Source organism: Paenibacillus sp. JGP012 (assembly GCF_014203995.1).
GTDB lineage: Bacteria > Bacillota > Bacilli > Paenibacillales > Paenibacillaceae > Paenibacillus > Paenibacillus silvae.
This window is the reverse complement of record NZ_JACHKG010000037.1, coordinates 1-48,467: the sequence shown is the minus strand read 5'-3', so window position 1 is coordinate 48,467 and position 48,467 is coordinate 1. Positions and strand designations below refer to the sequence as shown.

General features: G+C 45.6%; 42 protein-coding genes and 1 pseudogene. 10 read left to right on the top strand and 33 right to left on the bottom strand.

What is annotated here, in order from left to right:
• Positions 1 to 161: 161 nt before the first annotated feature.
• From HNR77_RS26665 to HNR77_RS26635, 7 genes and pseudogenes are all read right to left on the bottom strand, one after another.
• Positions 162 to 899 carry a cyclase family protein gene (locus HNR77_RS26665; RefSeq protein ID WP_184190732.1) on the bottom strand — a complete coding sequence of 246 codons (738 nt, stop codon included), beginning with the start codon at positions 897 to 899 and terminating at the stop codon, positions 162 to 164.
• A gap of 223 nt (positions 900 to 1,122) precedes the next feature.
• Positions 1,123 to 2,050 (bottom strand): annotated as a pseudogene (locus tag HNR77_RS26660) (NADP-dependent oxidoreductase).
• Positions 2,051 to 2,199: 149 nt separating this feature from the next.
• Complete coding sequence (locus HNR77_RS26655) at positions 2,200 to 3,147, bottom strand: alpha/beta hydrolase (protein ID WP_184190730.1); 948 nt, start codon at positions 3,145 to 3,147, stop codon at positions 2,200 to 2,202.
• Positions 3,148 to 3,239: 92 nt separating this feature from the next.
• The gene (gene exlX / locus HNR77_RS26650) at positions 3,240 to 3,956 is read right to left on the bottom strand and encodes an expansin ExlX (protein ID WP_184190728.1); all 717 of its coding nucleotides are present in this window, start codon (positions 3,954 to 3,956) and stop codon (positions 3,240 to 3,242) included.
• A 349-nt stretch (positions 3,957 to 4,305) separates the two neighbouring features.
• On the bottom strand, positions 4,306 to 5,511 hold the full coding sequence (locus HNR77_RS26645) for a cation:proton antiporter (RefSeq protein ID WP_184190726.1): 1,206 nt from the start codon (positions 5,509 to 5,511) through the stop codon (positions 4,306 to 4,308).
• Between the two features lie 3 nt (positions 5,512 to 5,514).
• Positions 5,515 to 6,021 carry a cation:proton antiporter regulatory subunit gene (locus HNR77_RS26640; protein WP_111270703.1) on the bottom strand — a complete coding sequence of 169 codons (507 nt, stop codon included), beginning with the start codon at positions 6,019 to 6,021 and terminating at the stop codon, positions 5,515 to 5,517.
• The gene (locus HNR77_RS26635) at positions 6,011 to 6,538 is read right to left on the bottom strand and encodes a GreA/GreB family elongation factor (RefSeq protein WP_184190724.1); all 528 of its coding nucleotides are present in this window, start codon (positions 6,536 to 6,538) and stop codon (positions 6,011 to 6,013) included. The genes HNR77_RS26640 and HNR77_RS26635 overlap by 11 nt, the downstream gene beginning before the upstream one ends.
• A 391-nt stretch (positions 6,539 to 6,929) precedes the next feature.
• Between HNR77_RS26635 and gdhA the strand changes: the two genes are divergently transcribed.
• Positions 6,930 to 8,315 (top strand): NADP-specific glutamate dehydrogenase, encoded by a 1,386-nt coding sequence (gene gdhA, locus HNR77_RS26630; protein ID WP_184190722.1) that lies wholly within the window; start codon positions 6,930 to 6,932, stop codon positions 8,313 to 8,315.
• 120 nt (positions 8,316 to 8,435) lie between these two features.
• Here gdhA and HNR77_RS26625 read toward each other — a convergent pair whose 3' ends face one another.
• The gene (locus HNR77_RS26625) at positions 8,436 to 8,879 is read right to left on the bottom strand and encodes a GNAT family N-acetyltransferase (protein WP_184190720.1); all 444 of its coding nucleotides are present in this window, start codon (positions 8,877 to 8,879) and stop codon (positions 8,436 to 8,438) included.
• Positions 8,880 to 9,067: 188 nt separating this feature from the next.
• Between HNR77_RS26625 and HNR77_RS26620 the strand changes: the two genes are divergently transcribed.
• Positions 9,068 to 9,919: a pentapeptide repeat-containing protein gene (locus tag HNR77_RS26620; protein ID WP_184190719.1), complete on the top strand. Its 852-nt coding sequence runs from the start codon at positions 9,068 to 9,070 to the stop codon at positions 9,917 to 9,919.
• An 82-nt stretch (positions 9,920 to 10,001) separates the two neighbouring features.
• On the opposite strand, the gene HNR77_RS26615 is transcribed toward HNR77_RS26620, so the two are convergent.
• The 14 genes from HNR77_RS26615 to HNR77_RS26550 form a co-directional block, all read right to left on the bottom strand.
• A complete protein-coding gene (locus tag HNR77_RS26615; protein ID WP_111270699.1) occupies positions 10,002 to 10,979 on the bottom strand; it encodes a diaminopimelate dehydrogenase in 978 nt (325 codons plus the stop codon).
• A 237-nt stretch (positions 10,980 to 11,216) separates the two neighbouring features.
• Positions 11,217 to 11,786, bottom strand: coding sequence for a hypothetical protein (locus tag HNR77_RS26610; protein ID WP_184190717.1), 570 nt, complete (start codon positions 11,784 to 11,786; stop codon positions 11,217 to 11,219).
• A gap of 101 nt (positions 11,787 to 11,887) precedes the next feature.
• Complete coding sequence (locus tag HNR77_RS26605; protein WP_184190715.1) at positions 11,888 to 12,037, bottom strand: hypothetical protein; 150 nt, start codon at positions 12,035 to 12,037, stop codon at positions 11,888 to 11,890.
• 307 nt (positions 12,038 to 12,344) lie between these two features.
• Complete coding sequence (locus HNR77_RS26600; protein WP_184190713.1) at positions 12,345 to 13,100, bottom strand: exodeoxyribonuclease III; 756 nt, start codon at positions 13,098 to 13,100, stop codon at positions 12,345 to 12,347.
• 137 nt (positions 13,101 to 13,237) lie between these two features.
• Entirely contained in the window at positions 13,238 to 13,795 is a 558-nt protein-coding gene (locus HNR77_RS26595) for a GNAT family N-acetyltransferase (RefSeq protein ID WP_184190712.1), read from the bottom strand.
• Positions 13,796 to 14,289: 494 nt separating this feature from the next.
• Positions 14,290 to 16,134: an RICIN domain-containing protein gene (locus tag HNR77_RS26590; protein WP_184190710.1), complete on the bottom strand. Its 1,845-nt coding sequence runs from the start codon at positions 16,132 to 16,134 to the stop codon at positions 14,290 to 14,292.
• 137 nt (positions 16,135 to 16,271) lie between these two features.
• Positions 16,272 to 17,606 carry a glycoside hydrolase family 43 protein gene (locus HNR77_RS26585; protein WP_184190708.1) on the bottom strand — a complete coding sequence of 445 codons (1,335 nt, stop codon included), beginning with the start codon at positions 17,604 to 17,606 and terminating at the stop codon, positions 16,272 to 16,274.
• Positions 17,607 to 18,123: 517 nt separating this feature from the next.
• On the bottom strand, positions 18,124 to 21,150 hold the full coding sequence (locus HNR77_RS26580) for a beta-galactosidase (protein WP_184190706.1): 3,027 nt from the start codon (positions 21,148 to 21,150) through the stop codon (positions 18,124 to 18,126).
• A 141-nt stretch (positions 21,151 to 21,291) separates the two neighbouring features.
• A complete protein-coding gene (locus HNR77_RS26575) occupies positions 21,292 to 22,788 on the bottom strand; it encodes a glycoside hydrolase family 30 protein (RefSeq protein ID WP_184190705.1) in 1,497 nt (498 codons plus the stop codon).
• Between the two features lie 69 nt (positions 22,789 to 22,857).
• A complete protein-coding gene (locus HNR77_RS26570; protein ID WP_184190703.1) occupies positions 22,858 to 23,703 on the bottom strand; it encodes a carbohydrate ABC transporter permease in 846 nt (281 codons plus the stop codon).
• The gene (locus HNR77_RS26565; RefSeq protein WP_110896384.1) at positions 23,696 to 24,583 is read right to left on the bottom strand and encodes a carbohydrate ABC transporter permease; all 888 of its coding nucleotides are present in this window, start codon (positions 24,581 to 24,583) and stop codon (positions 23,696 to 23,698) included. The genes HNR77_RS26570 and HNR77_RS26565 overlap by 8 nt, the downstream gene beginning before the upstream one ends.
• Positions 24,584 to 24,686: 103 nt before the next feature.
• Positions 24,687 to 25,949, bottom strand: coding sequence for an ABC transporter substrate-binding protein (locus HNR77_RS26560; protein WP_184190701.1), 1,263 nt, complete (start codon positions 25,947 to 25,949; stop codon positions 24,687 to 24,689).
• Between the two features lie 178 nt (positions 25,950 to 26,127).
• Positions 26,128 to 27,156, bottom strand: a complete 1,029-nt coding sequence (locus tag HNR77_RS26555; RefSeq protein ID WP_111273797.1) for a LacI family DNA-binding transcriptional regulator — start codon at positions 27,154 to 27,156, stop codon at positions 26,128 to 26,130.
• Positions 27,157 to 27,465: 309 nt separating this feature from the next.
• Positions 27,466 to 28,347, bottom strand: a complete 882-nt coding sequence (locus HNR77_RS26550; protein WP_184190699.1) for a metallophosphoesterase family protein — start codon at positions 28,345 to 28,347, stop codon at positions 27,466 to 27,468.
• Between the two features lie 107 nt (positions 28,348 to 28,454).
• On the opposite strand from HNR77_RS26550, the gene HNR77_RS26545 reads away from it, so the two are divergent.
• Positions 28,455 to 28,814, top strand: coding sequence for an iron-sulfur cluster biosynthesis family protein (locus tag HNR77_RS26545; RefSeq protein ID WP_184190697.1), 360 nt, complete (start codon positions 28,455 to 28,457; stop codon positions 28,812 to 28,814).
• A gap of 174 nt (positions 28,815 to 28,988) precedes the next feature.
• On the opposite strand, the gene HNR77_RS26540 is transcribed toward HNR77_RS26545, so the two are convergent.
• On the bottom strand, positions 28,989 to 30,557 hold the full coding sequence (locus HNR77_RS26540; RefSeq protein WP_184190695.1) for a class I adenylate-forming enzyme family protein: 1,569 nt from the start codon (positions 30,555 to 30,557) through the stop codon (positions 28,989 to 28,991).
• A 624-nt stretch (positions 30,558 to 31,181) separates the two neighbouring features.
• Here HNR77_RS26540 and HNR77_RS26535 point away from each other — a divergent pair.
• Complete coding sequence (locus HNR77_RS26535; RefSeq protein WP_184190693.1) at positions 31,182 to 31,910, top strand: hypothetical protein; 729 nt, start codon at positions 31,182 to 31,184, stop codon at positions 31,908 to 31,910.
• 57 nt (positions 31,911 to 31,967) lie between these two features.
• Positions 31,968 to 32,195, top strand: a complete 228-nt coding sequence (locus HNR77_RS26530; RefSeq protein WP_184190691.1) for a hypothetical protein — start codon at positions 31,968 to 31,970, stop codon at positions 32,193 to 32,195.
• Positions 32,196 to 32,407: 212 nt separating this feature from the next.
• Here the strand turns inward: HNR77_RS26530 and HNR77_RS26525 are convergent, their stop codons facing one another.
• The 3 genes from HNR77_RS26525 to HNR77_RS26515 all read right to left on the bottom strand — a co-directional run bounded on the left by HNR77_RS26525 (position 32,408) and on the right by HNR77_RS26515 (position 34,618).
• Positions 32,408 to 32,650 carry a hypothetical protein gene (locus tag HNR77_RS26525; RefSeq protein WP_221444013.1) on the bottom strand — a complete coding sequence of 81 codons (243 nt, stop codon included), beginning with the start codon at positions 32,648 to 32,650 and terminating at the stop codon, positions 32,408 to 32,410.
• Between the two features lie 132 nt (positions 32,651 to 32,782).
• The gene (locus tag HNR77_RS26520) at positions 32,783 to 33,100 is read right to left on the bottom strand and encodes a hypothetical protein (RefSeq protein WP_184190687.1); all 318 of its coding nucleotides are present in this window, start codon (positions 33,098 to 33,100) and stop codon (positions 32,783 to 32,785) included.
• A gap of 498 nt (positions 33,101 to 33,598) precedes the next feature.
• The gene (locus HNR77_RS26515) at positions 33,599 to 34,618 is read right to left on the bottom strand and encodes a BtrH N-terminal domain-containing protein (protein WP_184190685.1); all 1,020 of its coding nucleotides are present in this window, start codon (positions 34,616 to 34,618) and stop codon (positions 33,599 to 33,601) included.
• A 338-nt stretch (positions 34,619 to 34,956) separates the two neighbouring features.
• Between HNR77_RS26515 and HNR77_RS26510 the strand changes: the two genes are divergently transcribed.
• Positions 34,957 to 36,018: a hypothetical protein gene (locus HNR77_RS26510; protein WP_184190683.1), complete on the top strand. Its 1,062-nt coding sequence runs from the start codon at positions 34,957 to 34,959 to the stop codon at positions 36,016 to 36,018.
• Between the two features lie 116 nt (positions 36,019 to 36,134).
• Here HNR77_RS26510 and HNR77_RS26505 read toward each other — a convergent pair whose 3' ends face one another.
• Together HNR77_RS26505 and HNR77_RS26500 are read right to left on the bottom strand one after the other, a co-directional pair.
• Positions 36,135 to 37,013, bottom strand: a complete 879-nt coding sequence (locus tag HNR77_RS26505; RefSeq protein WP_184190681.1) for an amidohydrolase family protein — start codon at positions 37,011 to 37,013, stop codon at positions 36,135 to 36,137.
• The gene (locus HNR77_RS26500) at positions 37,000 to 40,227 is read right to left on the bottom strand and encodes a GNAT family N-acetyltransferase (protein WP_184190679.1); all 3,228 of its coding nucleotides are present in this window, start codon (positions 40,225 to 40,227) and stop codon (positions 37,000 to 37,002) included. Before HNR77_RS26500 ends, HNR77_RS26505 begins: the two co-directional genes overlap by 14 nt.
• Positions 40,228 to 40,795: 568 nt before the next feature.
• On the opposite strand from HNR77_RS26500, the gene HNR77_RS26495 reads away from it, so the two are divergent.
• The 3 genes from HNR77_RS26495 to HNR77_RS26485 all read left to right on the top strand — a co-directional run bounded on the left by HNR77_RS26495 (position 40,796) and on the right by HNR77_RS26485 (position 43,199).
• On the top strand, positions 40,796 to 41,389 hold the full coding sequence (locus tag HNR77_RS26495; RefSeq protein ID WP_184190678.1) for a DedA family protein: 594 nt from the start codon (positions 40,796 to 40,798) through the stop codon (positions 41,387 to 41,389).
• A gap of 493 nt (positions 41,390 to 41,882) precedes the next feature.
• Positions 41,883 to 42,890 (top strand): hypothetical protein, encoded by a 1,008-nt coding sequence (locus HNR77_RS26490; protein ID WP_184190676.1) that lies wholly within the window; start codon positions 41,883 to 41,885, stop codon positions 42,888 to 42,890.
• Between the two features lie 108 nt (positions 42,891 to 42,998).
• Positions 42,999 to 43,199 (top strand): DUF6199 family natural product biosynthesis protein, encoded by a 201-nt coding sequence (locus HNR77_RS26485; protein WP_221444012.1) that lies wholly within the window; start codon positions 42,999 to 43,001, stop codon positions 43,197 to 43,199.
• Between the two features lie 97 nt (positions 43,200 to 43,296).
• Here the strand turns inward: HNR77_RS26485 and HNR77_RS26480 are convergent, their stop codons facing one another.
• From HNR77_RS26480 to HNR77_RS26470, 3 genes are all read right to left on the bottom strand, one after another.
• Entirely contained in the window at positions 43,297 to 44,496 is a 1,200-nt protein-coding gene (locus HNR77_RS26480; protein ID WP_184190734.1) for an MFS transporter, read from the bottom strand.
• A gap of 337 nt (positions 44,497 to 44,833) precedes the next feature.
• Positions 44,834 to 45,871 (bottom strand): ROK family protein, encoded by a 1,038-nt coding sequence (locus HNR77_RS26475; protein ID WP_184190674.1) that lies wholly within the window; start codon positions 45,869 to 45,871, stop codon positions 44,834 to 44,836.
• A gap of 558 nt (positions 45,872 to 46,429) precedes the next feature.
• Positions 46,430 to 46,699 (bottom strand): hypothetical protein, encoded by a 270-nt coding sequence (locus HNR77_RS26470; protein ID WP_184190672.1) that lies wholly within the window; start codon positions 46,697 to 46,699, stop codon positions 46,430 to 46,432.
• 109 nt (positions 46,700 to 46,808) lie between these two features.
• Here HNR77_RS26470 and HNR77_RS26465 point away from each other — a divergent pair, with 109 nt between their 5' ends.
• Positions 46,809 to 47,024 (top strand): helix-turn-helix domain-containing protein, encoded by a 216-nt coding sequence (locus HNR77_RS26465; RefSeq protein WP_184190670.1) that lies wholly within the window; start codon positions 46,809 to 46,811, stop codon positions 47,022 to 47,024.
• 32 nt (positions 47,025 to 47,056) lie between these two features.
• On the opposite strand, the gene HNR77_RS26460 is transcribed toward HNR77_RS26465, so the two are convergent.
• Positions 47,057 to 47,920: a hypothetical protein gene (locus tag HNR77_RS26460; RefSeq protein ID WP_184190668.1), complete on the bottom strand. Its 864-nt coding sequence runs from the start codon at positions 47,918 to 47,920 to the stop codon at positions 47,057 to 47,059.
• A gap of 29 nt (positions 47,921 to 47,949) precedes the next feature.
• A complete protein-coding gene (locus HNR77_RS26455) occupies positions 47,950 to 48,375 on the bottom strand; it encodes a hypothetical protein (RefSeq protein ID WP_184190666.1) in 426 nt (141 codons plus the stop codon).
• Between the last annotated feature and the right edge of the window lie 92 nt (positions 48,376 to 48,467).

Genomic DNA, 48,467 nt, shown 5'->3' with positions numbered 1-48,467 from the left:
CGACGGACACCCTTGCCCTTGGCTAACAGTTCCTACTGCCAAGCCTGTAGCGGACTTTCACCGCCAAGTTATCGCCCGTGCCGGGCGCACTATAAGGAGGCCCAATAAGCCTCCCTGGATTCAATTACATGTTTTAAAACAGCTTATAGCTTTTTCCATGATTAAGGCAGAATTGCAAACGAGCGAACGGGAAATCCGGATGCTTTCTCCGCTTTCGGAACAATGTTGAAAATTACGGCTCCTTTGGCGGGAACCTGATCCAGATTGGTTAACAATTCTACCTGATATGTATCCTGAGCCAGTACGTAATATTCGGCAAGCAGAGCCCCATTTTTTTGATAATCTACCGCAGCATCTGTATCAAACGTTTCATGCCCGATGGCTTTGATATGGCGTTCTTCAAACAGGAAGGTTAACGCAGCAACAGACCATCCCGGTGCATGACTATTACCTTCAGCATCCTTGTTGTCAAAGTCCTCATGGCTTGGCCAGCGCTTGCTCCAGTCGGTCCGCAGGGCCACGAAGCTGCCTTCTTCGATCCGGCCATGCTCCTGCTCAAATTCAAGGATATGCTCTACGTCCAAGGTGAAATCGGGATTGCTCTCAACAGCGCCAGATTGGTCAATCACAACGAGCGGCAGCACCAGCTCTTTGAGTCCCAATTCATCGAGATAACGTGTATCGCGCACAAAGTGAATCGGTGCATCCAGATGCGTGCCATATTGTCCAGGGAACTTGAAGCTCTGGGCAAAGAAACCTTGATCATGGTTAAACAGCGTATCAAACTGTGCAGCATCAAAAGCAGAGAAATGCGGAGATGCAGGGCCAAAAGTATGCGTAAGATCAACCCATTTCTTCTCTTTTAACACTTGAATGGCTTGTATAATTTCGTTGGTCATACGTCTCACCTCTTATGCAGAATGGAATAAATTTCCCCTATTATATCTCAATGTTATGTAATGGTGAATATGCAATTGTAAATATAAAAAGCCGCTCTCCTGTGTGGAGAACGGCCATGATCTTCAGATTGACGATCATCGTTCGTTTAACTTGTATGCATATTTGAGCGTGCAACCAACAGCTTCGACTTGCCGGTTACGATTACGAGCTATCAATATCCGATTAATCTGCTGTAATCACCAGCTTGCCCCGCGTATGATGGGATTCACTTTTTTTGGTGGGCATCACGCAAGCCTTGTTCTGTTAACGGATATGTCTCATCAATAATAGATTTCAGCTTCCCTGCGGCCGCAAGCTCGGCCAGCTGTTCAAGCTGATCCCCCTTAGGTTCCATCATAAATACACTGCCCGTCACACCAGCTTCCTTTGCCAGCTTCTCATCCGACTGTTCCACCAGTGAAACGAGACGCCCTCCGGATTTCAACACCTTGAAGCTATCGCGCTGAATGTCGCCGCCCATCGTATCCAGAACGACATCATAACCTGAGAGAACTTGCGAGAAATCCTGTTCCTTATAGTTAATAAAATGGTCCACACCCAACGAGCGAAGCAGCTCTTCATTCGCTGCACTTGCGGTCGAAGCCACCTCGGCTCCCAAAGACTTGGCGATCTGAATCGCATATGTGCCTACGCCTCCTGCACCCGCATGGATAAGCACCTTCTGTCCCTTGCCTAATCGACCATGATCCACCAGCGCTTGCCAGGCTGTCATTGCAGCGAGTGGAATCGCTGCTGCTTCCTCGAAGCTGAGCTGCTCAGGTATACGCGCAACGATATCCGCATCAACAGCAACGTATTCTGCATAGGTTCCGAATTGCCGGGGCCGAGCGAATACGCGATCCCCTTCTCTGAAACGGGTAACGTTTGAACCGGCCTCAGCCACAGCTCCTGCTACGTCTCCGCCCAGAATCATGGGCAATTGGTCTGCTGCTTCTTTCAAGTGGCCTTGTCTTATTTTAAAGTCCACTGGATTTACAGAAGTGGCATGTGTGCGGATCAATACCTGATTCACACCACACGCCGGCTTCTGCACCTCCTTTTCCTTTAATTGTTCGGGCCCGCCAAATGCATCAATCACAATAGCTTTCATGCTGATCCCTGCCTTTCTTGAAAATGGAATGATGTGACATGTGATAGGTTATTCTCATACTCTTCTCTATTTATGATTACCCCATACGTCGGTTTACTTGACCTGAAGTCACTGAATGTTCATTCCACAAGTAAGGGATGTTAACGATGTTATTTAATTTTTTGCAAAAATCGCAGAACAGCTTCCTGCAATTGCCTCAAGCCTGGTTGCTCTATTGGAAAGTGGCCTGCTCCCTCCAAAATGACAAGCTCCTTATCCACGGTCAATCGATCATAGAAAGCTTGACTGAACGCTAACGGGGTCATCGGGTCCATCTCAGGATGAACCAGCAAAACCGGGCACTGATTGAATTGTTCCGGGCTCACTTCTGGCGTTTTATTCAAGAAAGTTCTTAATAATTCCAGAGGCACAGGCGTAGCCGCCGCCTTTGGATCATTCATAATGAGACGGGTTAGATCCTTGTTGTTCGTAATCAGATCCATTCGAGAAACCCGTTTAACCGAGATTCGTACAGCATCTAATACAACAGGAAAAAGATCCATTATGCGTTTACCTACACGACTGACCAACCGATTCGGAGCAAGTTGATCACGCACATCGGGATCACTCGTATCTACAAATGTTGTTGCAATTAATCCCTTCACAAGTTTGTTCCTTCCACTGGCATGATAAGCCAACATTCCTCCAATGCTGCTGCCCAATACAACGAAAGGTTTGCCATCTTTCTTGTACTCCCTCTCCATAAGAGTATCTAACAATGTGATCCATAACTCATAGTTCATCCGCGTGCCATGCAGTGCGTAGCTTAGACCGTAAGGCGGCAGATCAGGTGATATAACCTCGTATCCATGTTGCTGCAGCATACGTGCATAAGGAGCGAGTAACCTGCCATTTCCCCCAGCGCCATGAATAAACAGTATTTTGATAGGGGAGTCTGCAACAGGTAATCGGTCAATATGTAGATAAATCCCATGGCTTTCCCACCACTCTTCCTCAGGGCAGGTGTTTTCATCCAACCTGACTTCTTCCGGAAAAAATGACTGATACTGCTTCCAATATAAATGTGTTGTTCTATAAGAAGGCAAGCTTTCTCGCATATGTACGCTCCTTTTTCTACATCAAAAAAGCCGTACCATGTACGACTTTAAGACTCATCTATGATCATACTTATTTTGATGCCACATTTTATTTAATCCGGGAACTGCACGTTACCCGGAACGATGTATGCACCGCCTGATCCGTCGTTCGGCAGTGCCGGAATGGTGTCATACACCACTTTACCACGAATATCGGTGATCCGAATACTTAATTCTTCCTTACCCAACCCCGTGCCCAGAAAATGATTATAATCCTGTTTTTCGAGATTAAGCCAGGTGCCATCCTTCTGTTTCACTTCAAACTTCAGCACCGGATACTTATGATGTCGAACCTGAATGGCCGCCCACCACTGACTGCTGCCTTCCTTGATCCGATAGGAAACGTTCCCTTCAATCGGAGCTTTGACAACTTTCCAGCTGATATCAATCTTACCCGCCTGAGGATCACCAATCTGGTTGAAAGCGTTAGGCGAGAGGTCCAATGCCCCGCTTGCTCCTTCCGGGTACAGATCCGTAACGTATACTACGGTCTTTCCTTTGGGACCCTGTACCTCAAGATAAGCTCCAGCTAAAGCAGCTTTGACTCCATTATAATTGAGCTGATATGGGTTGAGTGCGGTAATCTTCATATCCGCCGGAATCGGATCAAGCAGCACAGCACCACCTGAATATCCGGAGCCTGTGTACGTAGCATATCCCTGATATGTATCGTTCCAGGCTGCAGATGCCGGCAGGGCAAACAAGACCAGGCCAAGCAACATACCTGCGGCGGACCTTCTGAGACGCTGGAATCTACTCTTCTTGCTCATGGTTATTCCTCCTTATGATTTTGAATTTGAATAAAGATTTCGCGCAATCCACTACGATGACAGAACAATCTGGAGACCAGCTGTTATCCGTCAAGATGTAAATGAATTGTTCCGCTTATGTTGTTATGTCAATTCTCATGGACGCAGCGACATTCAATAACATAATTTTACATAAAATTTAAAATTTTTAAATCCTTTTCTGCAAAATCACATCCAAAGTCCTGCTTTCAAACACAATAAAAAAGCGCCACACTCGGGAGATACCTAACTCTCCAGTCAAGTGTGACGCCTGTCTCAGCTCTGTATTAACACCTGAGCCTACTATCCTGCTTTATCATGTTCGTCATACTTATCCTGCTTCCTTTTGCTTGGTCCGATTCCTGATCCTTTCATAACGCGCGTAAAGCTTAGGAGACTCTTTGGTCAGAATAGGCCCAAGTACAGCGAGAATGAGCACATATAATACGGCAAAGGACTGAATGGAAGCCATAAGCCCTCCTGCTTTACCGATGTTGGCCATAATGATCGAGAACTCGCCGCGGGATACCAGGGTGAAGCCGACATTTAATGATGCCTTGGTCGAGACTCCAGCCATTTTCCCTGCAATCATGCCTGCACCGAAGTTACTCAGAATTGTCAGAACAACCGCAATCAGGGTCATACCTACCGCCCCGCCGAGGGTGGAGGGTTCGATGGTCAAGCCAAAGCTGAAGAAAAATATGGCACCGAAAAAGTCCTTGAACGGCATAATCTGCTGCTCAATCCGGCTGACATGCCTCGATTCACCAAGCACAAGTCCAATCATTAACGCGCCAATGGCCTCGGCTACATGCAGCGTCTCCGAGAAGCCCGCCACCAGGAAAAGCAAAGTCATGATCGCTAGGAGAAACAGCTCCGATGACTTGATATTAAGCGCCTTATCTATATATTTAATACTCTTCCTGCCGATAATCAGGAACAGCACAATAAACAGCAACGCAGAAAGCGATACCAGCAGTACACTACCCAGTGAAGTCGCCCCGCTAAGCACAAGTCCAGTCAGAATAGAGATGTGAATAGCGATGAACAGATCATCAAACATAATCATGCCCATAATAATTTCGGTCTCCGGATTGGCTGTCCGTTTCAGATCCACGAGTACCTTGGCAACGATAGCGGTTGAAGAACTCGTCATAATGCCGCACACAACCATCGTTTCCTGAAGGGGCAGATCCATGAACCAGCCCAGCAGCAGACCAGAGACAAAATTAAGGCCGACATAAAATATGCCGCCGGTGAGAATCGCTTTACCCGATTTTAACAGCCGGGAGACCGAGAACTCCAAACCCAGATAAAATAATAAAAATAAAATACCCAGCCTGCCCATAAATTCAATAAAAGACGAGCTTTCGATAAATCGTAAATCCACAATGCCAAACTGTGGTGCATGCGGTCCAACGGCCATACCGATCAGAATGTAAAATGGAATAACCGAAAATCGTAGTCGTGCAGATATTAATCCCGTAAGTGTAATCAGCGCAACGGCAACCCCCACTTCGAATATGAGCATATCCATACGCTACATCCGCCCATCGGTCAACCATTGTTTGAGCTGCTTGAGCTGGTCACGTTCACCTGCAACAACAATCGTTGCTCCGCTGGTAAAAACGTACTCCGGCCCCGGATTAAATTGCTTTTCCTTCTCCTTGTCAACCGCCGCCAGAATCGCCACACCGGTCACCTGCCGAATGTTCAGCTCTCCTATGGTCTTCCCGACACAGGCAGCGTGAGGTTCGATGCGAAGCCACTCGATGAGCAGGCCTTCCAGCATGACTTCCCGTTCGTTCTGGAACTGTGGTTTATACGTCATGCCGCCAACAATAGCCGCTACAGCTCTAGCCTCATCATCGTCAAGGGTGACGAGAGATACCATATCTCCGAGTTCTTCCGCGTGCTCGCCTGACTCCATATGGAACAGATCACGACGCTCATCGTTATGGACAACAATGACAAGATGCTCTCCGCTGCGGGTATGCAGCCAGTATTTGCGTCCGATGCCTGGCAGATCCGTTTCTTTAAAGTGCATGGTCTGCACCTCCCCGGGACAACCCTTTCATGGAGTTCGCACCCGGTTCATCCAGTTGCTCAGAATGCTGCACCTGCTCCGAGTTTTGTTCGGAAGCCCATTGAATGTCCGCTATACGTATCCTCATGGAACCCGCAGGAGTAGAGATGGCTCTCATTTCTCCCTTATCTCCCAGCAGCAGCTGACGTCCCACAGGAGAAAGGAATGAAATCTGCCCTTCATCCGGATCTGCTTCCTCCGGCATCACAATCGTTAACGTATCCGATGTATGAAAATCAACATACTCGAGTTCAATTTTGCTGCCAATCAGCACAACGGAACCGAGTTGTTCATCCGGCCCAGCAAGCAGCTGCTCCACCCGCTCTGTATATGCCATCAGTTGCTTATCCAACTGCACACGCTCAGGATTATGCACGTCAAAATAAGCGTCAAGAAATGTTCTTTTCTCTTCGCCCAGGGTCAACAGCTGACTCACCAGCTTTTCTCTGCGGTTGTCAAGTGGATTTCTACGGTTCATAGTAGATTTCACCTCCTATGCACGCCTTGTTCTCCACGTTGATTCGCTTGTTGTAACTTTTCATCATCCTGTTGTCCTCCTTCTTATAAATAAAAGAGCCCCACTTGTGAGCCCTCCTTACCATCTTACCAAAATGAAATTATTAATCCAATCTATTCCGCTAACTTGGCGTTTTATTCTATAAACTGGAACTATTATCCATAATTTCACGATATTCATTACATACTATGATAGATCCATAGAACATTTTAATTGGCTCATAAAAAACATTTTATGGATTTTCATCTCGTATTTTTATTTTCTTTCCTGTATATTTAACTACAAACTTTTATGCAATTTATACAAATAGGTATCTGCAGACTTTAACACGATAAAGGAGTGCATTGAAAAAGTGTCCACGATTACAAAAGAAAGTTCAACATCTCAAGCTACTACTGCCGCAGCGTATGTTCATTCCGTTTATGAGTCGGTCATCGCAAGAAATCCGAACGAGAGCGAATTTCATCAGGCTGTCAAAGAAATCCTGGATTCACTGATCCCCGTCATTGAGGCACATCCAAAATACAGAAATCACAGTCTGTTAGAGCAGCTTGTTGAGCCAGAACGGGTGATTACGTTCCGTGTACCATGGGTAGATGATCAGGGCAAGGTGCAGGTTAACCGCGGATTCCGGGTACAGTTTAACAGTGCCATCGGTCCTTACAAAGGCGGGCTTCGTTTCCACCCATCGGTATACTCCGGTATTATCAAATTTTTGGGCTTTGAACAAATTTTCAAAAACGCATTGACTGGCCTGCCGATCGGCGGGGGTAAAGGCGGATCTGACTTTGATCCGAAAGGAAAATCCGATCAGGAAGTGATGCGCTTCACGCAAAGCTTCATGACAGAGCTGTACAAATACATCGGCCCCGATGCAGACGTTCCAGCAGGTGATATTGGCGTAGGCGCACGGGAAATTGGTTACATGTTCGGTCAATACAAACGTATTCGTGGCGGGCATGAAGCCGGGGTACTGACAGGCAAAGGTCTGCTGTATGGTGGAAGTCTCGCACGTAAAGAAGCAACAGGTTATGGCTGCGTATACTTCGTTAACGAAATGCTCGCATCCAAGGGACTCAGCTTCAAGGACAGCACCGTGGTTGTCTCTGGTTCCGGCAACGTATCCATCTATGCCATCCAGAAGGCTCAGGAGCTTGGTGCTCGCGTCGTAGCGTGCAGCGACTCCGGTGGTTACATTCATGATCCGCAAGGCATCAATCTGGATACGGTGAAACGCCTGAAAGAAGTGGAGCGTCTGCGGATTAGCGAATACGTCAAAGAACACCCGCACGCTACATATACGGAAGGCTTTGAGGGCATCTGGTCCATTCCTTGTGACATCGCTCTTCCATGTGCCACTCAGAACGAAATTGATGAACATGCTGCGGCCCTTTTGGTCAAAGGCGGCGTTAAAGCGATTGGTGAAGGTGCCAACATGCCTTCCACTCTGGCTGCAATTGATGTATTCCTTGGTGCTGGCGTACTGTTTGGTCCTGCCAAAGCGGCAAATGCAGGTGGCGTTGCCGTGTCTGCTCTTGAAATGTCACAGAACAGCATGCGGTTGTCCTGGACATTTGAAGAAGTTGACGCCAAGCTTCACGACATTATGAAAAACATCTACAAGAGCTGTGTCGAAGCTGCTGAAGAATACGGCTGCGAGGGCAACCTTCTGGCTGGTGCTAATATTGCCGGCTTCCTCAAGGTAGCTGACTCCATGATTGCTCAGGGTGTCGTGTAAGTTATTTTTATGTATATCCTCTAATAGCTTAATCTATAAAAAAAGCCTTTCCTTCGTTCCGTAGCTCTTTCTAGCTATCGTTTCGAGGGAAGGCTTTTCAATTATGCGATTAACTGCTGATCATTCTCGGTTATCCCTGGTCATGAACACATCCACTGCATCCTCATGATCTACGATAAATCCGAAACGTTCATACAAGCGCTGTGCAGGACTTCCCTGCAATACGTTCAGTGTTATACGCTTGTCCCTCACGCCTTCCTGCTCCAGCAGCAGGTTAAGCACCTTAGTACCCAAGGCCTTGCCCTGATACTCTGGATGAATATAAAAGTGCTCCAGCAGAAACCCACCGTCTATCGGTTTTAACGCCACACAACCAATCAGAATGCCTTCTCGCTCCATAATCCGGGTATGTTCCGGATGAAACGTATTGCGGAAGCGCTCCCTGACCCTGATCTCGTCATATCGGCCCAAACGTGTCAGATCATCACGCAATACCAAAGCTCGCAAATCTGCCAGCTGCTCCGTGTCCGCCTGAACGGCCTGACGCAAGATTATTCCGTCCACTTTCTAACACCTCCATACATTTCTCATATTCTATCATGGCTATACTCCCTATTGTTATCTAGTAACGAGAGAAGATAATCTCCATTTTCAATTGAAGTGAATATCTGACAATGGTAAAGTGTTAATCATCTGGGGGTATTTCTGAATTTGAATTCAATCGTTTTTATGATGATAAGGAAGTGTGTATTTTGTCTAACGTACCATTCATTAGCAGTGATAATCCTCACCTTCAAGCAGACTGTGAGCGATGTTTCGGGCTCTGCTGTGTAGCTCTGCCTTACGGAAAATCTTCCGATTTTGCATTTGACAAGTCCAGTGGCACACCCTGTGCCAATCTGCGTGAGGATGATCGCTGCGGTATCCATACGCAGCTTCGTCAGAAAGGCTTCAAGGGCTGCACCGTTTATGATTGCTTTGGCGCGGGCCAGAAGCTGTCGCAGGTTACGTATGCAGGAAAAAGCTGGCGAACCCACCCCGAATCGGCGCGGGAGATGTTTGACTGTCTGCCTGTTCTGCGTCAGATTCATGAGTTGATCAGTTATATGAGAGAGGTGATGATGCGGCAAGATACGTCCTCACTGCATGCTGCTATGACTGAGGCTTATCCGGGTGTATTACAACTGAGTGAGCTTGAGCCAGCGGCCCTCCTAGCGCTGGACCTTACAAGCCATCGTTCGAACGTAAACGCTCTGCTGCTCCAGGCCAGTGAACGGGTACGAGGGAGTGCTCCGGCAGTTACGTCTGCTTCCAGGAAGTCCAAGCGCAAAAAACGCGGTGGTATGGACTTTCTGGGAGCTAATCTTCAAGGAGCCGATCTGAGAGGTGCCAGCTTCCGGGGTGCGCTTATGATCGCCGCTAACCTGCGCCATGCCGATGCTCGGAACGCGGATTGGATTGGAGCTGACCTGCGGGATACAGAGCTCGGTGGAGCCGATCTCCGCGGCGCGATCTTCCTGACACAGGCTCAGCTCAATGCAGCGAAGGGAAATGCAGATACACGGCTGCCTGACCACCTGCATATGCCTTCCCACTGGCATTAAACCTATAATAAAATGCCAAAAGCTCGTCCTCTCGTAGAAGGGCGAGCTTTTTTTTCAATAATAAAAATACTGTAAATGAAAACTACAGCAGGTCACGACGAAGGTCTGCAGCCGATTTCGGAGACAGGTGACCCAGCGGAATATCAAATACCGTCTTCGCGCCTTTATGTCCTTCCTGGCTCAAACGCTGTGCTGCCCGGGCATAGGCCACAAGTACACTTGCCGTGAATTCCGGGTTACTGTCCAGCTTCAGACCGAATTCGATAATTTGTTTTTGACCGTTGCCTGTAATTCCGCTGCGAATAACGAAACCACCGTGCGGCATGCCAGCATGCTCGGATTTCAGCTCTTCTTCACTGATGAAGGTAACGGTTGTATCATAGTCTGAGAAATAGTTCGGCATATTTACAATCGTTGCACGAATCTCATCCTGGTTTGCACCTTCCTCTGCCACCACATAACATTGACGCAGATGTTTCTCGCGTGTGGACAGCTCGGGCGTTTCTCCTGAACGGATACGCTCAATCACTTCTTCCACAGGTACGGTGTACTGCACGCCCGCTTTAACCCCTGGAACACGACGGATCGCATCCGAGTGGCCTTGGCTTACGCCTTTTCCCCAAAATGTATATTCTTTACCTTCAGGCAGAATGGATTGGGCCAGCAGACGATTCATGGAAAACAAGCCTGGGTCCCAGCCTGTGGAGATCACGCTTACATGTCCACCTTGCTCGGCTGCCGCGTTTACGGCTTCGTAGAACTCCGGAATTTTAGCGTGAGTATCGAAGCTGTCTACGGTGTTGAACAATTTAGCGATAACAGGTGTCTGCTCCGGCAGATCCGTTGCAGAGCCCCCGCACAGAATCATGACATCAATTTTGCCTATGTACTGCTCCGCGGCAGAGATGTGCTCAAAGCGAGCTTCTGTACCTTCAGCTACCATTTGCTCGGGATTACGACGTGTAAATACAGCAACCAATTCCAGATCATCATTTTGGGTAATCGCTTTTTCTACACCTTTCCCCAGGTTACCGTAACCTACGATGCCAACTTTAATCATGTTTAATCCTCTCCCTGTCTGAATCTTTTTGTCTATAAGTCTATCTAAGGATATAACATACCATGTAACTTGTCAGGTTTCCAGATGCAAATAAAAAAATACCTTGCAACGGTGCCGCGTTAAAGCCGCTCCATGCAAGGTGTGGATAAAAAAACAACAGGGTGTATAAAGATTCGTCTTCCATTCCATTGCAAAACAAATTACAAATGTTTGACGGGTGTCCACCTTACCGTTTGTTTAAATCTCCGACCATGTCAAGGTCAGTTCGATAACGCCTTCCTTGCTTGCCGTTGTCCCGCCAATCAGAGACCAGCTCTGCTTCTCATCGGGTTCAGTTCCCTGAATAACGATATTTTTTTCATCAATGATTTGTCCTGAATCTTTCAGCTTCTTGCTTGTAAAATAATCCTTATAAAGCTTGGATATCGTCTTCATATCCTGCTCAGTGGTGAAGATCAGCATTACGGATTTCTTGCCATCACTCTCTGTAGAAGTAGCTGTCGTAACCTTGGCATCTTCTGGTAAAGGGAAATCCTTAGGCAAGTATTCCGGCATATCTTCCGCCGCAACGGTCTGACTTGGCTCCGTTGAAGCTTCTGAAGCAGCAGGAGTGGATACAGTTTCCGTATCCGTCGACGTTTCATTTGTATTTTCTGTGACAGCTGGCTCAGCCGTTCCAGCCGAGGCCTCGCTATTCACCTGTTCAGATTCGTTCTTTGGCTGATCTGCAGCACTGCTGCATGCACTTAATGCCACCATCATAGCCAGCGCAGCGCAGGCCAGTACGTATGTTTTCTTTTTCACCATAAAATATCACTCCTTCTCGTTGTTTCAGGTTGTCATTCGGCAAGTCAAGTCGTTACATCAGAAGTCCACTTCTGCATGCAGCTTGCACATCCCTCCTTTGTTTAGTCGAGCTCCAATGTTTGCTTTACTTCGGGCACAGCATCGACGGAATGTTTAATCCAGACGACGGATACGGACAACACCGTCAAGGATAAAAGGCAGCTTATTGCAAGGATAGACAGGAATCGGGTGATAACTCTGATATTTTTCATCTCCCTCCTCCTTCGTTCAGCAGATTGTTTCTGTTCTCACCGTTATCATGTAAATGAATCATTTCACTCATGTATATGAATCGTCCCATAAATTTTTCTATGTATGCTTCAATCGTACCCAACAAATGGCGGCATTGAAACAATCCCGAGTCCAGTTCTATCCCCAACCAAAGTCCAGTTTCCTTCCCCTACCTCTGATAACAAAAAACCGCCTGTTTTCTTCGCTGGAACACCAAAGGAAAACAAACGGTTATGCTGGTTAGTGTGGTTTGCGCTGGTTTGCGCTACTTTACTACTCTATCTTCGCTTACATTTTCAGCTGCACGCCTACCGGGCAATGATCACTGCCCATCACATGACAGTCGATATAAGCGTCAGTCACGTTAGGTGCGAGCTGCCCGGACACGAGAAAATAATCGATACGCCAACCTACGTTCCGCTCTCTGACCTTGGGCATGTACGACCACCAGCTGTATACATCCGTTTGATCCGGGTGCAGGTGGCGGAAGCTGTCAACATAACCCGCCGCAAGCAGGTCGGTCATCTTGCCGCGCTCTTCATCTGTAAATCCGGAGTTGCCCATATTGGGCTTCGGATTTTTCAGATCGATCTCCTGGTGGGCCACATTCAAGTCACCACAGATGATGACCGGCTTTGTCTTCTCCAGCTGCAGCACATATGACCGGAACCGATCCTCCCACTCCAGACGATAAGGCAGCCGGGTCAGATCACGCTTGGCATTGGGCGTGTAAACATTGATTAGATAAAAAGCATCATACTCCAGCGTAATCATTCGACCTTCCGGCTCGCTATCCTCTTCCATGCCATAGCGAACCGATAGCGGTTTGATGCGGCTGAATACCGCTGTGCCGGAGTATCCTTTTTTGATCGCATAATTCCAGTATTGATAGACGTCCTCGCCCAGCTCCATCTCGATCTGCCCTGCCTGCAGCTTCGTCTCCTGAAGACAGAAAATATCAGCCTTGCTTTGATGATAATAATCCATAAATCCTTTATTCACACACGCTCGAAGTCCATTCACGTTCCAGGACACCAGCTTCATATTCTCATCTCCTCACATCTCTTCAATATAACATGAGCCCAATTCGCGGGACAAGATATCACATTATGGGGATGGGGGATAGGCTTGTAAATAAAATAAAGATAAAGTTCAAAAGGAGATGAAGTTGAAGAACTCGTTTAGTTGTCGCTTTGCAGCTTCGAGAATATCGCCAGATCAACATATCTGCCCTTCTCGAACTCATGCTGACGCAGCAATCCCTCTTGCTGAAAACCCAGCTTGTGCAGCAAACGAACGGACGCCTCGTTCCCCGGGTCCACCTTCGCTTCAATTTTGTTCAATTGCATCTGATTGAATCCAAAATCCAGTACAGCACATGCAACCTCTGTCATGATGCCCTTGCCCCAGCAGGAGGACAGCAGATCATACCCGATCTCTGCCCGATGATGCGGTGCTTCATAACCCAGATATCCGCATGTGCCAATGACACGCCGCTTCACCTTGTCTTCTATCATCCAGCGCAAACCTGAATGCTCCTTGAAAATCTTCGCATACCAGCCCATCTCGTCCAAAGCATCCTGCTCGGACTCGAAGGGTGTGAAGGGCATATATTTTACAACGGTTGGGTCAGAATATAACGTCAGCAGATCAAGGCTGTCACCAGCATCAGCCGCCCGAAGCCGAAAACGCTCCGTATCCAGCTGCGGAAAATGTTCAAAGGTAAATCGTTCACTCATTATTTTTGTTCTCCTTTAAACTAAAATTTCGTCTAATTTTTATGTAATTTACAGTCATATGACTACAATCCCTGTGTTATTTTACTACGTTATCCTCATATAACCAAGTAATATCAGAGGAAGAACAGGATAAGTCAAAAGGATGCCACCAAGGACCATTCCCTGACTACATGCCGGGAATGGCCCTAGTTGGTTTGTAATCCATTTTAAAGACTATACCGATCCATTAGAGATAAGGAGTTATTCATTCATTTGACTCATAACCCATAACTTATCATTTGAACAATGTCATCGTCGTTCATGGTTTGACGGCCTGTCCTGTACTGGATATTCTAGGGTGTGTCTGAAAACTCTGAAGGAAGCAGATTTTGCTGAATTCTCGTTCCAAGCCAGGAAGTTTTCCGCAGGCGTGCCGGGGCACGTCAAGGGAAAGTGACGCAGCAGGGGGCGAAAAGGCGGTAAAAGATGCACTTCAGTAGGTTTCAAGACACGCCCTAGTTTACTTTGACAAGACGCCATTGCTGATTCGCTCCACCGTTATCCTCCCACTGAATGGTGGACGCGCCTGCCGTCATGGAACCCTGATTGATATCTACCGTCAGGCCGCTGTTACGATTGGCCAGTACCAGATATCCCCCGACATCAATGGGCAGCCACTGCTGGTTGTACCCTCCGTTAGCCTGCCATTGAATCAGCGCTGCTCCGCCCTGGGTTGAGCCTGAATTGACATCCAGCAGCAGCCCGCTGCCTACGTTACGAATATTGTAATATCCATTGCCCGCAGGCTCCAGCTTCCATTGCTGGTTAGCTGCTCCATTGTCACTCCACTGTATAATGGTTGCTCCACCAGCCGTTGAAGCACCATTCACATCCAGCACAAGACCGCTGTTACGGTTAACGAGCTTGTAAATCGCTCCTGCTTCATATCCTGTGCTGCCATTGTAGGATGCACCGGAGATTACATACGTAGTGACCGAGCCTGCTTTGGCTGTCGTGGTGAATGTTTTGTTTTGAACCTGGATATTCGTAAGCTGCTGCAGTTTCTCCGTCGCAGACGTGCGATAGACCTGTACAGACGACCCTACCCCTGAGAAACGGCTCAGATCATAGGTGACGGAGGTATCCGTCGAATCCGAGTTGGTTGTGACGAGTACAATTTTGCCAGAAGCTGCATCATATGCCGCAAGGGTGTTTGCATCACTCATGCCGATAATTTTGTAACCCGGACGAATAAATTTACTGTAATTACCCATGACATAATATTTCTGATTCACTGTGTAGCTGGTCGTTTGGGTATTGTTCAATACGTTTTTGAAAAAGCCCCAGCCCTCCGCACTGTCCACGGCCTGCCAGTACACCCACGCACTTGCCCCCATGTTGCGCATATCCTTCAGAATGGTACGAGACATCGTAAGACCGCTTGCATCGCCGTCCCCGTATTCGGATGTCCATAGATGCTTGCCGGCAGATGCCGCCGTATTGCGCAATGCCGTACGGTTGCTGCCGCCATACGTATGTGTGTTAATCTGGCTGATGGCCGATTGAACGGAGTTGCTGTAGCTTTTGAAAGAAGCATTGGTATCATCCAGACTGTATTCTTCCGGTGCGCTCAGCTTCGTTGTCAGCCCCTTGGCATTCAGCGATGCCTGCACCTGACTCAGAATGGTGTTCTGCTCTGCCCGGTCGAAGTGCATGCCTTCCTGATCATTGCCCAGCTTCCACCAGGTCGAGACAGGTTCATTCAGCGGGGTCACTGTGTCGAACGTAATACCCCATTGATCGCGGAAATGCTTCACCACCTCAGTCAGATAATCGGCAAAATCATCATAATAATCCGGCTTGAGATTATTTCCACCGTTCGCCGCGCCGGAAACACTTCCGCTAATGGTCATCCAATAGGGAGCCGAGTTAGCAAACGCTTCAATGATATTTACACCCTGTGCCTTGGCAGCTTGCAGCATGTAGCGCTGATTCGCATCTGCAGTCCAGTCGTACACACCAGGAGAAGGCTGATAACCAGGCACCGCTTTGCGGTATTCAAGCACGTTGGACGACGGGTTATCTCCACCTCCAATGTTATACCTGAGAATATTCAGACCCAGCCCTGTTGTTGGATTAAACATTTTCTCCACATACTCATCCCGATTCGAATATTCCCCAACCACTTTGCCCCACCAGGCCAGCGACGTGCCCCAGCCTTCAACCGTCTGATACTGCTTCGATGGGTCAGCTACAGCAGCATAGGCTCCAGCAGCCGACACCTCTGCTCCCGATCCCAGACTGCCCGCCAGCAGTGTTCCGCTGAGCAGCACTGCACTCATTCGTTTCAACCACTTCATATGCTCAACTCCTTATCATTTGATTGAATCCTTGCCTTACAGAGAAGCGGATTAGAAACCGCTTTTTCAGGTTTTTTCTGTGCTCTCCGTTAACGTGTAAACAATAGTTAAGCTTATATATGTCATTGAAGCTGATGCTACTGGGCAATTTCCCGAAAAGTAGCATCCTGTTTATCCAGCGTCGTAACAACAGGCTGCAATCGCAGGATGTTATCATAATGGCGCAGATACAGATTCGGATTGGTAAAGGAGGCGTAAGAGCTCCAGCTTGCATTCGCCAGTCCATTTACACGTTTGAAGGTGGCATCATTTTTGAAAGCAGCACTGCCGTCATTTTTCACCAGCAGGATGCTGCCATTATTATTGCGCAGGAAATAACCCGGATAATTTATCGCTTCAAATGAAATGCCAGTCGGGTTAGCCAGACCGGGTACGATTCGAAACTGGGCATCCTCTGCGGGACTAATGCTCGAATCAATACGTGCTTGATAGTTGTAGTGGCGAATGAAGCTGCCTGGCATGTTAAATGATTCCAGCTTGCGTATATCTCCGGGTTGACCGGCTTCCTTCAGCACCGTCATATGGCGAACCATGCCGGACAGGCCCGCAATCTCCTGTTTGGCAGTCCAGCTCTGGAAATTATCCGCTGAGTCGCTGTAATAATATTTGTGATCTGCATATCCGTCAAAATACATGCGCCAGGAGCCGTTATCCAGCTGTACCAGCGCCGGTCCCTCTACCCACGAGCCCCAGCCGGCCCAGTCGCCTGTGCCTTTAAAGGTATAAGGCCCTGTCAGGGAATTGGATGTCGCATATTCGATGGTTTTGGTTGTTTCATTTTTGGTGAATGCATGATAGGTGGAGCCTGTTTTGACAACAAAGGTGTCAATATAATTGGGAGCAATGCCTGCAAGCACCGTCGGTGCTGACCATGACGTGGATGCCAGATTGCTGTTTGAAGCGGTAATGACGTATGGTTTGAAATTCTCATAGTTGCCAGGAGAGAGTGAAACGATGATGTTCACACTGCCGTTTGTGTCTTTGAACCATTCCGGTGCCCAAGTATGTGCGATCGGGGTAGGTGTGGACAGTGTGATATTTCGGACAAAGGTCCAGTTCATTTTGTCCGGGCTGGACGCGATACCAACAGTATTACCTGACCAGTTCGTGGTGTACACCACATAATACAGGCCGTCGGTGTGCTTCATGATGCTGGGATCGCGAATAAGATTGGACGGCGGCGTGTACGCCGGTCCTTTCAGCAATCCGTAATGAGTCTCGTTATATGATTCGTAGATGTACATGTTGGACTCGCTTGTGTTCGTAAAGGCGGTCATCGTATACACACTGGTGGTTGCTTTAACTGTACTCGGGAATAGCGTAGTGAAGATCAACAATAATGCAAGTGTGACAATCAAGGCGGCTTTGTTGCTTATCCAGCGCTGTGCCTTGTCTTTCCTTTTTGTTAACATGAATCCAACTCCTTTTCTGTACAGCATCCGATTGACTGCCGTCGGGCTGAACGAAGCTCATGATTAAATCTATTTTCCTTTCACCAAGCAACAACTCGTGTTCCGCCCCTGTCCCATTTACATGAAACATCACCCCCTTTACGAATCAATCGTAATCCGCTCTTATGTATACGCTTACAATATTACTTTGCATCATATCCTCATAACTGCCTGAGACGTTCTGATGCGTTTCTATTTTTTCAAATAATGAAGCATAAATCCCCTCATTGCTGTGTAAAACCATTTATTACAAGATTCAAGATTAGTATCAAGTTCTCCTGTGATTCAGGCCTGCAACAGCATGAGGGGATTAAATTTTAATTCCTTCATTCTACTTCTACTTCTTATTGGTGTTGCTACAGGTGTTGCTACTGGTATCGCTACTCTTACATCTGCTTTTACATCTACATATAAATGGACTTATACTTTTCCAGTTCCAGTTGTAGTTCTAGTTCTTGCTACAAACGCTATTTCTACTTTACTTTCCCGCTGTCACCCACGGATGCCGTGACATCTCATCCAGCAGCAAGCGTACGCGTTCCGGGGCTCTTCCTTCTTCATCAAAAATAAGCAGTTCATTCTCTTCCTTCAGCCACGCCATGGGAATTTTGTAATCCTCCTGCGGACCAATCTGCCAATATCGGCCGAGATGATGCCCGTTCACATGGATCGTGCCTTTGCTCATACCCGTGAGGCGAAGCATTAGATTGATTTTGTGATGTTCACCCTCGACAGGTTTGGCAAAACGCCAGCGGTACCAGACCGGCTGATGATACGAATCGCTGCCGGCTGCAACCTTGGAAATTGAATTGCCATTATTAGCAACATTTAAGTGCTTTTCACCCGCAAGTGAATGCACTTCTGCATCGTATGGCTCCCATTGCTGCGGAAGCAGTGCCTCCGTACCCGCCATTCGCCAATTTTGCAGTTCACCGTCGTTGGAGTAGGTAATGAGCTCCAGTCGATTAAGGGGTGATCGGCTGTATGGCATCTCCAGCGTATTCACCTCGCCCGGCTTCACATAACCCGACAGATCGAGTGTCTGGAATGCAAACCAGTCCTGATAGGCAGGCATCGGAATCTCAACGCCGTTAATTTTCAATCCTTTGCTCAAAGCACCTACAAGCACGGCCTGGTTCCTGCCCTCCAGCGTAAAGCTGCGACGAAGCAGCGTGCCTCCCGGAGCATCATTCACTTCATCCAGGTGAAGGTGCCCTGTCTCGGTCAACCAATCCCGGCGCAGATCTTCAACGTGTCCCCCAAGGTATAGCGGCCCTGCCACACCTTTGCTTTCTCCAAGATAAGGGGAAAAGTTCAGTCTGCCCATATGCTGTACAAGCAGCTGCAGTGTATTCTGTCCCTGAACTACCCGAATCGGCACCGCCGCCGCACCCACCTGACGCACAAGTGCTTGCTCGGCGCCATTCACGATAATTCTCGCGGTATCCTGGATATCCGGCAGAACCAGATAGGTCGTTTCATCGGCTGCACTGTCAAAATGGCATTCATACAGCAGGTATCCAAAGTCCTGTCCGTAACGGGAAAAATCCATGGGTTGCCCGCTCGCAGAGCGCTGCTTCGCCGTTAACGTGATTCGTGAGCAGTCAGGAGAACCAGACAACACGGGAGTCGAAGGATCCGCAGGAATCAGCCAAGCCAGCTGTTCGTTCCCTGATACCGCCGCTTTCAGCTGTGAGGCCGCTTCATTTGCTTTAGACTGTGACTGCACTTCATTACTGAAAAACGTCTTTGCAGTCCGGGTTTGTTCTCCCTCTTGCCAATCGCCAAGCAGCATGATTGTACGTTCAGGATCAGTGATCATGCCCTTCACCTGACCGGATGGTGTAACATGCACATCGTCAAAGCCGATGGCATAACGCAAGCTTTCGCGATCTGCCGATTCTACGCGCCATGTGCGATTCATTGTTTCTTTGTCCAGAAGTACGAAACGAATGATTGTGCCGTTTGCTTCAACACGTATCACACCCGGCTCCTGAAAGTGAAACAGGTCGAATCGGCAGGCATTTCTCTCCACATCCTGCTCCATCAGCACATGCAACGTGCTGTCCTTCAAAACAAGACCTCCCTGGACCAATGTTGATGTCGATCCCGAGCCAAGCTCCAGCTCGATTACCGAGCGCTGACCCCTGTCGGCTGCAACGAATAAGGTCAGTTCTCCGTTAACCATCTCATTCCCCGTAATCAGAGCGCCAGCAGTCAAGTACACCTGCTCCGCAATCTGTACGCGATCCAGCAGTGGAACAATCTGACCGGGATGTATGGATACAGGCAGTGTGCGGCCTTCCTCCAATGTAAGATGTACCGTCTCGCGTTCATCCTTGTGACTGTCCACAAACCAGATTTTCTCCTGCCCGGCTTGCCTTCCGCGCACGGAGATGCCACCCGGATGACGAACCTGAATCTGCTCAGCCGCAATCTCCTCCGAAGCCATTAGCAGTGAATCAAAGGCCCTTACAAAATAAGACAGGTTCTTTGTCACAGCATATTTCGGGGTTACCCGCCCATATTCATTCAGCGGAGCATCATAATCATAGGAGGTGATCATAAAAATATCACTGCTGCCCAGCGTTCTGCCACCATATCCGCCGAAGTTCGTGCCACCATAGAACATGTAATGACTGATGCCCGTATATCCGGTTCGCAGCACCTCCATGATTCTTCTCTCCAGCAGCGGTGCAGTCTTCTGGATCGCAGAAGGTCCTCCCCAATTCTCGAACCATCCCGTCCAGAATTCGGTCACCATCTTCGGTGTATCCGGCTGTTTGGCGCGCAGATTCGCATAATGCCCGTCTGCTCCCGACCAGAAATTGGCCCCTTCAATCGTGCCTTCTGCTCCACCGACACATGTGATGAGCTGAACGTCAATGCCGCGCTCCAAAATGCCGTCTCTCAGCGTTGTCATATGTGCGCTTGCCGCCTCATCATCCATCAAGTACCCGTATTCATTTTCAACCTGAACCAGAATGACGGTACCTCCGGCAGACAGCTGACGCTTCCGAATGATCGGAATGATCTGATCAAAATACAACTGTACATAGTGCAAATATATTTCGTTATTTTCACGGAATTTCACACCGGGCTTGGTACCCAGCCAGTACGGGAATCCTCCGAAATCCCACTCTGCACAGATGAATGGCCCTGGCCGCGCAATGACCCACATACCCAGCTCCGCACACAGATCAAGAAACGCACCGCAATCGTTATCGCCTTCGAAGGACCACTGTCCCTCCTCCGGTTCATGCACGTTCCACGCAAAATAGGTATCAATGCAGTTCATGCCCGCCAGCTTTGCCTTCAGAAGAACGTCGCGCCATTCCTCCTTGGGCATGCGGAAATAATGAATGGTTGCACTGTTCAGGAAAATACGCTCTCCGTTCAGATAAAAGCTGCGTGCATCATACGTGAGTTGGGCTTGAGCATTCTGCTCTCGCCTCAGCTCGTTATTTTTTTGTTCCTGAAACAAAAGGGACGTTTGCTCTGTCAACGTTATTCCCCTCCTTCTCGTTTTATGGATAAAGGAACGATCTCTATTGAAATACACATTTACACGGGTCACTACGATGCCAGAATAACTTACAGATCGCTGTTATCCCCAGATTTTTTTGATTCCCTTCTTCAAGGGAAATTACTTTACCGATGGCATTACACCTTCGATCACTACGGTAGTGATGGAGTTGTCAGCGACAGGTACTTCAATGCCGTTCGCATACACTGGAATATCCTCCAGCTTCTCCATATTGCGCTCTGGTGATGTCTGATACACCTGGGCAGACGTTGTTGTGGCAGCATCCCAACCGCTCAGGTCAAACGCTTTGCTTCCCGCCGACAGCTCATTGCGAATAATCAGGACCAGTCTGTGGGCCTTTGCATCATAAGCCGCCAGTGTTCTACCTTCATCGGTCGGGATGATGACTGCGCCTGGACGAATGTATTTGGTGAACTGAGCCATGCCATAATATTGCTTCGTCATCTCATACTGCTCATACCCGTTAAAATTCGCATGGATGAAGCCCCAGTTGTTATTTGCTCCTTCATCCTCCACAGCCTGCCAGTATACCCAGGCAGACGGCTGCATGACTTTCAGATCAAACATGATGCGCTCGGCCAACTCCTGTACCGAGGTCATGTCCTCATGATTATGCGGCTCGCTGCCGCCCGTACCATATTCGGACATCCACAGCTTTTTGCCCAGCTTGCCAGCCAGCTCACGCAGTTCTTCCATTTTACTGCCGTTATACGAATGGGTATTGATCTGCTGCACCGCATCAATGGTCTCCTGATCATACAGGCTGAAGTTAAACACCGTCTCATCGATGCTGTTATCATCCGCGGCACTGATTACGGTGCCATCCAGCCCTTTGCTTCGGAGAGAAGCAGCGGTTTTCTTAATAATCTCGGCCTGTTTCTCGTTGCTGAAATGACTGCCCTCCTGCATATTGCCCTTCTTCCACCAATCGGAGGAGGGCTCATTCAGCGGATCGAGCGTACGGAAGGTGATCCCCCACGTATCCCGGTAATGCTTTACCACTTCGGTCAAATAATCAGCAAACGCATCATACTGGTCTTCTCGCAGATTGTTGCCGCCATCCTCCGCGCCAGTGACCGAGCCGCTGATGGTCATCCAATATGGGGGCGAATTGGAGAACGCCTCGGTAATGTTGACCCCGCGTTTTATCGAGCCCTGCAGAATGGAGCGCTGACCAGCATCCGCATCCCAGTCCCATTTACCTGGCTCGGGCTGGAAACCCGGTACGTCTCCGCCCGGACGAAGTGCCTTCATCTCGGGGTTCTCTTCACCGCCGATATTGTAGCGCACAATGTTAAGCCCGAGTCCTTTGGCCGGGTCGAATACCAGATCCATAACCTCATCCACCTTGGCCTGATCCTTCCAGTTGCCAAGATCATTGGCCCACCAGGCCAGCGATGTACCCCAGCCTTCAAAATGATCATACGACTGATCCAGCTGAAGATGCACCGGCTCTTCCCGAAATACAAGTGTCTTGGGTGCTTGATTCATATAATGATTGATAACAATTCCTCCTATAGCCGCCAGCGCAAGCAAGGCCGTACCTGCGAAGATGAGCCTTTTGTTGCGTCTGCGGCGATGTTCGTTATGCGCCATGGTCCAAACATTCCTTTCTCCATGTACGATCGTTGGCAAGCATAAATTCTTGCTTATCGATTCATCTGGTTACTTAATGCCACTGCTGCCACCACTAATATTGGCCTCGTATACATAACGCTGACCAAACAGGTAGACCAGCACCATCGGAATCGTAAGGAACAAGGAAGCGACCATAACCAGGTTCCATGGCGGCATTTGTCCACCACCAACCGTTGTCAGCAATTGAACCCCGAGCGCCAACGGCATTTTCTCCGGATCATTGATGTAAATAAGCGGTCCCATGAAGTTCCCCCAGTTATAGGAGAACGAGAAAATCGCGATGGCTGCCAGAATCGGATAGGTGAGCGGCATAATAATTTTCCAATAGATTCCCGGGTGTCCCATACCGTCAATCATGGCTGCCTCATCCAGCGACTTCGGTATGCTCATCACAAACTGACGAATCAGGAACACGTTGAATGCTCCGGCAAAAAAGCTTGGTACAATCAACGGGTAAAATGTATTAATCCAATCCAGGTGACGGAAGATGATAAACTGCGGTACCATCGTCACTTCCCCCGGAATCATCATCGTACTGAGCAGAACAATAAACAGGAAGCGGCTGCCCTTGGCCTTGATGCGAGCGAAGCCGTAGGATACGACCGATGCGGACAAGACAGAACCGATAATTGTGAAGACGGTAATAATGACCGAGTTTTTGAGATAAGTGCCCAGATTGTTATGTGTGAAGATCGTATAGAAATTGGACCACTGGAATTCCTTCGGAACAAATGTAAAGGCTGATTTGACGGTTGTCGCGTCACTTGCAAGCGCAATAGAGACCATGTACAGGAAAGGCGAAGCAAGCAGCACCCCGACCAGGATCAGAAAAATATAAGATATCGTCTTCTCTACAGCCGATGGATTACTCATTTGCTTTTCCCTCCTCGTAATGCACCCATAGCGCCGATGAACGGAATACAACTAATGTGAGCGCCATGATGATGATAAACAGCACCCAGGCAATGGCCGATGCATATCCCATCTTGTAGAACTGAAAGGCGTTCTGGAACAGGTATGGCACCACCATCTGGCTGGCGTTGTCGGGTCCTCCGGCTGTAACGATAAATACCTGCGCGAAGGTCTGTAACGCCCCGATCATACCGGTTACGAGATTAAAGAATATGACGGGTGTGAGCATCGGGAACGTAATATGGAAAAAGGACTGACTGCTCTTCGCTCCATCAATGGCTGCAGCCTCATACAGTTCCTGCGGAATGCCTTTCATCCCGGCAAGCAGCAGGACAACTCCGCCACCGACTCCCCACAGGGACATCAGGATCAAAGCCGGCTTCACCCAATTTGGATCAAGCAGCCAGGATGGACCCTGAATGCCAAAGAGAGCCAAAGTCTGGTTGATGAGACCTTCTGTCGGTGCAAGCAGATGGATAAACAGCAAGGAGCTTGCAACTACAGGTACGACGGATGGAAGGTAGAACAGAATACGGAAGAACGTAATGCCCTTGAGCTTTTTGTTCAAATAATAAGCGATCCACAGCGAGATCGACATGCCTAGCGGAATGGATATCAGTGCATAGAAGAATGTATTTCCTACCGATTTCCAGAAGATCGGGTCATCTGTCAGCAAGGTTTTGTAGTTGTCGATACCGATAAATTCAGGGGACTGGAACAGGTCCCAGTTCGTAAAGCTCATGTAGATGGAAAACAGAATCGGCCCCAGGGTCAATCCCAGAAATCCGACCAGCCAAGGCGAGATGAAGAGATAAAACCATTTCCCGTCCTTTTTTTTCACGTTAAGCCCTCCCATGACGCAGAGAGCAGATGAAATCCGCCTTGGTGCCGAATTCCATCTGTCCTCCTGTCGATGCTATTTGTACATGATGTTCAAAAGTCGTTTACTTATAGAGTCGTTCCAGTCCACTCTGGATTTCCGTTACTGTATCATCCAGCGATGCTTTGTTGTTGAAGTATACGCCCAGCTTGTCATTAATCAGCTTCATCATTTCATTCCACTGTGGATTGAATGGCTCCGCATAGATTTTCGATTCGCTGAAAGCAGCCATGTTGATCTTTTTGCCACCATATTCCGCATTCAGGAATTCTTCACTGGACAAGCCTGCTTTGGTTGCTGGTGCATCCTGCCCGGCTTTGATCATTGGCATCTGAGCTTCAGGTGTAGTCAGAGCTTCAATAATTTTGAAGGCTTCTTCTTTATGTTTGGAAGCATTCGTAATTGTGAATCCGTTAAAGAATGCATTGGTCTCACCCCAGATAGGAGAGATATCCCAGTTGATGCCTTGTACCTTAGCCAGTGAACCAATGTTCCAGAAGCCCGTAGTCTCCATGGCAATCTTGCCTTGAGCGAAGAGCGGGTCAGCCCCGATGTTGCCCATGTCTGCAATCTCGGTTGGTGTTGGTCCGGCACCATGTGTAAAGGTCAGATCATTCATGAACTGCAGCGCTTTGCGCACTGGCTCTGTGTTGAAGGTTGGCTTGCCATTCTCATCAAACAGGGAGCCGCCATTTTGGTAAATCAGCTGCATCCATTGCGGCCACCAGCTGCCCGGGTAGTAACCCCATTGCACCGTTTTGCCATTCTCCTTCACGGTCAGCTTCTGAGCAGCGGCCATCAGGTCTTCCTGTGTCCATTCTTTGGTTGGGTAAGCTACGCCAGCTTTATCGAACAGGTCTTTGTTATAAAAGAGAACCATCGCTCCTGCCCGGTCCGGCATACCATATTGCTTGCCATCGTATTTCATCAGATTGGCAATATCGTCAGAATAACGCTCAGACATATTCACGTTATTTGCTTTGATCATGTCATCCAGCGGAATAATTTGATTTTTGGCGGCGTACGCCTGATAGTTCTCGGCAATCATCATAATGTCAGGTGCAGTGCCTCCGGCAATCATCGTTTGTACCTTCTGGTCATAATCACCTGCAACAACATTTAGCTTCACGTTGATATCCGGGTACGTCTTTTTCACAATATCAAGCCGTTCCTGATAGATTTTCTTCTCATCTTCCGAGCCCCAGATCGTCATGCTCAGGTCTGTTTTGCCTCCGCCCGAAGCACCCTTGCTTCCGTTACTGCAAGCAGTCAGACCCACAACCGCAACCAACATTAATAACGAAATGAATTTTAAACTTCTTCTCATACGTTACGCCCCCTTGAACTAATGAATGGATGACCGTTTTGTGAAACCCATTTCATGAAATGGGTTTCATTAACCTTAAATATAAAACCCGTTCCATTTATGAAAGGGGTTTCATTGACACCTTCATTATATTTCAGCCTTCAAGGGAATGTCAACGCTTTCTTTTACCACACATACTTCACTTGGCAACAGGTCCCGTGCTCTGACGCACAATCAGCTCAGGCTGCAGAATGATCTGTTTCTTCGGTTTGCCTTGGTTGATGAGGTCATGGAGCACATCTACGGCCTGCTTGCCCAGCTGATACGTATTCTGGGAGATCGTTGTCAGTTCCGGTATAACAGCAGTCGCCAGTGGCGTATCATCGAAGCCAATAATCGAGATGTCCTTCGGAATGGACAGCCCATGCTCAATCGTTGATTTAATCGCACCGATCGCTGTATTGTCGTTAACACAGATTACCGCAGTTGGCGGATTGTCCCGATCCAGCAGCTTGGACATTTCCCGCTTGCCATCTTCGATGGAGAAGCTGCCAAGCAGCTGACGTTCTTTCGGAATTTCAAGTCCATGCTCGCGCAGTTTCTTCTGCACCGCCTTCACCTTGACCATTGTCGTGGACAATTCCTTCAAACCACCAACAAATGCTATCTCCCGGTGCCCAAGCTCAAGCAAATGTTCGGCTGCCATCGCTGCACCTGCTCCCTCGTCTGTATACACACGGTGGAACCCACCCTTGGCAATGTTGCCATTCACAAGCACTATCGGCATATGTCTGCTCATATCCATTAATTCCTGTGCCATGTTATCCGGGCATACTTGCAGGTTAATACGCCCGCCGAGAAAGATAATGCCATCTACCCGTTTCTCTCGAAGAATAGACAGATATTCAGATTCCCGATTATAATCCCCCGCCGTGTTGCACAAAAAGAATGTGTACCCGAGGCCGCGAGCCTCATTCTCTGCCCCCCAGAACACTTCCGGGAAGAAGGGGTTTGTAATATCAGGCAAAATAATTGCAATGGTGCCCGTCTCTTTCTTGATCAGGCTGCGGGCCTGCGCATTGGGCTGAAACTGATGTTTTTCAATAATCGACATAATCTTCTCCCTCGTGCTTGCACGAACAGGGGCCGTGTCATTCAACACCCGGGAGACAGTCGAGACAGATACGTTTGCTTCCTTCGCGATGTCATAAATGGTGATCGATGTCATAGGGTGGAAACCTTCCTTTTCTCTCTATTTTCCTGCTTATCATACCAGATAAGATATGACGATGTAATGCATTTCATCCGCACAGGCTACTATATAGGTTGAACTAAAGAATTTACACAAGCCACTCCGATGACAGAATAACCTTCCAATCGCTGTTATCCCCAGATTTTTTGGATTCCCCTTTCTAAAGGGGAAAATCCGGTGAACAGCGTATGCTTCCGAAGCAGCTTTCTTTCAGAAAGCTTTCAGGCGAACGCTTCGCTTTTTCAGGTTTTTTCTGTCCTCTTCGTTAATGTGTAAAAGAATAGTTCAACTTATATAGCGTGTGAAAATGAACAGTTTGGTGTCGGCATTCACCACTTGTGTGCCGTTGCCCAGTTGAATGAGCGGTGTATCCCAATGGGTATGCCCGCTGAACACAAGCGTCTCCGGCCCGGCCTCCAAGGCCTGCCGGATGAGCGGTTCACCCGCAAGCCCAAGCTCGGCGATGCCCGGGCTCTGGTGCAAAAGCAAGCAATCCGGCTGCTGCTTCAGCAGCTTGCGCACGGATTGCAGGTACTGCTCTGCCGGCAGCCGGTTCGGCTTGTCCGGCCTGCCGATGATGCCGCCAAGCCCCGCGATGCGCAGCCGGGAGGGCTTGGCGGCATGGAGCGCAAGGCCACCCGTTGGGGGGCCGACGCTAATCATGGCAGCTGGGCCATCCATGCAATGGATGCCCTCGCTGTGGTGTAACCGATGAGCGTCTGCGTCATCGGTTAGATCGTGGTTGCCGTGTACGCCGGCAACCCAGCCGAAGGCTGCCCTGAAGGCAAGCCAGACGGGAACCGGATTGCCGCTTGCTCCCCTTTTCCCGCGCAGGGCATACATATCTCCACATAACAGCACACCAACCTTCTGCGGATCAAGCTCAGGCCATTCCACCTCCAGCAGCAGGCGAATATAGTCAGGCAGCACCTCACCCAGGAGCTTGTCCGCAGGCTCTGTGCCAGATGCCGCATCAGACTTCTTCTCCGTTCCAGGTACAATTCCCTGCAAATCCGAGGTCACAATCAGGGCATCCACACCCTCTGGAAAATCAGCCATGGTACCATGATACATCGGGAGGTGTGCCTCGACGATCTCCCCGCCAGGCATCATATTCAGGTAAGCAAAATGTTCAACGGGTTTATCATTCAATGTCAGTATTTCCATATATCAGCTCTCCCCTTCTCCTTTATTTTACCTTCTAATCGGCAGCTGTGGTCCATATATTAAAATGTAAGCGAATTCATTGGGAGACAGAGGAGTGTGACGACGTCATGATCATTCAAGTGAGTCCGCAGGCAAAAGAACGACTTGCCCGGCAGCTGGGCGACCAGCCCGGCTTTTTCAAATTATTTTATGATACAGATGGCTGCGACAGTGACGGAATTGCGGTGCTTTTGATTTTAAACGAGCGGGACAGTGATGACGAGTCTATCGATGCGGCTTCGCTTCCGTTTGTGATTAATAAACAGCAGAAAATCTACTTTGAATCCTGTTTACGTCTGCATTCCACCAACCGCCTCCATTTATTCCAACTGAACAGTAACTCAAAGAGTTACGGTAACAATATAAAGGTTGTTGATCTGAGAGATTCGGCAATGAAATCGGAGTCTAGTGAATGGTTTGTAGGATAATTGCTTTGCCATGTACAGACCTTTAAACCTCCCATATTCGCATTTGTGTGTGAAGGGAGGTTTTTAGCATTTTAATAAGTGAACAAATGAATAATCCTCAGTTTTTCAACGTTAACACCATTCATATCCATATTGAAATGCTTGCTTTGGCTGCGATCGTTTATAAAATTTTAATTATTGGGCGAGCAAATACTGCTTTAGCTGTTTTTTATCTACTTTGTGCACCGAAGTTCTGGGCAGGTTGTTCAGAATATGCAGATGTGTTGGACATTTGTAAAGAGCCAGGTGCAATTCGCAGAACGCTCTTAACTGCTTCAGATCCAAGCTTGTCCCCTCCTGTAACACCACAAAAGCAACCACTCTTTCTCCTTCGTCTGAAAGCTGCTCACCAACTACCGCTGCTTCCATAATTACCTCATGTCTCATGATTACCTGCTCTACTTCAGCACAGAATACATTGGAGCCATTCACAATGACCATATCTTTCAACCGATCCAGCACATAAAGATAACCCTCATCATCGAGACAACCCACATCCCCTGTTCGAACCCAGCCATCCGTCATGACCTCCCTGGTGAGCTCCGGCTGCCGCCAATACCCTGTCATCGTTTGTGCTCCTCTGACTACAATCTCGCCAGATTCACCAGTTACTGCATCTCTTCCATCTGTATGTACAATTCGAACTTCAAAAGCTTGTTCTCCCTGTGCAGCCAAGTCTTGGGGGCGTCCTACAGAGTGAAGCCGATGTGTATCCTCCGCATGTCCTGCAGGAAAAAGACGACTAATAGACATGCCGCATTCTGCCTGGGAGTAATTATTGACAATAACTGCTGCCGGGAATTGCTTCACTGCATCCTGCAAGGTGTCAGGAGCGATAATCGAACCTCCACAGCCAATCACTTTTAAACTTCTCAGGCCTTCACCTGTCCTGGATACCTCATGAGTAAGATCACGAAGCAACTGCCCTACCGTGCTAAGATGTGTAATCTGGTTCTGTTCTACCGCATGAATAATACGCTGCACATCCCCTGGATATTCGTCCATAAACACGAGACATCCCCCAGCCGCCATCGTTGCCCATATCTGAAATTGACCAACCAGATGGGACAAATTGAGCACAAGCACCCGCCGTCCGATATCATACCCAAAACCCGAGGATGGTGTAAGTTGGTTCCAGGCCGCCATTCCACGATGCGAATGCATAACTCCTTTGGGCCTGCCCGTTGTACCCCCTGTGTAGATCAATACAGCTGTATCGGCTGCATCACGTTTGGAGTTTTCATTACGTCGACAGTCGAATTGTTGTTCCATAAGCTTGGGCAGCGACATTTCCGATCCGGAAATCACGGGTTCCTCACATGTGGCAAACCATTTTGGACCAGAACCAAGAAGTTCCATCAGAGCTGCAGCTTTTTCAATATGATGCTCATCATGAATAATGATAGTCGGTTCTGCATCTTGCAGTATTACTGCCAGTTCAGAAACAGTCAGCAATGGAGAAGGAACAAGTGGTATCGCTCCAATGGCAACAGCTGCAAATAATGCAACCACCAGTTCGGGATTCGGGTCACCCAACAGAGCAAACCGGTCGCCTGTACGAAGTCCCTGTGCATAGAATGCATCACTCATCTTCTCAACAAGACTATTGAGCTCTCCATAACTTACTCCATGACCTCGGTGCAATAACGCAGTTGCCTCAGGATATAAACTCGCAGCTAATGGCAAACGTTCAGATAGAAGCATGTATTTCCCCCTTAACATCCAAACCATTATATTCCGACAAGAAAAATATGGAATGAGAAAAGGATAACATATTTCTTACAAATCATCTATACATTCCCTCTAACATGATCTATAACAAAAACTTTCTCTCATTAGGTAACGTTATTAAATATAGATTCATATTGCACTGATTTTATTTTCTCGGGGAAAAGGGGAACGGCAATACAGAGCGCGGCATTTATCATTACGATATGAGAACAAGCGGGATCGAAACTGTTTTTCTGCAAAAAGAAGGCTTTATCAAAAACTTCGTGCTCATAACGGAGCTTATCAAACAATAAGACTTGATACCTAAGCATGGTTAATTCCTCTTATGGTATAGAAAATGAAAAACTCTTCACGCATTATACTGGATGAGAGGTTGATCTCTTGAGTCTCTTCCCAACTTTTATTCGAAACAGTTGACATACATCCATGTATAGAAATACAATAATGTAAAATATTACATTTCATATCTCGATTTACTTACACAGTTCACTTATAAATATAATATTAGGTCATTTCTTATAAACTTTATTCAGTAACCTTATGATCCTCCAGTTAAAATTAATACATATTTAAATAGAATTTAAAGGAGAATTCAAAATGTCAACTACCGTGCTCCCTATTGGAAAACCAATTATAGCACCATGGTCATACAATGGACATATTTTTTCAATTCTTTCTGCAGGAAAGCAGGATTACCTTCCCTGGTTGAATTCCAATTTTTTAACTCTAGAGCTGACACAAGGAATGACCAGAGATGATAAAGTTATTCTATTTAAATATATTTCTTGCCCGTTTATCTCTGATCAGAAAATAAATAGAAAATCAATAAAACATTGGCACAGTGATACTGTTAAATTCTTTAAAGAATGTATAAATTTAAATTATTATATCTATTTATTTGTTGATCAATTTTATGTTTCCTGTTACCACAACTATAAAAAAGAACATATTCCCCATGACCCTATGATATTTGGTTATGATGATTCGAAGAGAGTTTTTTTTATGGCTGACTTTATGGTAGCAAAAGATAATTTTACTCGATATCAAACAACTGAGGTACCTTATGATGAGATAGAACAGGCTTATCTAAACCTGCCAAGTGAATGGGACCACAATAATGGAATTACACTCTTTCAATATTGCGATGATGTGGAAGAAGCATTTAATAAAGAGCTTGTAAAAGTTGAACTTAATGATTATCTTAATTCCCGTTTCTCATTTGAATTTTATCATTCAATAATGCATTCAACGTATGGTAAATCCGTTAATAATAAGTATGGATTAGACATATATAATTCAATAATAAGTAGTATAAATTCATTATAAAAGGTAGAGAAACTAGACTTCAGATGGTTCCATGTTATTGATATTCACAAATCATTAATGGTTGATAAAATTAAATTTATGATAGATAACAGTTATATTTCCGATAAACATTATCAAGACTTTAAGGAAATAAGGCAAAGCTCTCAAACTATTAGGAATCTTATATTGAAAAATCAATTTGAAAAAGTTGATTCATTACCATTAAAAATAATCCCTTTATTAAAGGATCTTCGTGAAAAAGAAAACACATCTATGAAAGAAGTACTAATTGAGTTAGAAGGTTAATCAGGAAAATTAAATTGTTATACTGTTTCCCCCCCCCTAAAAACTAAGCCTAGCCTTGCTATAAACGGTTGTTAATAATAAAAAATAAAAGGCCGGAAGCCCAGCAAAATAAATCTGGGGTAGCTGGCCTTTTTCGAATATTTTGAACCATTTCTCTCTCTCAAGATCGAGAATTTTTTCCCTTTCTTTACAACCTTCTTTGTTCCTAAACGTTATCTTGCTGCTTCTTCAGCCAGCTGTTTGGTCAGAGCATCAATGGTATGCACCAGTTCGGCCAGATGCTCCGTCATTGCAGATTGCTCCTCCATCGTAGCGGTGACTTCTTCAATGGATGCGGATACTTCCTCGCCTGAAGCCGACAAGCTCTGTGCAGTACCGAGCACATCATCTTTGTCCCGTTTAATGGACTCGATCTTGGCCGCAATAGCCTGTACCTGGTTCATCATCTGCTGCATACTACGAGTAACAAATTGTAAGGTTTCCTTCGTTTGTACGACACTGCTTTTATGCTGGTCCGAATCGCTTCGATAGCCTGAACACTCTGATTATTTTGCTCCACATGTCCGATGGTCTGCATTACGATCCGGTTAATGTCTTCGGATTGGGCCGAAAAAGGATGTATTCGCTGTTGAAACAAGTACACCTTCCACTTCTTTGTTCCCGTAATATATTAGAGACGCAGACTGCTGCTTCAGACTAAGCGAGGTAAACAGTCCTTCACTGATTCGATCCGAATTGGCATGAATCTCATCCTTGCTTTTATCCTGGGTAATGCCTTCCGCCACCTTATAACACAGCACCGCCGTTACGGTCAGTATGATACACACAAGAAGACTGATCATTAAGGGTAATTTAATCCGAAAAGACATATTCGCCAGACGCTGCCCTACTTTTGCAAAAAACATAAATACTTCCACCATCCAACCCATTTCATATAAACCAATATAATATTCGAAATTTTAATATCGGTTTATATGAAATTTCACGACAGTGGATGAAGCATTTTAATAAAAAATATTTCGTTTATGTGGATTCGTGGAAGTCAAAGCCATTTCAGATAATTAGCAAAAGTGGACTTTCGGCGTGTCTCCTATCCCACCAATATACACTGCATTCTGGCACCTCCACTATGGCGGATCAACCTTTGCTCTGAAAAACTCATTAAATAATAAAATTCGAAGCTATCACATGAGCAAGAGAATTGACAATTGTTTAGATGTTGCAAAGTTTAGTGAATGCCTTTAAAAAGACAAAAGACGTGCAGGTCGATTGTTGCAACAATCAGAGATTCCAGTACACTCCTACAGATTTGCTTTCTTTAGAGTTTCAAAAGCCCTTGGACGCCTACAATATAGAATCTTGAACAAAAATGAATTTATTGTTATTTTTCACTTTTTCTTGGATTATATTTGTGAATTATTATCTTCAAGATCCATAATCAACTCCTGAACAGCCTTCTTTTCCTTAGTTTCAATCTGACTTATTAAATCAACAATATGTTCAGTATTCTTTTTACTCTCTGAGTACATATATTTTAAGGCTATATTTCTTAGAATTAGACATTGTTTTTTTATATCTGTGTATGTTTCATAATGTAAATTATATTGCGTAATATGATTTAGACTATTTAGATATTCCAGACTTCTTAGCATCATTTCTTTATGATCGTACAGCAGATGTAAGGATCTAATAAGACTGAAAACGTACTCTTTATTCTCTATAATATGTTTAATAAGAAACGGATAAACTCCGATTCCCCAACTATCTGTATCACTACCCGGTTCTTCAATCAACTTATAGTCAACAGAGGACTTTGTCTCATATAAATACTCTTTTAATTGTTTGATTAGATAGTTCAGATCAAGTCTAAATTCTTTTTTATAATCATTAAGCTTCAAAATTTGTACACCTTTAAACCACTCTCCCTCGGAATAAGGACTCAAAAAAGCTTTGTTCACGCTTTCAAAATCAGTTTCTGAGAAGGAGTATGTCGATTTAAAAAAATCAGCTATATAAAAAACGCTTTTTTGTTGATTATATCCATATATGAGCATATCATGTGGTTCATGCCACTTACCATATTGTCGATAGGATGATATATAGTATCGATCAATACTCAAATACAAATAATTCCCCTCATCTATTGCATCAATTATAAATTGTGTTATATCATCGCACCACTTAGCCAAAACCCTTTTCTCGTAATGGTGCATCGTAAACAATCTATAATATTCCCGAAAAACAGGCGTGTAAAATTGTATGTACACTTCTGGACTTTCCCATGCTACTAGTTGGATATGATTGTGAATCAACCACGGGTAATATATCTCTTCGTAATTGCTAAGAATAGCATTTGTGTTAGCAAACGCTGGAAGAGAAGTAATACATGGATACTTTATGGGTAGTACTTTTTTAATTGGCAACTGTGATCTTCCCTTCTATAACTTTAACTATAATGATCTGTTTTTTTACATACTATCCTTTGTGTTTAAAATGTATAATCTCTTCTTTCCCTTGTTGAAATATATGGGTATGAAGACTTTTATTCTATACAAATTTGAGCATAGGACTGTTTTATTCATTGCTAGTAGGCACCTTCACCTCACATTACAATTCATTTTACATGAAATTTCAGAAAATGCTAAAATCACCCACAAGGTATATCAAAACTCTTCCATTTATGTTAAATTAACACGTAACACAAATAAAAAGCTCATTATTTCCACCTAAATTTAGTATAATAGCTTAAGGAGACAAACTAATGAAAACGCTACCTCTTTGTAAGCCTCTAATTTCAAATTATCCTCAACATGCTTTCTATTTATCAATTATTTCAGACAATAAGGCTTGTCAGCCATGGATTTATTCAAATTATACAAATATGTTTTTATCAGAGCTAAAAAATAATGAAATATTCCTTGATTTTTTTGTTCAGACACCTGAGCATCACTTTAATCCGTGGTTTAAAGACTCACAAAGATTACATCGTGACCTTATACTGAGGTCCATTCCCAATCTAATCTCGTTCATTAAAGATCAAATCAACTCAAATTATTACATTTTGACACACGTTGATGAGTACTTCATTCCGAATACGAGTTCATATCAAAACGCTAGGTTCGCTCACGCAGTAATGCTATATGGATATGATGACTCAACTCAAGAGTTTCAAATGTCAGGTTTTCTCTATAATGGTAAATATTCTCAAACCACTATTCCATACGATGAATTTAAGAAAGCGTTTGAGGAATGCGATATCTATGATGATTATCTTAACTTCACTCATTTGCTGAAAATCAATCCAGAATACCACAATGGAAAAATTTACGAATTTTCCCTTTCGTATTTTGCAGAATGTATGGAGAACTATTATACATCATTTAATGAAATGGAGAATTTTCAAAGTTTTTACACGCCAAAGCTTTACTCTGATCGAACATTCGGTCTGGATATCTATAAAAAACTAACAGCTTTTCTAGAATTGAAGCTTTCCAAAAAACTGAATATTGAAACACGGTTTCTGTATACGCTTAAAGAACATAAGAAATTTATGAATCTAAAAATTAATTATATTGAACAAGAAGGACATTATCGTTTCCCTGATGTTTTTAAAGATAACTATCTTCAGGTCGAAAAAGAAACAACCATTATGCTTAATCAATTCTTGAAACACCTAATAACTCAAAAAGAGATTAATATTAATAAATTGATTGATAAACTACACTTTCTATACCAATTGGAAAAAGAAGCACTAGAAACATTACTCGCTGATTTCACCAAACAGGGCATAATCAGAAGTAGGTCTTCCATAAGCCATAGCTGACTAACCTAATCATGCTCATCCATTTACATTTTCCCAAAATGATATCCAGATTCGAATTTGGATATCATTTTGGGATTTTTTTGAAACTTGGGACTGTACACACCTATACAAAATAACTATTTCAACTCTGCAATTCGCTGGCTAATACGAGGAAACAAGCCAAAGGCATTCTCGTAAAACACCTTCTCATGATGCTGCTCCGGCACAAGTCTGCGGACGAATTCAGCATACAGGTCGATCGGTGCCAGCGGCCAATCGGTGCCAAACAGCATCTTCTCGTAATGATCCGAATAAACCAAAGCCCGGCGGAAATGATCCATAAACAGCGGCTCGTTCATAAAGCGTTCGAAGTGAGGCCGATCCCCTACCACAAGGCCGGACAGATCAGCGTACACGTTCGGATTTTTCGCCACGACCTCGGCTGCATCCATTACCCAGGGATCACCCAGGTGACAGACCATAAAATTGACGCCGCGCTGCTGCAAGGCAAGCTCGTCCACCGTCAGGGGGTGCGAATATTTGAGCAGGCCGTTCATCGAGTAGGTGTCTCCCGTATGGATGACCACAGGCAGGTTGTATTTTGCCGCCAGCTCATAGACCGGGGTATAGATTTTGTCATATACATAGTGATGATAGTAACCAGCATACAGCTTGATTCCGGCAACCTCGGGCGATTGAAGTCTGGCTTCAATCCGGTCCAGCTCTTCCTGAGCCTGTTTGCCATCCAGCCGGTTGGGATTGATGCCTACACATTCCATCAGGTAGGATGGAACATGCTCTTCCAGGTCCAGCCCCATCGGGTTAGGCGAGCTGGAATCGGGGAAGGCCCCCTTCGTCTGCTCGCTCACGCCCATGCCAATGCCAAGAATAACGTCATTGCAGTCAAATTCCGCCTTGAGACCAGCCGCACTGTAATCTACCTTGGACAGGTCAATGGCAGTACGGTGAAAGCTGTCGATGTCAGATAAATGAATGTGAATATCAATGATGGGCATCGTTAGTCTCCTCTTCGCTTGTGGTTGTTACAAAATGCAGCTTCAACAGATCGTGCACATCTGCCGTACAGAGCTTGATTGGCCCCATGACAAGATAGGTCGGCTCTGTCCAGACTGTCTCTCCGTCTTTAATCGTAAGCTCATGCGTGACGTTATGCCCTGTTACTACATTGTTGGCAAACGCCCAGGCACTCGGATTGGGGTGACGATTCACTGCATGCAGCATATTCGTACGTGATACCGATCCCGTTCGGAATATATGGTGTAACGGCAGGCCAATATCCACCGTGCCCAGCGGAAAGCGATCCTGGCCCGGCTTCTCGATCCAGCCTTCTGTATACATCTCGGATGGCTTGAAAAACTGTGCTTCAGTAAGAGCATAATTCGCCCGTGTCAGCCCGCTCTGATTGGTCACAGAAAGCAAGGTGCAGAGCACAGGCACGCCAGGCAGCATCAGATAATGCTGGTGTACCGTCATTCCACGATTCGCTTCATGCTTGTCGATGCGAGTCGTGATCTGCATGCCTTTCCACACATTGCCGAATTGATCCTTCTGCTCCGACCACGAAATGTTCGTTTCCTCCAATTGACGACTGAATCCGTTCATGCCGCGAATATCGACAGTCATTCCCCCATACCACGGGTTCCACCAGGAACGAGGAGCAGGCTCTGGATATGAGCTGTCCAGCCATTCCTCTCCCTGCACCTTCAGCGAGTGCACAACACCACAGAAGGCTGGATCAGCCGTGATGGATATCACGCCATTGTTGACGGTATACAATGTTCCGGACGCAGCTGAACCATTTTCAACCGTTTGCTGCACCTCGGACCTTGTTTGCGGGAACCACAGAGCGCTTCGCTCCTGAATCCGGTCTTCTCCCCTATAAACACCGCGCACTTTCCAGCTGCTAATGTGCTCTTGCGGGTGGGCACGTTCAGGAGAGTCAGAACGGTGCTGATCAACCCAACCTGTTGCCGTTCTGTTGTCCTTGGGTGAAAACTCTAGCTTAGCCGAGCTCAACTGTGCTTCCGTGTCCAACTCCATTGTATGAGCCTTTATCTCCGGCTCGTCGCCCTGCTGCACGTACAAATCCCATGTGCCAGCAAGCGAAACCTGCTTTCGTTCGATTAATTCCGCCTGAAGCACATCCGGTGCAAAGGGATTACCATCATTCAACGTCATATCCAGATGACTGTGCAGCACAGGGATCACCGTACTTGGCTGTTTACGGGCAAATGCACGGAAATCCGACCATTTCGCAAACGTGTTCAGCGCAAAGACCGTCTCCTTCGTAGCAGCCGAAGCACCTGCCTCCAGACGTCCAAGCTCATGCTGCAATCCTAGCGTATACTCCGGCTTCAACAGCTTAAGTGAAGGGTCCCAATAGATGCCGCACGCCCCATACTCTTCCTTGCAGAATAGCCAATTCTCTGTAATCTGTGTACTATCCCAGTGGTTTGGATCACCTGCATAATCATCGCCCATATCCACAAAACGCCCCTGATAAGGCAGAATAAGCCGATTACCGAAGAAGCCAAAGTTATTCATGAGGAAAAGCTCCTCTTCCCATGCCGTATCACGAGTATTCACAACCTCACAGGAAAAGGTGGCAATGCCATTAGCGGACAGCTTACCAATGGCTTTCAGCAGCAATCCCGGGAAGCTTTCCAATTCATAGACGGCTTCAAGAACCTGATGATTCCCCTCGGCCACAATCTGTACTTGGTTCGCTTCTTTTCTGGACAGCTCCTCCGAGTACGGTTTTCCCAGCTTCGGATACGTCCACCAGAAGGAATGATGTGACCCCGGATATTCAATCCACATCACGTTATCATGTTTGTTCATATGGAGGGAGTATGCGCCGTTCACCGCGATCCACTGACCATTCGCCTCCCCGCCGTACCTGCCCTCCATTCCCTTCATTAGCACAGACAGTTTTCTTGTAAAAGAAATCTCCGATCCTCCCGCTGGCACAGCGGTGATCTCCACATCCTGTGCATAAATGCCGTAGGTATGCAGTGTAAACGGAACGGGTACAGCACATTTCCCCTTGGCAGGCACCACGAAACGCAGCTTAGGCTCCGTCCAATCCAGAAAATCTCCTGCGGGCAGCTCCAAGGTAAACTGCGTTTCGGCATCCACATTGTTTTCAACGTTCAGCACCAGCTCTGCCGGGATACCCGGATACAGTTCCTTCACGGGTAGAACAGGGGTGATTTGCGCCGGAAACTTGGGATTAATGCCAAGCCGGAACTGAGCCTGTTTACCGTTAATAAGCCAGATGCTGCTAATGGCGGGATGTGTCTTGTTTTTGTTCTGTTCCTCTGTCACCGGATCGAGCTGGAACTCGCCCTCCACCGTGATCGTTTCGCCTGGCTGCACCGTTTGCACAGCATGCAGGGCAAAACGGATATTTTTGTCATCCTGTCCCTTGATCTCGATGTTGAGATCAAGGGCAGATTTATTTTGGATATGATAACGCACGGCATAACTCGAACCAAACACCAGATGATGCTCGTCAACCTCGGTGTGAATGCGGTAATCCGGCGTTTCGAGAGCGGCCAGGCCGCGGCCTGTTTTTTCAAAAGATGCCCGAAGGGCGATGTCTCCTTTTTCCCACGTATAATCAAAGAAATCAAACCCGCGCTCCTCGCGTCCGTCCGGCTCGATCACCAGTTCACGTGTGCTGTCGGCATACCAATCTACAGTTTCAAAATAAGGAGCAAGCGCCTCCATCTGCAATACAGTCGGGATAAAGTTCATCAGGTGTACGCTATCGTCCTTTTTCTCCCAAAAGAATCCGCATTTCTTGTACATCGGCACCGCCTTCGTGTTGCCTCCCCAAGTGAACAGATCCAGGCGCGGCCACCCGGCCTCCACCGTTTTCTCCACAGCCTTCAGGATCAGATTGCGGCCAATCTTGTACCCGTGGTAGTCGGGGCGTACGTTAAGCAGCGGTACATATAGTGCATTCTCGTCAAAACGATAATGAGCAAAGCTGCAAAAACCGACGACCTCTTCATGATGAATCGCCAGAAATTCATGCAGATTGGAGGAGTTCTCCATCTCCTGACGTATGGCTTCCTCTGTCCTCTGCCTTGTACCGCCTCCCCAGCTCTCATTGCTTCGGTTCCACATATCAGCCAGGCTGGCGGCGTAAGAATGGTCGTATTCAACAATATGAATCTGATCGATGATCGTTTGTACGCTCATGTTCTGCTCTCCTTCTCTATATGTATAGGATGGTCTTCGTGAACACTAACTGGCCTTCGTCTGATCGCTGCAGAACGAATCCAGGCCAAATCTATCTATGTTGAGCTGAAATTTTACACAACCCACTCCGAAGACAGAATAACCTTCCAATCGCTGTTATCCCCAGATTTTTTTGAGTTCCCTTTTCTAAAGGGAAAATCCGGTGATAAAGGCGACCGCTCTGCTTCTCCAGGTTTTTTCTGTCTTCTCCGTTAGAGTGTAAATAAATTGTTCAACTTATCTAGCGATAGTCTTATCATACTATATTTGGAAGCATTTTCAGAGTGTTCTATTTCTGCAGATTCATATTGGCTCAAGAACGATTACATATAGAAAAGAAACCTTAGACCATGTTCGTCCGTATCTATGTTGGGACTATGCAAAGCTTATGTATAGGCTAACATATCAAGTGTCTGATAGGAAAAATCAGCTGTTCCTGCGAGTTTTGACAAGCGCTGTTCGCCCTTGTTACTCTGGAGAGAGATGTGTTTATTTATATCAAAAATAGATAGATTTGTGGAGGGAAAGCATGACGGAGTGGATCACACAATTTATACTTTTCTTTAAAGATCTGTCGTATGGCGGGCTTGTTATTGCATTATCATTTGAATTCGTACCTGCTGAACTGGTGCTGCCCATGGCGGGATATTGGGTGTATCTCGGGGATATGAAGCTGTGGCTGGCGATTCTGGCTGGTACGGTTGGAGGTACGCTCGGCCCATTGACGCTGTATGCACTCGGGCGTTACGGCGGCAGACCCATGGTCGAGAAGTACGGCAAATATTTTCTGATCCGCCCCCACCATGTCGAAGCATCCGATACATTTTTTGAAAAATACGGCAGCGGGGTCGCTTTCTACGGACGTTTCGTGCCCGGCATTCGCACCGTCATCTCCATCCCTTGCGGGATGGCAAAGATGAACGTGTTCAAATTCAGTATCTTTACCTTCTTAGCGATGCTGCCCATTACGTCTATATACGTCTATCTTGGATACAAACTGGGCGCACAATGGGAGGAAGTCGGTGAGGTCGTTAAACCATACGTCATCCCGGCAGGCGTGATCTTCATGATTGGATTTGGCATGTACATGCTGTTGAAACGTTGGAAAAAAAGACCGGCTTAGGCAAGTGAATGGCTTGTTGAAGTAAGGGAAGTGACAGATGTAAGTCCAGACGATGTAGAATTGTCTGGACTTTGTTCGTTTATGATGGGCATTTAAGCCAGGATATCCACCTTTACATAACATCTATAATTCTTACCCTAAATTTAGAACGCTTACATTTGAATTATTGACTCATTTTAAATAATATGCAATATTCTTCTTGTAACATGTAAAATAATATCATTAATGGAATCTGCATTCAGCCAAATATCAGAGTGATTTCTAGTTATAAAACAAATTATTGATGAAACTTGATTCTAATTAATAATTGTAATTAACATGTAAGTTTGCTCTGTTATACTTGAATGCAGCAAATTTCCAGGAAGGAGTGTGCCATTAGGAAAGTTTGACTACATATATTTTAGACTCATATTAAGAGAATCTCTGCATCCCCACGCTATGCCCGACTTTACGTATTCATCTAATTCATACCAATGGGAGGATTAAAATTATTATGAGAAAAAGAATTACAAGCATTCTACTAAGTATAATTCTTACAGTTTCCTTTTCCTCTATCTCTTTTGCTACAGAGGATACCTCTATTACCGATGATCAAAATAACGCACAAGTAAATGAAACAAAACAAAGAATAATGGAAATAATGCAACAGTTAAATGAACACCGCGCCACTAAACTTTTACAGGAGACCGACGCCCAACAAACTGGAACTGTGCAAGATAGTTTAAACTTAATTGGTTCTCTAGATCCAATGGAGCTAAAGCTTGAAAAGGAACTTAGAAGCCTGGGAGTGAATATCCTAACCAATGAAGAAGTTAACCAACGCTTCAACGATCCAGATTCGGTTTCACCCCAAGTGTCTGTTCCGCCTACTACAAGTGCTATCAAGTGGTATGAAATCAATTATTCAATTACCCGAAATGGAACGACTTATAATCTTCAAGATCTTTATGCGCAAGGTCTTAATGGTAACTCCAACCTCGCTGTAGGAGCAAATGGAAGCACACTGTACACAAATAAACAAATTCTAGTAAAGAACCTAACTAATATTGCTTCTATGTATGCTCAGAAAGCAGTTGGTGCTATCCCTATCGTTCAGTGGCTACCATATGAACTTCTGTTTAGTAGTAATGACAATGTTACAAATAATAGCTATGTTGTCACTCACAGAAGCTTGTCTACTGTATGTTTTACTTATGTTAAAAAATCAGGTCAAAGTGATTCATATCAAACGTTAGGATGGATCAGTAACATGTTCACTGTTGCATCCAGTCACACGCTTGCTGGTTATAACAACGGTACTCCTTATTCAAAAACAACTGACAAAACTAATACAACTTATGCAGACAGTTATGCAAGTGGATCAAAAGCTGTAGACTACTTCACTGGTGTAAGCTCACAAACACGGTCTTTTGTTTCTTCATACACCTTCTATAATCATGATAAATCCGCGAAATTAACATACTACGTTGTAAACCCAAGCTTTCCCGCTCAAATACAATAATGACTTCAGGGAAGAGGGCATTCCCTCTTCCTTTTTTTGTGTGTTAAAATAAAAAGTGTCATATCTTTTTCCTTTGTTTTAATCCGAAACGACGAGAGGAGTTTGCAAATGATTATAACTATTGCCGTTATTTTTGGTTTACTTGGTTTAATGATGCTGATCGCACCATCTATTTTGTGGATGATAACGGAGAAATGGAAATCCTCGGATACATCCGAGCCATCGTCTCTATACAAACTTTCTGTTCGCGTTGGTGGAATAGCTTGTCTCGGAATCGCAATATACGCAACTTACGGATTATTTTTATAAATTACAAAGAAACTTTATTTAGAACAAATGCACTGGTGATTCATCTGACATAACCCAAAAATTTGAATCACCAGCAAGAATAAATATTTAAAGAATTCTAAATCAGTTCTTGCTTTCTTTTCAAATACACATATAACACCATGCCAGATGCCGCACAAATCACCGCACATAACCCAATGAAGCCGTACCCCGCTTGAAGTCCGCGTAGCAAGCCGAGCTGCGTGGTGGCACCGTACATGTTTTTAACGCCTTCAATCACCCAGCCAATCACATAGTTCCCGATCACACTGCCAACCCCCATGAGCGTCACCGTAAACGTAATCGCCGTGTCACTGCCGTTTGGATATCTGCGCGCGATAAAGGCCATCACCGTTGGGTAGATCATCGCAATACCTGCGCCCGATATTGCAAAGAAGATCGCCAGACTTTCCCCACCTGCAAGCGCCACAAACGTACATACCGCTGAGAAACCAGAGAACAAGATCAGTGACAGTACGAACCCGATTCGATCCGTCAGTGGACCAAGCAGCAAACGTCCCAGCGAGAACGTAAGGAAGAATGCTGACAATAGACCAGAAGCTTTAACCGTGTCCCATGTGTATGCTTTCTCCAGGAAGTTAACGAGCCAACCCCCAACCGCCAGTTCGGATACTACGCCAAAAGAAAGAATAAGCACCATCAGCCACAGGGCCGGATCACGTGTTAACGTCTTGAGTGAGGTTCGATCTTCATGTGCAAGATCATCCCCGGGGAACGTACTGCGCAGTGCCGCAATGATCGGCAACAGGCAGAGCGACAACATGACCAGATACATACCGCGCCAGTCCAACTGATACCCAAACACCGTAAGAGACATGACCCCTGTCGCCAGCAATGGCGCCACCGTTGAACTCAGCCCATAGAAGAAATGGGACAGGTTCATCATCGTGCCTGTATTTTTCACAAAAATCCGTGCCCCGAGAATCGCCAGCGCAATCTCCAGCATCCCGTTGCCGATGTACATGAAGAAGTACGATGACGCAAAGAGCGGATACGTATGCGATACATAGATGAACACGCCCGACAGAATCATCGAGGCAAATGAAATAATGCTGACCGCCTTGATGCCCCATTTGCGAACCAGTATAGCCGTAAACGAGCAGGCGATCAGATATCCCAGAGCGTTCAGGGACAACAAGGTCCCGAGCTGTTTCTCATCCAGATTGAAGTCAAATTGAATGCGTGGAATGGCCGGGCCTTTAATATTTTCCGAGATGCCAAATACGATAAATCCAAGAAAGATCGTTGCCAGCTGCATGGCGTACAGCTTGTTAAATTTTCGTTTGTTGTCTTGTGTACTTGCTTGCTGATTCAAAATAAGTTCCTCCATTGTGTCCATATAAGTTGAAACAAGGGTCATTAACCTGACCACTCCGATGACAGAAGAACCTTCCAATCGCTGTTATCCCCAGATTTTTTTTGAAATCCCTTTTCTAAAGGGAAAATCCGGTGATAAAGGCGACCGCTCTTGCTTCTCCAGGTTTTTTCTGCCCTCTCCGTTACTTGTTTAATGAAATCATTCATTTTATATAAAAGAGTTATTACAATTCATTGATCTGAAGAGAGATCATCCTTCTGATCAACGTTCCGATCCTTTACCACTGCTTCTCAACTACCTGTATACGGTAGGTCAGGCTTTCAAGTGTTACGGCTATCAGCCCGGTAACATATTCGCGCCGGGTGTTGCGGCGAATCGTGAGTTCAGGCATATGCTCTTGTGGAATGTGGTGATCTCGGCAGCCTTGGATCAGGCCATCCCGCATCGCGGGGTCCATCGTGTCGCCCGTCACCACAATGGCTGCCGGGTTAATAATTGCAATGATGGAGACCAGCGTCTGTACGACGAGTTCCTGCAATCCGTCTGTCGTTTGCAGCATGCGCAGCTGCTCTTCCCGTGACACGCCAAACGGCAAAAAGGATACCTCGCCCCCAAATTGCGTATTCCCGGTGAGTGGCCGACCATCGATAATAAAACCTGCCCCCGGAAAATGATTTTCAGGGAACGTTACCACCGCAAAATTTTTCTCTTCCTCAAATTGCTGTTCGTTGTACAATCCGTACACCGTCAGATTCATATCGTTGCCAATGACCACCTCGATGTCTTCATATTGCTCTTTAAGTCTTAACCCCAGCGGCTGATTAGCCAACTCAGGTACGTCACAGATACCGATCACACCATTGTGGGCCACCCCCGGTATCCCGATTCCGATGGCCTGCACATTGTGATGCTGCTCGATCAGTTCAGCAATGAGTTCCTCCACCACCGTGACATTAATTTCATCCAAAAGAAGAGTCTGTTCGTCTGCCATCTCTCCGTTCAGGTTGGCATATGTATGTGTGATCGAGTGAATGCCGCCTTCCGTACGAATAATCAGACACAGCACACTCGCGTAGTCCGCATTAAACTGATATCGACTCGCCGGTCTGCCCCCGCTCGACTCATCCGGGCCGAGATCAATGATCTCCCCCGTTTGGAGTAATTCATTTAGAATTGTTCCGCATGTCGCCACACTGAGTTTGGTCAGGTTTGCAATGGAAGCCTTCGTGCCTATACCCATCGACCGAAGTGTATTTTTTACAATTTCAACGTTAATGCGTTTGACCTGTTGGGTGTTGTGGGATGTGGGTAACATCGTTTGTTGTGTGCCTCCTTTCGTTTGTATGTATATGGGTGATCACGTATTCGAGAAAATATTGGAGGGGAGTTTTTAAAAGTGTTTTAATAATTGAAGTTTAGGGGGATTGGTGTGGAAAGTCAATGCTTATTAGGAACAAGATTGAGCTAACAAAGAAAGAAGAAATAGCTTGTACGTTTCATTATATTTCACATAATTGTTACGAAATGATAAAATTTAGCTTAAGTGTCAAGGAGGTGGATTTATATGAGTTGGTTCTATTGGCCGGAATTTATCATTTTAACTATATGTCTTATCGTAGTCTTATTCGGAATCTACTATGTATTTCGTAAGGTGTCGAGGCTCTCAAAAAGAATTTCTGACTTAGAAAATAAAATGAATACAATAAAGAAACATGATTAGTTAATACTCAGGTTTGCGATGGAATTCTCCATGCCTACGTCCATTGAGATGCTTATATGGGGGAATGATTTGGGAGCGGTTATAAAGATTAAAAGGACAGTCAAGATCATTTCTAGAATGATCCTGTACTGTCCTTTTCGTTCATTCATACAGTTATGTAGACTGGCTCATGTGATGGGCCAAGATGCTTTTCTCCAGCCTGACTTCAAATAACTTGCGGTTCAAATCCTGTTCCATCGCGTGAAGGTGATACGCGGCTTGTTTTACTGTATCCATGTGCAGCGCCCCTGCCCGCTTTGCGATAATGTCCATGGCATCCAGGATAAGTTTGTTACACGTGACCAGTTGATCGACGTAGTCATCTTCTTGCTTTACGAGTTGTGCGTACTGCGAAGCCAGATCTTCGTCGTGGGCACTTGTCATGTCACCACTCCTAAAATTGGTACGCATAAGAGTACCAGATATACAAAAAGTATATGGTACGCTCATGCGTAACGTCAAGACCATATGGAAATTTTAGGAGTGATTTATGATGGCGAAGAAGGTAGTGATCAATATTCACAAACTCACAGAGAAACATAACATCTCACTGCGAGAACTAGCACGTTTGGCCGATATCCGCCATGCCGCACTAAGTGAGTTGCAGTCTGGGAAACGTGAGAATATCAACTTTGCTCATATTGAGCGGATTGCAGAAGCATTGGATATTGATGATATTAGGGAGATTATTGAGATTCGAGATGTATAAATCTAATTAACTGTATACATTCCTATCCGAAATCAATCGTCCTCAGTATAAACCATTGTTTCAATATTTCTTCCAGTACTAAAATTTTCTTTAAGAATTTTTTTAATTTGTGAGTAGGAAAGATTCTTCATATAGATTGCAATGTAAAGGTCCTCTAACCATGAATAGATTATTTTATTTGACCATTCTCTTGCTATTAGTAATATAGATACAATTCCACCTGTTAGATACAAAGAAAATAAAACGGTCTTTTTATATTCAAAGAAAAAGTCACTTAACATAAAACACAATAAATAATAGATCAACACTGATGTTGGAAGTAAATTATAATACACAATAGCAAAAGAGTATTTCTTATTACTCTCCTCTGCTTCATTTGGAACAGGTATCTTGTAATTAGTATAGTTATTAAAAAGTGGAATTAGACAATTTATTAAGGTCATAAAAGCTAATTTGATTACTAGTATATTGGGTAGCGCCAAAAACCAAAGTTTATGACTAAAAAAGAACATAATTACGCTACTAGATATAAGTAGTAAGATCCATAAAATATTAAAAATGAAGGTTGTAATATAAATTGGTTTCATATATTGTCGTTCAAGTTTATTAAGCTCACCATAAATATTCTTTTCAACCAAATTCCTTCTAAAAATCCGATTTATCAAATCAAATCCTAGTACAACAATATTTAAAAAAACTGTACATGAGATTAGTAACACATAATATTGGTCAAATGTTGGTTTAGAGGTGGGAATGGTATTAATAAACCAAATTAAAGAACCAGTAAGAAAAAATACAAGCGTACTCATTTTAAAAGTTGAATTATTCATTTTACTTAAATATGCATTTTTACATTCTTTCACGAAATTTATCAATTCATCTTTTTCTTCTCTCAAAAATACCCCACCTTTATATATACTTGCGGTTAGAGTAACATCATCACTTCGTCGTATTCTGGAGATCCACTTACTAATTGGTTGGTTAGCTTCTTTCTATCTATTGAGATCAATTTGCCATCCTTAATATCAAATGCATCTTTATAATTTTTAAGCAGAATTGAAGAAACATGACGAGAAAACCCCATATTTTGCAAATAGATTGCAACCGTATCTCTAGTCCCATATTCAAGGAAAACATTCCAATTTGTACCTGATTTAGTTTCACCAAGCACTGCTACCAAAAGAGCATGATAGTTATTGAAGTATTTCTCCAACTTATATCTCACAACATTTTCAATATCCGATATCAGGTTATTAATTATTTTATTAATATGTCGCTTACTTTTATTGTATGGCTCAAATACTGGAGTATTGTTCTCATAAAACATTAAATTTCTATTATTCGTTTCCACGCGTGTTGAATATCTAATTTATGTAAATTTATTTTGCTGAAACACCGAACTTAAAAAATGTTCATGTTGCATCACCAGTCGCCATTCGGCGG

What these genes read in the sequence shown, in the direction of transcription:
- HNR77_RS26535 (WP_184190693.1), top strand. Translation starts at nt 31,182, where the DNA reads ATGTCAACTACCGTGCTCCCTATTGGAAAACCAATTATAGCACCATGG.
- HNR77_RS26510 (WP_184190683.1), top strand. Translation starts at nt 34,957, where the DNA reads ATGAAAACGCTACCTCTTTGTAAGCCTCTAATTTCAAATTATCCTCAA.
- exlX (WP_184190728.1), bottom strand. Translation starts at nt 3,956, where the DNA reads ATGAGCAAGAAGAGTAGATTCCAGCGTCTCAGAAGGTCCGCCGCAGGT.
- HNR77_RS26575 (WP_184190705.1), bottom strand. Translation starts at nt 22,788, where the DNA reads ATGGCGCATAACGAACATCGCCGCAGACGCAACAAAAGGCTCATCTTC.
- HNR77_RS26475 (WP_184190674.1), bottom strand. Translation starts at nt 45,871, where the DNA reads ATGTTACCCACATCCCACAACACCCAACAGGTCAAACGCATTAACGTT.
- HNR77_RS26485 (WP_221444012.1), top strand. Translation starts at nt 42,999, where the DNA reads ATGATTATAACTATTGCCGTTATTTTTGGTTTACTTGGTTTAATGATG.
- HNR77_RS26555 (WP_111273797.1), bottom strand. Translation starts at nt 27,156, where the DNA reads ATGACATCGATCACCATTTATGACATCGCGAAGGAAGCAAACGTATCT.
- HNR77_RS26665 (WP_184190732.1), bottom strand. Translation starts at nt 899, where the DNA reads ATGACCAACGAAATTATACAAGCCATTCAAGTGTTAAAAGAGAAGAAA.
- HNR77_RS26490 (WP_184190676.1), top strand. Translation starts at nt 41,883, where the DNA reads ATGAGAAAAAGAATTACAAGCATTCTACTAAGTATAATTCTTACAGTT.
- HNR77_RS26470 (WP_184190672.1), bottom strand. Translation starts at nt 46,699, where the DNA reads ATGACAAGTGCCCACGACGAAGATCTGGCTTCGCAGTACGCACAACTC.
- HNR77_RS26600 (WP_184190713.1), bottom strand. Translation starts at nt 13,100, where the DNA reads ATGAAGCTGGTGTCCTGGAACGTGAATGGACTTCGAGCGTGTGTGAAT.
- HNR77_RS26545 (WP_184190697.1), top strand. Translation starts at nt 28,455, where the DNA reads ATGATCATTCAAGTGAGTCCGCAGGCAAAAGAACGACTTGCCCGGCAG.
- HNR77_RS26520 (WP_184190687.1), bottom strand. Translation starts at nt 33,100, where the DNA reads ATGTTTTTTGCAAAAGTAGGGCAGCGTCTGGCGAATATGTCTTTTCGG.
- HNR77_RS26525 (WP_221444013.1), bottom strand. Translation starts at nt 32,650, where the DNA reads ATGCAGCAGATGATGAACCAGGTACAGGCTATTGCGGCCAAGATCGAG.
- HNR77_RS26480 (WP_184190734.1), bottom strand. Translation starts at nt 44,496, where the DNA reads ATGCAGCTGGCAACGATCTTTCTTGGATTTATCGTATTTGGCATCTCG.
- HNR77_RS26500 (WP_184190679.1), bottom strand. Translation starts at nt 40,227, where the DNA reads ATGAGCGTACAAACGATCATCGATCAGATTCATATTGTTGAATACGAC.
- HNR77_RS26505 (WP_184190681.1), bottom strand. Translation starts at nt 37,013, where the DNA reads ATGCCCATCATTGATATTCACATTCATTTATCTGACATCGACAGCTTT.
- HNR77_RS26540 (WP_184190695.1), bottom strand. Translation starts at nt 30,557, where the DNA reads ATGCTTCTATCTGAACGTTTGCCATTAGCTGCGAGTTTATATCCTGAG.
- HNR77_RS26595 (WP_184190712.1), bottom strand. Translation starts at nt 13,795, where the DNA reads ATGAGTGAACGATTTACCTTTGAACATTTTCCGCAGCTGGATACGGAG.
- HNR77_RS26585 (WP_184190708.1), bottom strand. Translation starts at nt 17,606, where the DNA reads ATGTTAACAAAAAGGAAAGACAAGGCACAGCGCTGGATAAGCAACAAA.
- HNR77_RS26465 (WP_184190670.1), top strand. Translation starts at nt 46,809, where the DNA reads ATGGCGAAGAAGGTAGTGATCAATATTCACAAACTCACAGAGAAACAT.
- HNR77_RS26645 (WP_184190726.1), bottom strand. Translation starts at nt 5,511, where the DNA reads ATGGATATGCTCATATTCGAAGTGGGGGTTGCCGTTGCGCTGATTACA.
- HNR77_RS26615 (WP_111270699.1), bottom strand. Translation starts at nt 10,979, where the DNA reads ATGATTAAAGTTGGCATCGTAGGTTACGGTAACCTGGGGAAAGGTGTA.
- HNR77_RS26655 (WP_184190730.1), bottom strand. Translation starts at nt 3,147, where the DNA reads ATGCGAGAAAGCTTGCCTTCTTATAGAACAACACATTTATATTGGAAG.
- HNR77_RS26635 (WP_184190724.1), bottom strand. Translation starts at nt 6,538, where the DNA reads ATGAACCGTAGAAATCCACTTGACAACCGCAGAGAAAAGCTGGTGAGT.
- HNR77_RS26590 (WP_184190710.1), bottom strand. Translation starts at nt 16,134, where the DNA reads ATGAAGTGGTTGAAACGAATGAGTGCAGTGCTGCTCAGCGGAACACTG.
- HNR77_RS26640 (WP_111270703.1), bottom strand. Translation starts at nt 6,021, where the DNA reads ATGCACTTTAAAGAAACGGATCTGCCAGGCATCGGACGCAAATACTGG.
- HNR77_RS26570 (WP_184190703.1), bottom strand. Translation starts at nt 23,703, where the DNA reads ATGAGTAATCCATCGGCTGTAGAGAAGACGATATCTTATATTTTTCTG.
- HNR77_RS26495 (WP_184190678.1), top strand. Translation starts at nt 40,796, where the DNA reads ATGACGGAGTGGATCACACAATTTATACTTTTCTTTAAAGATCTGTCG.
- HNR77_RS26530 (WP_184190691.1), top strand. Translation starts at nt 31,968, where the DNA reads ATGGTTGATAAAATTAAATTTATGATAGATAACAGTTATATTTCCGAT.
- HNR77_RS26605 (WP_184190715.1), bottom strand. Translation starts at nt 12,037, where the DNA reads ATGAAAAATATCAGAGTTATCACCCGATTCCTGTCTATCCTTGCAATA.
- HNR77_RS26610 (WP_184190717.1), bottom strand. Translation starts at nt 11,786, where the DNA reads ATGGTGAAAAAGAAAACATACGTACTGGCCTGCGCTGCGCTGGCTATG.
- HNR77_RS26560 (WP_184190701.1), bottom strand. Translation starts at nt 25,949, where the DNA reads ATGAGAAGAAGTTTAAAATTCATTTCGTTATTAATGTTGGTTGCGGTT.
- HNR77_RS26550 (WP_184190699.1), bottom strand. Translation starts at nt 28,347, where the DNA reads ATGGAAATACTGACATTGAATGATAAACCCGTTGAACATTTTGCTTAC.